Origin of the sequence: Drancourtella sp. An57 (assembly GCF_002161525.1) — a bacterium.
GTDB classification, from domain to species: domain Bacteria; phylum Bacillota; class Clostridia; order Lachnospirales; family Lachnospiraceae; genus Sellimonas; species Sellimonas catena.
This window is the reverse complement of the sequence record NZ_NFHY01000016.1, coordinates 1-57,671: the sequence shown is the minus strand read 5'-3', so window position 1 is coordinate 57,671 and position 57,671 is coordinate 1. Positions and strand designations below refer to the sequence as shown.

The 57,671-nt window shown below is 42.8% G+C and carries 46 protein-coding genes, 1 pseudogene and 1 riboswitch (1 of these 48 running past the window's edge); of the genes and pseudogenes, 1 reads left to right on the top strand and 46 read right to left on the bottom strand.

Annotated features, from left to right (window positions below):
* The 21 genes and pseudogenes from B5G11_RS12860 to B5G11_RS12760 form a co-directional block, all read right to left on the bottom strand.
* A protein-coding gene (locus tag B5G11_RS12860) for an ABC transporter ATP-binding protein (protein WP_242959062.1) crosses the window boundary here: on the bottom strand, nt 1-575 show its 5' portion. 217 nt of this gene lie to the left of the window's left edge; only the first 575 of its 792 coding nucleotides appear in the window; its start codon is at nt 573-575; its stop codon lies off the left edge, out of view.
* Nucleotides 565-1,602, bottom strand: coding sequence for an iron ABC transporter permease (locus tag B5G11_RS12855; protein ID WP_087254427.1), 1,038 nt, complete (start codon nt 1,600-1,602; stop codon nt 565-567). The genes B5G11_RS12860 and B5G11_RS12855 overlap by 11 nt, the downstream gene beginning before the upstream one ends.
* Nucleotides 1,603-1,614: 12 nt before the next feature.
* Nucleotides 1,615-2,664, bottom strand: a complete 1,050-nt coding sequence (isdE, locus tag B5G11_RS12850) for a heme ABC transporter substrate-binding protein IsdE (RefSeq protein WP_330680196.1) — start codon at nt 2,662-2,664, stop codon at nt 1,615-1,617.
* Nucleotides 2,648-3,682, bottom strand: a complete 1,035-nt coding sequence (locus B5G11_RS12845; protein ID WP_087254425.1) for a heme-binding Shp domain-containing protein — start codon at nt 3,680-3,682, stop codon at nt 2,648-2,650. The genes isdE and B5G11_RS12845 overlap by 17 nt, the downstream gene beginning before the upstream one ends.
* Nucleotides 3,683-5,935: an NEAT domain-containing protein gene (locus B5G11_RS12840; protein WP_087254422.1), complete on the bottom strand. Its 2,253-nt coding sequence runs from the start codon at nt 5,933-5,935 to the stop codon at nt 3,683-3,685.
* Nucleotides 5,936-6,027: 92 nt separating this feature from the next.
* Nucleotides 6,028-6,978, bottom strand: coding sequence for a hypothetical protein (locus tag B5G11_RS12835; protein ID WP_087254419.1), 951 nt, complete (start codon nt 6,976-6,978; stop codon nt 6,028-6,030).
* An 87-nt stretch (nt 6,979-7,065) separates the two neighbouring features.
* Nucleotides 7,066-7,539, bottom strand: coding sequence for a hypothetical protein (locus tag B5G11_RS12830; RefSeq protein ID WP_242959061.1), 474 nt, complete (start codon nt 7,537-7,539; stop codon nt 7,066-7,068).
* Nucleotides 7,540-7,710: 171 nt separating this feature from the next.
* On the bottom strand, nt 7,711-8,547 hold the full coding sequence (srtB, locus tag B5G11_RS12825; protein WP_087254416.1) for a class B sortase: 837 nt from the start codon (nt 8,545-8,547) through the stop codon (nt 7,711-7,713).
* Nucleotides 8,516-8,977, bottom strand: coding sequence for a transcriptional repressor (locus B5G11_RS12820; RefSeq protein ID WP_087254413.1), 462 nt, complete (start codon nt 8,975-8,977; stop codon nt 8,516-8,518). Before B5G11_RS12820 ends, srtB begins: the two co-directional genes overlap by 32 nt.
* A 251-nt stretch (nt 8,978-9,228) precedes the next feature.
* On the bottom strand, nt 9,229-11,316 hold the full coding sequence (locus B5G11_RS12815) for a heavy metal translocating P-type ATPase (protein ID WP_087254410.1): 2,088 nt from the start codon (nt 11,314-11,316) through the stop codon (nt 9,229-9,231).
* Nucleotides 11,317-11,322: 6 nt separating this feature from the next.
* Nucleotides 11,323-11,622: a DUF6110 family protein gene (locus B5G11_RS12810; protein WP_087169497.1), complete on the bottom strand. Its 300-nt coding sequence runs from the start codon at nt 11,620-11,622 to the stop codon at nt 11,323-11,325.
* A gap of 338 nt (nt 11,623-11,960) precedes the next feature.
* Nucleotides 11,961-12,665 carry a carboxymuconolactone decarboxylase family protein gene (locus tag B5G11_RS12805; protein ID WP_242959060.1) on the bottom strand — a complete coding sequence of 235 codons (705 nt, stop codon included), beginning with the start codon at nt 12,663-12,665 and terminating at the stop codon, nt 11,961-11,963.
* A gap of 85 nt (nt 12,666-12,750) precedes the next feature.
* Nucleotides 12,751-13,107: pseudogene (locus B5G11_RS12800) on the bottom strand (SDR family oxidoreductase); the annotation flags it as partial.
* A 92-nt stretch (nt 13,108-13,199) separates the two neighbouring features.
* A complete protein-coding gene (locus tag B5G11_RS12795; protein WP_343215513.1) occupies nt 13,200-14,276 on the bottom strand; it encodes a Fic family protein in 1,077 nt (358 codons plus the stop codon).
* A gap of 61 nt (nt 14,277-14,337) precedes the next feature.
* Nucleotides 14,338-15,096, bottom strand: coding sequence for an ABC transporter ATP-binding protein (locus tag B5G11_RS12790; protein WP_087254403.1), 759 nt, complete (start codon nt 15,094-15,096; stop codon nt 14,338-14,340).
* Complete coding sequence (locus B5G11_RS12785) at nt 15,093-16,160, bottom strand: iron ABC transporter permease (RefSeq protein WP_087254400.1); 1,068 nt, start codon at nt 16,158-16,160, stop codon at nt 15,093-15,095. The genes B5G11_RS12790 and B5G11_RS12785 overlap by 4 nt, the downstream gene beginning before the upstream one ends.
* Before the next feature lie 7 nt (nt 16,161-16,167).
* Nucleotides 16,168-17,271: an ABC transporter substrate-binding protein gene (locus B5G11_RS12780; RefSeq protein WP_087254396.1), complete on the bottom strand. Its 1,104-nt coding sequence runs from the start codon at nt 17,269-17,271 to the stop codon at nt 16,168-16,170.
* 200 nt (nt 17,272-17,471) lie between these two features.
* A riboswitch (cobalamin riboswitch) is annotated at nt 17,472-17,673 on the bottom strand.
* Between the two features lie 237 nt (nt 17,674-17,910).
* Nucleotides 17,911-18,978 carry an FAD:protein FMN transferase gene (locus tag B5G11_RS12775; RefSeq protein WP_242959059.1) on the bottom strand — a complete coding sequence of 356 codons (1,068 nt, stop codon included), beginning with the start codon at nt 18,976-18,978 and terminating at the stop codon, nt 17,911-17,913.
* Nucleotides 18,979-19,024: 46 nt separating this feature from the next.
* A complete protein-coding gene (locus tag B5G11_RS12770) occupies nt 19,025-22,597 on the bottom strand; it encodes an ABC transporter ATP-binding protein/permease (protein ID WP_087254393.1) in 3,573 nt (1,190 codons plus the stop codon).
* 24 nt (nt 22,598-22,621) lie between these two features.
* Nucleotides 22,622-23,611 carry a 3'-5' exonuclease gene (locus tag B5G11_RS12765; RefSeq protein ID WP_158099288.1) on the bottom strand — a complete coding sequence of 330 codons (990 nt, stop codon included), beginning with the start codon at nt 23,609-23,611 and terminating at the stop codon, nt 22,622-22,624.
* 73 nt (nt 23,612-23,684) lie between these two features.
* On the bottom strand, nt 23,685-25,040 hold the full coding sequence (locus B5G11_RS12760) for a trypsin-like peptidase domain-containing protein (protein ID WP_242959058.1): 1,356 nt from the start codon (nt 25,038-25,040) through the stop codon (nt 23,685-23,687).
* Nucleotides 25,041-25,258: 218 nt separating this feature from the next.
* Here B5G11_RS12760 and B5G11_RS12755 point away from each other — a divergent pair, with 218 nt between their 5' ends.
* Nucleotides 25,259-27,307, top strand: coding sequence for a penicillin-binding transpeptidase domain-containing protein (locus B5G11_RS12755; RefSeq protein WP_087254387.1), 2,049 nt, complete (start codon nt 25,259-25,261; stop codon nt 27,305-27,307).
* A 111-nt stretch (nt 27,308-27,418) separates the two neighbouring features.
* On the opposite strand, the gene B5G11_RS12750 is transcribed toward B5G11_RS12755, so the two are convergent.
* The 25 genes from B5G11_RS12750 to B5G11_RS12625 all read right to left on the bottom strand — a co-directional run bounded on the left by B5G11_RS12750 (nt 27,419) and on the right by B5G11_RS12625 (nt 57,431).
* Nucleotides 27,419-29,149: an AAA family ATPase gene (locus B5G11_RS12750; protein ID WP_087254384.1), complete on the bottom strand. Its 1,731-nt coding sequence runs from the start codon at nt 29,147-29,149 to the stop codon at nt 27,419-27,421.
* A 31-nt stretch (nt 29,150-29,180) separates the two neighbouring features.
* Complete coding sequence (locus tag B5G11_RS12745; protein ID WP_087254381.1) at nt 29,181-30,875, bottom strand: AAA family ATPase; 1,695 nt, start codon at nt 30,873-30,875, stop codon at nt 29,181-29,183.
* A gap of 161 nt (nt 30,876-31,036) precedes the next feature.
* The gene (locus tag B5G11_RS12740; RefSeq protein WP_087254378.1) at nt 31,037-31,630 is read right to left on the bottom strand and encodes a VanZ family protein; all 594 of its coding nucleotides are present in this window, start codon (nt 31,628-31,630) and stop codon (nt 31,037-31,039) included.
* 41 nt (nt 31,631-31,671) lie between these two features.
* Nucleotides 31,672-32,916, bottom strand: a complete 1,245-nt coding sequence (locus tag B5G11_RS12735) for a nucleotidyltransferase family protein (protein ID WP_087254377.1) — start codon at nt 32,914-32,916, stop codon at nt 31,672-31,674.
* Nucleotides 32,917-32,990: 74 nt separating this feature from the next.
* Complete coding sequence (locus B5G11_RS12730; RefSeq protein WP_087254374.1) at nt 32,991-34,664, bottom strand: phospho-sugar mutase; 1,674 nt, start codon at nt 34,662-34,664, stop codon at nt 32,991-32,993.
* Nucleotides 34,665-34,711: 47 nt separating this feature from the next.
* Nucleotides 34,712-35,692, bottom strand: coding sequence for a type I phosphomannose isomerase catalytic subunit (locus tag B5G11_RS12725; protein ID WP_087254371.1), 981 nt, complete (start codon nt 35,690-35,692; stop codon nt 34,712-34,714).
* A 4-nt stretch (nt 35,693-35,696) separates the two neighbouring features.
* Nucleotides 35,697-37,013 carry a sugar phosphate nucleotidyltransferase gene (locus tag B5G11_RS12720; RefSeq protein WP_087254368.1) on the bottom strand — a complete coding sequence of 439 codons (1,317 nt, stop codon included), beginning with the start codon at nt 37,011-37,013 and terminating at the stop codon, nt 35,697-35,699.
* Nucleotides 37,014-37,045: 32 nt separating this feature from the next.
* Nucleotides 37,046-37,990, bottom strand: coding sequence for a GDP-L-fucose synthase (locus B5G11_RS12715; RefSeq protein WP_087254365.1), 945 nt, complete (start codon nt 37,988-37,990; stop codon nt 37,046-37,048).
* 44 nt (nt 37,991-38,034) lie between these two features.
* Entirely contained in the window at nt 38,035-39,078 is a 1,044-nt protein-coding gene (gene gmd, locus B5G11_RS12710) for a GDP-mannose 4,6-dehydratase (RefSeq protein ID WP_087254362.1), read from the bottom strand.
* 130 nt (nt 39,079-39,208) lie between these two features.
* Nucleotides 39,209-39,946, bottom strand: coding sequence for an AraC family transcriptional regulator (locus tag B5G11_RS12705; protein WP_144289702.1), 738 nt, complete (start codon nt 39,944-39,946; stop codon nt 39,209-39,211).
* A gap of 859 nt (nt 39,947-40,805) precedes the next feature.
* Complete coding sequence (locus B5G11_RS12700; RefSeq protein WP_087254357.1) at nt 40,806-42,098, bottom strand: IS110 family transposase; 1,293 nt, start codon at nt 42,096-42,098, stop codon at nt 40,806-40,808.
* 820 nt (nt 42,099-42,918) lie between these two features.
* Entirely contained in the window at nt 42,919-43,845 is a 927-nt protein-coding gene (locus B5G11_RS12690) for an NAD(P)-dependent oxidoreductase (protein WP_158099287.1), read from the bottom strand.
* Nucleotides 43,838-44,422 (bottom strand): dTDP-4-dehydrorhamnose 3,5-epimerase, encoded by a 585-nt coding sequence (rfbC, locus tag B5G11_RS12685; RefSeq protein WP_087254348.1) that lies wholly within the window; start codon nt 44,420-44,422, stop codon nt 43,838-43,840. The genes B5G11_RS12690 and rfbC overlap by 8 nt, the downstream gene beginning before the upstream one ends.
* Before the next feature lie 8 nt (nt 44,423-44,430).
* Nucleotides 44,431-45,516: a CDP-glucose 4,6-dehydratase gene (gene rfbG, locus B5G11_RS12680; protein ID WP_343215512.1), complete on the bottom strand. Its 1,086-nt coding sequence runs from the start codon at nt 45,514-45,516 to the stop codon at nt 44,431-44,433.
* Nucleotides 45,501-46,277 (bottom strand): glucose-1-phosphate cytidylyltransferase, encoded by a 777-nt coding sequence (gene rfbF / locus B5G11_RS12675; protein ID WP_087254345.1) that lies wholly within the window; start codon nt 46,275-46,277, stop codon nt 45,501-45,503. The genes rfbG and rfbF overlap by 16 nt, the downstream gene beginning before the upstream one ends.
* Before the next feature lie 19 nt (nt 46,278-46,296).
* Nucleotides 46,297-47,256 (bottom strand): glycosyltransferase family A protein, encoded by a 960-nt coding sequence (locus B5G11_RS12670; RefSeq protein WP_087254342.1) that lies wholly within the window; start codon nt 47,254-47,256, stop codon nt 46,297-46,299.
* Nucleotides 47,257-47,285: 29 nt separating this feature from the next.
* A complete protein-coding gene (locus B5G11_RS12665) occupies nt 47,286-48,254 on the bottom strand; it encodes an acyltransferase family protein (protein ID WP_087254339.1) in 969 nt (322 codons plus the stop codon).
* 92 nt (nt 48,255-48,346) lie between these two features.
* Nucleotides 48,347-49,873, bottom strand: coding sequence for a hypothetical protein (locus B5G11_RS12660; protein ID WP_087254336.1), 1,527 nt, complete (start codon nt 49,871-49,873; stop codon nt 48,347-48,349).
* A 53-nt stretch (nt 49,874-49,926) separates the two neighbouring features.
* Nucleotides 49,927-50,601: a CatB-related O-acetyltransferase gene (locus tag B5G11_RS12655; RefSeq protein ID WP_087254333.1), complete on the bottom strand. Its 675-nt coding sequence runs from the start codon at nt 50,599-50,601 to the stop codon at nt 49,927-49,929.
* 42 nt (nt 50,602-50,643) lie between these two features.
* Nucleotides 50,644-51,702 (bottom strand): glycosyltransferase, encoded by a 1,059-nt coding sequence (locus tag B5G11_RS12650; RefSeq protein ID WP_087254330.1) that lies wholly within the window; start codon nt 51,700-51,702, stop codon nt 50,644-50,646.
* A 24-nt stretch (nt 51,703-51,726) separates the two neighbouring features.
* On the bottom strand, nt 51,727-52,965 hold the full coding sequence (locus B5G11_RS12645) for a hypothetical protein (RefSeq protein WP_144289701.1): 1,239 nt from the start codon (nt 52,963-52,965) through the stop codon (nt 51,727-51,729).
* Between the two features lie 27 nt (nt 52,966-52,992).
* Nucleotides 52,993-54,111 (bottom strand): glycosyltransferase family 4 protein, encoded by a 1,119-nt coding sequence (locus B5G11_RS12640; protein WP_087254324.1) that lies wholly within the window; start codon nt 54,109-54,111, stop codon nt 52,993-52,995.
* Nucleotides 54,112-54,153: 42 nt separating this feature from the next.
* Nucleotides 54,154-55,275 carry a glycosyltransferase gene (locus B5G11_RS12635; RefSeq protein ID WP_087254321.1) on the bottom strand — a complete coding sequence of 374 codons (1,122 nt, stop codon included), beginning with the start codon at nt 55,273-55,275 and terminating at the stop codon, nt 54,154-54,156.
* The gene (locus B5G11_RS12630; protein ID WP_087254317.1) at nt 55,272-56,126 is read right to left on the bottom strand and encodes a glycosyltransferase family 2 protein; all 855 of its coding nucleotides are present in this window, start codon (nt 56,124-56,126) and stop codon (nt 55,272-55,274) included. Before B5G11_RS12630 ends, B5G11_RS12635 begins: the two co-directional genes overlap by 4 nt.
* A gap of 15 nt (nt 56,127-56,141) precedes the next feature.
* On the bottom strand, nt 56,142-57,431 hold the full coding sequence (locus tag B5G11_RS12625) for a glycosyltransferase family 4 protein (RefSeq protein WP_087254314.1): 1,290 nt from the start codon (nt 57,429-57,431) through the stop codon (nt 56,142-56,144).
* Nucleotides 57,432-57,671: the final 240 nt, after the last annotated feature.

The following is a 57,671-nucleotide window of genomic DNA, read 5'->3' as shown; positions in this document are numbered from 1 at the left end:
TTCTTCACCAGTTTCAGGATCTCGATCTGATAACGGATATCCAGATAGGTGGTCGGTTCATCCAGAAAAAGGATCTTCGTATTCTGCGCAAGCGCCATGGCGATCCACACCCTCTGACGCTGTCCGCCGGAGAGACGGCTTACTTCCCTGTCCCGGTATTTTAAGATATTGGTAACCTCCATGGCCCATCGGATCATTTTTTCATCCTCGTCGCTTCGTCCCTGCATCATCTTTCTGTGAGGAGTTCTTCCAAAGGATACAAGCCTCTCCACAGTAATGTCATCCGCGGAGGAATTATACTGATGGACAATGGACACCCTCTTTGCGAAATCTTTCAGACCCAGATTCTGGATATTCTTCCCGTAAAGGAAAATATTCCCTTTACGCGGATAAAGATTCTTGGTCATCAGATTGAACAGGGTTGATTTTCCGCACCCGTTCGCTCCCATGATGGTTGTGATCTTCCCTTCTTCTATGGTAAAAGACGTGCCCTTTAAGACTTTATTTTTCCCGTAGGAAAAAAACAGATCACGCACTTCCATGGACGGTTTCCTCTGTTTTGTATCAGGCTGCATATTTCTTTGACCTCCTTAACAAAATGATAAAGAACGGACCGCCGATCACGCTCATTATAATGGACGCCGACACTTCGTAAGGTGCTGCCACGGTCCGGCCGATGGTATCCGCAAGCAGAAAGGTAAATGCACCTGCCAGCATGGAAAATGGTACCAGTGCCCGGTGGTCGCTCCCGACAAGCAGCCGCCCGATATGAGGTACGATAAGCCCCAGGAAGCTGACAGCTCCCACGACCGCTGTAGAGATACTGGCCAGAAGCACCGCAACCAGAGAAACCAGAATCCGAATCAGATTTACGTTGACACCAAGACTTCTGGCTGTCTTGTCTTCCAGAGACATCAGGTTGCACATCTTTGTAAACAAAAGTGAAAGGACAAGCCCTGTAATTACATAGGGGAGAAGGGTCTGTACATCTTCCCATGTTTTCTGAGTGATATTCCCTTCCACAATGGATGCCACACCGGAGGAAGTTCCTCCGCTCATTGCATTCAGGGCATCTGAAAGACCGGTGAACATGGCGCTTACCGCAACACCGGTCAGGATGATGCGAAGCGGGCTTAATCCTCCTTTCCACGACAGACTGTATACCAGAAAAAAGGCCAGTACCCCGCCTGCGAACGCGAAAAGCGGGGTAAAGAAATAAAGGGCCGGCAAGAAGGCCGTGATCAGTACCGCGACAAAACCGGCTCCTCCGGAAATCCCGATAATTCCAGGGTCTGCCAGCGGATTTTTCAGCACTGCCTGGAAAAGGACGCCCGAGACCGCTACTGCCGCCCCTGCAAACAGGGAGATCACGATCCTCGGGAAACGCAGGTCATAAATAGCCGCCACATCATCGATCCTTTTGATGAACAGTCCCCTGAACAACTCTGAAGGAGACACCTTCAGGCTTCCGATATTGACGGACACAACGATCAGCAGCACGAGCAGGACTCCTGTGACGATAAAGGAGGCTGCCGTCCGGGCTGTTTTTCGTTTTTTCCGGCTTTGGTCCTGCCTGCCGGATTCTTCTCTGTCTTCACTCATAGCTCATCCTCCTTACTTTTCCTGTTTCTCATCCTCTTCATTCTCCGGATAAAGCATCGGCTGGAGTTCCTCCAGTGCTTCCGGATAATTGAAGTTCGCGCTCATACCAAAGTATTCATAGGTCAGATCGTATACCCGTCCGTTCTTCACAGCGTCAAAATGCTGCCAGATATCATCAGTGGCAAATTCTTCGTTGAACATCTCCACGATCTGATCCGGGAGCGCATGTGCCGCACGCAGAATCACATCCGGCTCTTTCGTCTTCATATCCTCGGTATTCACCGTAAGGAATTCCTGGTCCGTCCCGGCGTAGACGTTCTCACCCCCTGCCAGTTCCACCAGACTTCCCACATAGGAATTTTCCGTGGCAATGATATAGCTTCCCGGAAGACCCATCAGGATCAGAACTTTCGGAGCATCCTTTCCTTCGTTCTTATTTTTGTAATCCTCATAAAACGCCGTAAACTCGTCCACCATGGTCTGTGCCTGCTCTTCTCTTCCAAAAATTTCGCCCAGTTCCTGAATAGAGCGGTACATCCCCTGAACACTTCTGAGATTTAAAAATGCCCAGTCCGTATTGATGGCTTCGTATTTCGGCTGCAGATCCGACTGAAGGGTGGCAGGACTCAAAATCCAGTCCGGGTCTAAGGAAGCCACAATCTCCATATCAGGAGCCATAGCGGTTCCAACTTCTTTCACTTCGTCATACCGCTTCGGAAGTTCCGAAACAGAGCTTGAACATACGCCGGTCAGGTCGAGCTCCAGCCGGTCACAGATCTCTGCCGTAGAAGGAGATGTGGCAATAATCTTCGGTTCTTCCCCCATTCCCTTTACTTTGGCTTTTGCTGCTTCTACAGCGGCCTTTTCTTCCGGATCTGTGATTTCAAGCATGGTACTGACACTCCCGCTCTGCGTGGAAGCACTGTTGTCCTCCGTAGTTTTATCTGTGTTTCCAGCGCTTTGATCCACACATCCTGTAAACAGGCTACAGGAAAGAACCGCAACGGCTGCAAGTACGGAAATTCTGCTTTTTCCTTTGATCTGGCTATACTTCATCGTCATCATAACCTCCGCCCCAGCGTTTCCAGTTCTTTCGAAAGAAAAAGATAATCACTGCCGCTGTACCCATCAGAATCAGCCCGGAAACTGTGACTGCCGCTCCGACGGCAAAAGGCCCGCCTGCACCGGAACCCGCCGTCTCTTCCGTCTCTTTGGATGCATCCGCTGCCGTGGAAAGACTTAATCCCTGTGCCTCATCAAGTTCCGTATCCGTAGATGCGGCCGGCTGAGCCGCTTCATCTATGGAACTGGACAGTGCCGGTGTCTCCGTACTTCCTTCTCCGGATTCTGTGTCCGTATTTCCGGAGGACGTCAAACCGGAACTGCCTGAAAGTGAGGAACCTGACAGATTTGAACCGCCCCCGGTGCTTCCGGTATCCGCATTTCCGGTTTCTCCTGATCCACTTTCCGTGCCTGCACTGCCGGAGCTGTCCGTTGTCGCTGTTTCTCCGTTTCCGGATGCTTCTGTCACCATGGTCGCATTCATATTTGTATTGTTCCCGGCAGCGTAATCACTCGGATACAGGTAAAAGACCACGTCTCTTCCCATAGGTGCCACGTACATCGAGCAGCGGACTACACAGTTCTCGCCCGGCACCTGCATACAGATGTCTGCTGTGGTGCCATTATCATCCGTTCCATTTCCGGTTACTCCAACCGCCGGAGTCGCCCAGCCGCTGTCGCCTACATTTTGCACCCAGAAACTGTGTCCGGAAGTCTGATCCATCAGGCTGAACCGGACTGTCAGATAGTATTCTCCGCTGTCCGTCAGTTCCAGAATTCCCGTTGTGTACACCACTCCGTCTACCATGCCCTGACCGGTGGCGTAAGATGCCTCGCCGCCGGAATCTTCTATTTCACCGGTAACCGGATGGGCGTAGCATGGATGAACCGTACAGGTATAAACGTTCCCGGATGCCGCCTGTACCGGGAATGCTGTTGTCCACACTCCTGCAAAAACAAAGAGTACAGCGGCCAGAAACCCGATTCCTTTATTTTTAACTTTTTTTCTTATCTTCATCTATTTTTCCCGCCTCTGTTCCCTGTCTTGTTTTCTTTTCCGCCTGCCGGAACGAACAGTTGTCAGTACACCCGCACCCAGACAGATGCATCCTGCAGCCAGTACTGCGATCCACAGACCCGAGTTTGAAGAAGTATCATCTGTCTTTACACCGGATGCAGACTTCAGACTGCTTCCTCCAAGAGAACTTCCGCCAAGGGAACCGCTTTTCAGCGAATTGCCGCCAAGGGAACTGCCCCCAAGGCTGCTTCCACCCGGAAGCGTACTGTTTCCAAGCCCGCTTCCCCCTGTCAGTCCTCCCTGACCGGAACCGTCATCCTTGTCTCCCGTATTATCGTTATTGGTTCCCGGTTCATCGTCATCTGAAAACGACGGATCATCTTCCTCCGCAGCTTTCAAAGTCGCCCAGTCAAGAGCCAGATAGACTGACTGGTCACCCAGACCTTCAGATATCGATTCCATCACCGGCACATAAACTTTGAGAGGGACAAATCCATCATCCAGAGCTTCCGGAATCAGTTTGAACGTAACAAGATCCGGATAGTCCGTACCGTATTCATCACGGATCCGGTCACCGTTTTCATCTGTCTGATAAGAGTCTACCACTGCATCTTCCAGTTCTCCCTGAGGATATCCGTACTGATCTTTCGTATATCCGGTAAGAAAATACTGAAGCCCGCCAAGATACCCGAGTTTCCCGCTGATATTCATCCCTTTCATATCCAATGTGACTGAATAGACGCCATCTTTTACAGTCAGCCTGATCGTATGGTTGATGGCATTATCTGCCATGGAAAGTGTGGACTGGTCCACCTTTACCATCCTGCCCGTCACTGCGTAAGTGCCGTCTTCCAGGTTGTGAATATCCAGTTCTGTGTCTCCCGGATCCTCCGGATCCTTCGAGTCCTCCGGTTTCTCTTCCTCATCTGTATTCTCTGTTTTATCGTCATAGGTAATGGTAAAGGTTGCGGTTCCCGTATAATTTCCCGGAGATGCCGCCGCAACATCTTTTCCTTTGATAGTAATATTACCGTTCAGTACAATCCCCGTCTCTGTACCGCCCGCTTTTGCCGCTCCGGTACCCGAAGCTGTCTGTGAGCCAAAGTCATTTCCAAAAGGAAGCGTTTTCTGTCCGCTGTAAAGATTTCCGCCCGCCGGTGCACTTACCGTGACCGTCTCGCCCGGTTCAACATCAGATACACGAATTTCATAGGGCTGTACATTATCGACAGTTGTCTCCAGTTTTCCCATGGAAAGGGATTCCGGGATCATGATCATGCCGTCCGGCTTCGATGCCTGATTGGAAACATTGGCAGTAATTTCCATAGACTGCTGTCCGGTTTCTCCGCTGCCGTGTCTTGTCAGTGTATTCCAGTACATGGTAACGATAGTTTTTACGCTGAACTTTCCGTTTTCAAAGTGTATGCCGTTGATTTCGCCGTTTAAGGCGCTCATAGCCGGTACATAAATCTTAGTGTTGTTATAATAATACCGGCTCAGCCCGGTAAGCGGAAATGTGACGTCCGTCACCACTTCATAATCTCCCCGCTGTTCCGTTGCATAAGTTACGTTCTCCATGGAAAGTTCCCCGGCCGGATCGTTGCCTTTATAATAGCCGTTAAACCCGAGGATATACATCGGTTCCTGTTCCGTTCCGGAAACCATCGTGTAAGAAAGACTCATTTGTCCGTCTTCACTGACCGTCAGAAGAGCTTTTGCCGTTTCAGTCTGAACAAGGCTGTGGTCTACCACGTCGCTTCGTACTGCAACGGTCACGTCATATGTGCCCGGATCCGGTAGTTTCTCCGGAACATCCTCCGCAGACTCCTCAGCAAGGTTCAGACCCAGTGCATCTGCGACTGCCTCCTTAATTCCATTGGAGGAATAGGTCGCGCCTGCCACGGCATCCAGATCCCGGATACCCTCTGCGTCGTTATCCGTCAGTCCGGAAAACATCCCGGAAATGCCATCAATGGCGGTCTTTAGTTTGCCCTTGTTTACCTCCGCATATGTTCCGCCGAAATTATCTCCGGTAATCGTCACATCCGTGATTTTTCCGTCTGTAACAGTTACTTCCGCATCAATATCGTATTCGCCAAACTGGTCGATATGATAAGTTCCGCTTTTGATATACGATCCGCTCTTCTCCCCTGGCGCCGCTTTTGCCGCTCCTGCCGGAGTCAAGGCTGTCATAGCAAGCAGTCCTGCCAGGGCAAGGGCGGTCCATCTCTTCCTGTTTCTTTTTCTTCTCATTCTTTCCTCCGTCCGAAACTATCCGTTTTTGAAAAACAGAGATCCCCACAAGATATCGTGCGGGGATCTCTGCATCGTTCGGCTGACATATACTAGTTCGCCGCGTATGAAATCATAAAGGTTGTTGTTCCTGTGTAGTTTCCGGCTGCCGCTTTCGCCACATCTGCGCCGCTAACTGTAAGCTTTCCGCTCAACGTTTTGTCCGCCACATCTTCTGTTACGCTCTGGCTGCCAAAGCTGTTCGCAAATGCAAGTGTATTATCACCGTTTGTCAGGCTGCCGGCTGCCGGAGCAGAAATCGTCAGTGTACCATTCAGATTTGTTGCGTCAACATTTAATGAATACTCCATCGCTGTATCTTTATCTGCACTCAGAGTCCCCATACTTACAGTTTCCGGAACAGTTACCGTATATTCCGGTTCAGCAACTGTTTCCTTCACATCTGCGGTAATCTGCATATTCTGCTGATTCTGTGTGTCCCCTCCCGGTTCCTGGCTTCCGCCTGCCGCCTGCAGATCAGTTACCTTTACAAAGAAATTCTGTGTTGAATTCATAACCACATTCACATAGGCGCTGGCCGCTACTTTACCGGCCTCCAGATCATCCAGCACATCCCGCGGAAGCTCCACAGTAAGCACCTGGGTCGGCAGAACGTCTCCGGCATTGACGCCAAACAGCGCTGCATTTGTATCAAATTCTTTTTCCGGTTTTGTAGTAATGTCCGATTCTGCCTTATATTCTGTTCCGTCTACCGTAAATTTCACATCTTTTACAGTTCCATCTGTACCCTGATCCGGGAATGCCGGGATCGGGTAAGCCACATAGAATGTAAGCTCGGCAGAATCCGCCGTCAGTTCTACATCTGCCTCATGTACAAAAATCGGATCACACATGCTGTTGTTTCCTGTTCCGTTCGCATTCAGGAAATGGATTTCTCCTGTATAGCTGCCGTCCGCCGGCTCCGCTGCGAATGCGGTTCCGCACAGCATCGTAGATATCATCGCCGTTGCAACGGCACCGGATAAAATTTTTCTGAATCCCATAATTGATTCTCCTCTCTGTTTATGTTTTTTGTTTATGCTAAAGTGCTTTGCACTGTAACATCATCAGTATCTTTTTTCACGCAGTTCTTATGTGACTACAAGCGTGCAGTTGACTTCCGCCCCGTTCCTTGGAGTCATCTCTTCGTCTGCAGTAAATGTTTCATACTTCACCGTCAAGGGATATTCCCCCGTCTCCATCTCCTTTTCCAGCGTGATCTCATAGAGACTCTGTCCCGGTTTGATTATTTTTGACGTGTAGATAGTCTCCTCTGTCTCAGGCAGATAAAAGGAAATCCGGAAATAGACCTGATTCTCTTCCGGGTTATTCAGCTCAACAGACACATCTTTTGTTCCGGAAGGAATTTCTATTGATTTGTATCCCGGAATCCGGATCCCCTCTCCCACGGAAGGAGTTGTAGATTCACTCTCCGGCTTTTCCTGATCTTCCTCAAACGCCACATCATAATTGGTCACTTCTTTTGGCCTGGTATAGAACCAGATGCCTGCGGCCGCAATTATCACCAGAAGGATCAGGATCCCGATTTTTTTCTTACTCTTCATATCATCTTTCTCCATAGTTAATTCAGTTAGTTATTACTAACTCTTGTTTTAAAAAGAATCTCACATAAACAAAGAATGAAATATGTGAGATTCATACACCGGAATTAGTTTCAACTAACTTTCGTAATAATATCATACCATTTCTATTTCTGTCAATCCGTGCTAATGATACTAATTCTCATTTATTCTATTTTCTGTTTCTTCTGTTTTCCGGGAATCCACGCACACCGCATGAACCGCGAACCGTCTGCTATATCCGCTGTCAGTGCATGTGGAAAGCGTCATTACTTTATGACTGCTGTCCGGATGAATTCCTGTGTCGATCAGAGAATTACAGACCATACTGTCAATCAGCTTCTGATATTTCTCCCCCGGTTCATATCCGATCTTATAGACATCCCCGCCGTTTTCCGCTTCGTGGCAGGCAAAGATCTGATACCGGTATACTGCCCCTTCTGTGTACAGGGTAAAATACGGATTTTCTTCCCAGAATTCTTTTTTCCGGTATTTTTTCAGGCCGCCGAACATGCTCCCGTCATTCATGTTATGCCCGTATATGACTGTATAATAATCCGTGAAATCCGGCCGGTTCAGTCCCTCCAAAAAGATGCTCCCAGCGATGTGGGATTTGCCATATAGATCCCGTCTCAAATATTTCTCATTATCTCCCGAGTAGAAAACCGGATAATCGATTCCTGTATTTTCCGGATCATCCGACCGGATCCATGCCACGATATCCGGATTTTCTTCTCTTAATTCGTCAAACCGGATCATCACATCCGTGAGCCACCAGTCTTTTTCCTTTTCCTCACCGTCCTCTTTCCGGATCTTTGTATAGCTTTCTCTCAGGTTTTCATAGGTCCGGGATGAATTATGTTTATCAAGATAATCCGGGAGAATGTTCCCGAGAGAAAGACTGATCAGCACAAGGGATAACGGGATCAAAAGTTTTGACAAACTGAAATGTTTTCCCTCTTTACAGTCCTGCTTTTTTCTTTTCATTTTCATTTATGCCGCTCTCTCTTTTCGGTATCTCCTGACTATGATAAATAATCTTTGATATTTTCTTTCCCTTGCCAAGATAACCACATTTTCTGACTCCATCCCGGACAATCTGATCCAGCTTTTCTTTTGGCATCCGGAACACAGTACTGTCCTCCAGAATAATCTCGCATCCCTCTTCATCTGTAAGATCTTCTGCACATTCCACTTTGTACATATTTTTTCTGTTGATCGCCCCGATCTCTTCCAACGCATTGATCATACGGTAGACAGTCGCTACTCCGATCCTGTTGTCTTCCCGCGAAGCCTTATAAAAGATTTCCTTGCAGCTTGCACAGTCATTTTCCAGAATAATGTCAATCAGTATCTTCCTCTGTCTTGTAATACGGCATCCGTTTTCTTTCAGTCTCTCAATAATTTCATCTTTTCTGTTCAAGATACTATCCCGCTTTCTGCCCGTAAAACGTCGGAACCTGCACTAATATGTTAGCCATATCTACTCCTCCATACACTGCTGATTATCATTATTCTGTCATATTTTTCTTTCCTTAAATTAGTATAGACTAACTAAATTGAAAAATCAACAATTATTCATGTTGTTTTATATTTGACATGGTATAAAAGAATCCTGTTAACAGAAAGAAGGAGATTCCGCACACAACGTGAATCTCCCTTTTTGAATGATTTTTATTTCTTTTCATCAGTCAGCAGATTTCTCATGCTCCTGAGACTGATCAGTAAAGTCGATGTGTTATGAAAAAGAGCCGACGACGTTGGCTGAATCATGCCTGCAACGCCAAGAAGGATCAGTCCTGCATTGATACCGATGATCTGATGATAGTTTTTTACGACCCGGTTCATCATTCTGTTTGCAAGATGTTTCAGTGTAACCAGTTCCCGAAGGTCTTCCGCCGCAATGGTAATATCGGCAATTTCCCTTGCAAGTTCTGCACCATCGCTGATAGCAACACCTACATCCGCCGCAGACAGGGCCGGAGAATCATTGATTCCGTCCCCGATCATGATCACCTTATGCCCCAGCGTCTTCTCTTTCTCCACAAACCCCGCTTTTTCTTCCGGGAGCACTTCCGCATAATATTCGTCTACGCCGACCCGCCGGGCGACTGATGCTGCGGTCTTCTCACTGTCACCAGTCATCATAACGGTTTTCTTTATTCCCGCCGCTCTCAATGCCCGGATCATATCCTCAGCCTCTTTTCTCAGCGGATCTTCAATACATATCACTGCCGTCAGTTCCTGTTCAATGGCAAGATACAGATGAGAATATTCGTCCGGCAGTGATTCGAATCTGTCCCGGTATTCCGGACGGACTTGACATGCTTCATCGTCAAATACAAAATGGCTGCTGCCGATTACCACTTTTTTCCCGTTAATATGGGAAGAGATCCCATGGGCAACAATATATTCTACTTTGGAGTGCATTTCCTCGTGGGCAAGATTCCGTTTCTTTGCAGCATCCACTACGGCTTTTGCCATGGAATGAGGGAAATGCTCCTCCAGGCACGCTGCAATCCGCAGGCATTCTTCTTCCGGCACATCACCAAACGGAACCACTTCTTTCACCGTTGGTTTCGCCTTTGTGAGCGTGCCTGTTTTATCAAAGACCACCGTGTCAGCTTCCGCGGCCGCCTCAAGGAATTTTCCGCCTTTCACGGTGATCCCGTATCCGCCTGCCTCCCGGATTGCTGAAAGTACGGTGAGAGGCATGGCCAGTTTCAGTGCACAGGAAAAATCCACCATGAGCACGGATAAGGCTTTGGTTACATTCCGGGTCAAAAGCCATACCCCCGCGGTTCCAAGCAGGGTATACGGTACGAGCCTGTCGGCAAGATGTTCTGCTCTGCTCTCCATAGAAGATTTCAGCTTTTCAGAATCTTCGATCATTGCCACGATCTTTTCAAATCTGGTGGAACCTGATACCGCTTTTACCAGAACATCAAGTTCCCCTTCCTCAACTACTGTACCCGCATAGACGGACTGTCCCTGTACTCTGCGTACCGGCATGGCCTCTCCCGTAAGAGAAACCTGGTTTACCATCCCTTCTCCACCGGATACTTCCCCGTCAAAAGGAATGACATTTCCCATATGTACGGTCACTATGTCACCTTTCCGGATCTTGTCGGCCTTTACAAGAATTTCCTGTCCGTCGCGCTTCAGCCAGACTTTCTTAATATTCAAAGACATGCTCCGCGCCAGATCGCCAACTGATTTCTTATGGGTCCACTCTTCCAAAAGCTCTCCGACTCCGAGAAGAAACATCACAGATCCTGCAGTATTAAAGTCCCGGCGCAGGACAGAGACGCCGATTGCCGCTGCATCCAGAAGTGGGACTTCTATCTTTCTTTTTCGGATGCAGTGCAGCCCGGCTGCAAGATATTTTAAAGACCTGGCCGTCACAACCACCGCCCGGAGCGGTCCCGGAACCAGAAGCCGGCATCCGTAGTGCAGCAGCATTTTTGCAATCAGCTTTTCTTTATATGCCGCATTCAAAGATCTCCCGGAATTCCGGATCATGTTTTCCGGTACGTTTACCTTTTCGTACCGGAATTCCTTCAACATCCGGATCAGTTCACCACGGTCTCCTGTATAGCAGATGACAGCGTCTGAGGTGCGTTCATACACTTTGACATCTGTTATATTTTTCTGCCTGTCCAGATACCAGAAAAGAGTATCCGCCTCCTCACATGTCATTTTCTTCTGAACGATGTGAATCCGAAGGCGGCCCTTGATCTCATGCTTGATAATATATTTCATGAGCGGTTACATCTTTCCATTGTCAGAAGAGGCCGCACCGTCTTCTTCCGCCTCCTGGACTGCCGCTTCTTCCACTGCGGCTCTTTCCTCATTGATCTGCTGTGCTTCTGCAAGAATATCCTCTGCGTTTTCCTGAACATTCGTTACCGTTTTCATCACGCAGTCCTTTGCGCGCAATGCAGCCGCCGTACACGTTGTATATACTTTCTTTGCATCTTTACTGGATAAAATCTTTACCCCTGCCGTCCCGAAAAGGACTCCTCCTGCGAATAATCCGATTTTCTTCATCAATGAATCACTAAACATATGTTTTACCTCCTGCTATAAATTTTTTTGATGTTTGAATTACTTATGCTTGTATCCGGTATAGAATACCATTATGAAACAGAACACGGCAGCCCATGCCCAGAATCTATGCTGCTTCATGCGCCATCACTTCCTTTTTTAATGAATTATCATAAGGATACTCTATAAGCATAGCAACACATTTTCAGGCTAGTCAAACCTAACCGGTCTTGTTGATAAATCTTCTCAATATCGCATATAATCATCGATGTTCCCTTAAGTTCTATAACAAAACGGACCGAGGAGATCTGCTCTCTTCGGTCCGTTTGCCATATCTTAATCTATTGGGTTCCTGACGATTACGCCATCTGCGTCGCTGCGTTTTCGATACAGCGGTTTGCATTCAGGCTTCTCGGATATCCGATGTACGGAAGAATCTGAGAGACAACCCGTACAAGAAATTCTTTGTCATTTCCCAGATTCATATTTCCGATGGCATGGGATGTCAGCTGCGGCTCACAGCCTCCCTGTGCCGCCAGAAAGCAGAAGGTAATCAGCTCTCTCTGCTTGAGATCCAGTCCTTTTCTTGTATAAATATCTCCAAAACAGTTGGATGCAAGCCAGCGGTTGATATGTCCGGCTTTCCATGCTTCCAGCATCTGCGGTCCGAAGATTTCAGCCTGGGCGGCAGCTCCTTTTTCCAGACGGTCTTCCATCGTAGTCGTTCCACGGTTCTCCTCCGGATTCGGGATTCCGTTTGCTTCAAACACTTCATTGGTTGCTGCAAAGAATGGAAACACTCTTCCAAAACCAAGATAATCTACTGCCTGATAAACGACTTCTTTTACCATCGCCAGAGTCAGGGCGCTTTCGACTGCCTTTGGCAGATAATACCGGTATGCGTCAACGGACTGGCTTCCGATCAGCGCAGCAAGGACTGCAAGATATCTGGTGGTCTCATCCAGTGTCTGTCCCGGTTCGTTTACAACCTCGTTATATGCAAATGCTTCCCACCGTTCCATAAATTCTGAATCTGTCTTGTGAAAATTCATTGTTTCTGTCATCGTTTCTGCCTCCTGTTTCTATGTGAATTTCAGGCTCTCCACCTCTTCTTACAGTATAAAACTCCGGTTTTGCAAGATCAAATACTTAATCTGAATAGGTATATATAACCAGAAACTTTGCTTCCGGCTTCAGCGGCCCGTAAAAATACGATGCGGTCGCGCCTCCGTCAATGAGTATATCCGCTCCAGTGATGAAGGTCCCCTTTTCACTCATCAGCAGTTCCGCCACATTGGCCACCTCATCGGCAGTTCCCGGGCGGCCTGCCGGGCATTTAGCGAACATATTTTTATAGAAATCTCCACGTGGACCGTTAAACTCATCTATTGCCAACGCGTCACGATAATGCCGGGAGAAATGGAATTGATACGTGTCTTTGATCTTTTCCGGCTGAAGGATATCCAGCTTCAAAAGTTCCTCTGTCGGTATACAGGCAAGCATTTTACTTCTAATGTCTGTTTTCTTACATATGACCAGATTATGATTGTTTCAAAAGTGCCCGGTTCATATTGAACCGGGCGTGGTATCTAAATATATCATATCTTTACATATCTTTGGTTCCTGCTGTTAGGTTTATCTGGAATTGTCATACGGATAAGATTCATGTCTACTGCCGGCCGTAAATAATTTCTTCGAAAACCTTCCTTAGATTTCAACCCCAGTTTTTCCATAAGTGAATTGCTTGTATAAGGAATATCATATTCCATAACATCAAGCAGTTTCTTAATGTATTCCGAAAGCTGCCCATTATCTTCACTGATCTGAATGGAAATGTCATCCAGAATTTTATCAATTTGTGACAACATAAATTCAATGAAAATTGTTGATGCACCATCCAGATGGCATTTAGCAATCGCGTCATAGTATTCTTCTTGAAATTTTTCGATCTGACTCTCAATTGGAATAAATTCAAATATCGGCTTCCACTTGGAAAGGATCGCAGTATGCCATAATCTTGCCATTCTACCATTGCCATCAGAGAACGGATGGATAAAGACAAATTCATAATGAAATACGCTGCTTAAAATAAGAGGATGAACACTATTTTGTGCTTCTTTCATCCAATCAAAAAGTTCATCCATTAACTGGGGAACAAATCGTGAAGGTGGTGCCATAAAAATGCACTGATCGCCATTAAAAACACCTTCTTCACCTCGACGGAAGTCACCGGATTCTTCTACAACATATTTGGTCATTATGCCATGAAATTTTTTCAAATCTCTTATGTTGTATGGATTGATCTCGGAAATTTTTTCATATGCGGCATAGGCATTTTTTACTTCCTGAATTTCCTTTTGTTCACCAAGCACTGTCTTTCCGTTGATTACATCTCTAACCTGCCCCAAAGAAAGAGAATTCGCTTCAATCTTCAATGAAGAATGAATGGACTTGATACGATTGTTTCTTCTCAAATGTGGTTTGGATTCTAAATTACTGGTTGCCGAAATTCGTCCAATCTTTTCTGAAATCGAAGATACATATGATAATATTTCATTTGTTATTGTAAAAGGCGGTTTATACACTCCCATGACAGTACCTCCATGTACTTGCGTATTATCTTGCGTACTTTCTTCCTCTATTATACAGCAAGTCAAAAATTTTTCAACACCCATATGAGTTCATCCACTGAAAAAGGGATCGCACACCAGTAAACGGTGTACAATCCCTTTTCTGCTACTCTACAAATAAAATATGGATCTGTCCTTTTTTATCTTTGACGACTTCTGCCTCCACATCGTAAATTTCCCGGATAAACTCCGGTGTCAGCAAACTCTCCGGTGTCCCTTCTCCTGCAATCCGGCCGTCTTTGAGGGCGTAAATCCGGTCGCAGAACATGGCCGCAATATTCAGGTCATGGACGGCCGAGATCACCGTCACATTCCGCTCCTTTACAATCCGCATCAATTGAAGCTGGTGGGTAATGTCCAGATGGTTGGTAGGTTCATCCAGAATCAGGCAGGGCGTCTGCTGGGCCAGGGCTCTTGCAAGAATAACCCGCTGCTGTTCCCCTCCGGAAAGCGTGGAGAAACTTCTATCCGCAAATTCCGACATGCCGACAGCCTGCAATGCTTCTTTTACAATGGTATAGTCTCCGGCATTGTCCCGCTCCAGTGCCTTTTTGTGGGGAGACCGCCCCATCATAACGATTTCCTGTACGGTAAACTCAAAATTATAATGGTTATGCTGAGCTACCACTGCCAGTTTTCTGGCGGAGTCTTTGACGCGGATCGTACTCAGCTCTTTTCCGTCCAGATAGACAGCACCCTGATCCGGTTTCAAAGTCCGGTAAATGCACTTGAGCAGCGTTGATTTTCCACTTCCGTTCGGCCCGATCAGTCCGATAAATTCCTTCTCCTTACTTTGGATGCTGATTCCCTTTAAAATCTCCTGCGCCCCGTAGGAAAGATGGAGATCTTCCGTATTGATTTTCACGCTTCCCCACCTCCAAATCCATAGGATTTCCTTATCATCAGATAAATAAAGCACGGCGCGCCGATCAGAGAGACTAAAATTCCAATCGGCAGTTCCGCATAGTCCAGAATAACCCTGCAGGCCACGTCCGCCCAGATCAGAAAGACCGCTCCGGTCAGTGCGCTGACCGGGACGAGCCTTTTATGATCTGTTCCAAGGCACATCCGCACTGCATGTGGAATAATCAGCCCGACAAATCCGATCATTCCTGCCGCACAGACTGCCGTTCCCACCATCAGGGAGGAAAGAATCAGATACACGATCCGCACCCGGTGGAGGTCGGTCCCAAGTGTCACCGCTGTCTCATCGCCCAGAAGCATCAGATTCAGCTTCCGGGATTGAGTCCAGAAAATCAGTGTTGCGACTATCATGACCGGAAGAACAACCGGCACATTGTCCCAGTCAGCCGTGGCAAGACTTCCCATGCTCCAGTAGGAAATCTGAGTCGTTGCTTCCCGGTTCTGGGAAATATAAATCAGGAAGTTCGCAAACGCGGAACAGACGGTACTGACCGCCATTCCGGCCAGAATCAGTTTCCCCGCGCTTGTGCGTCCGCCGATGCCGGAAATAAAAAGCACACCAAAGGATGCTGCCAGAGCCCCGAAAAAGGCCATAATCCCCATACCCTGATCCCCGAATACGGAACCGATCCCAAGTAGAATGGATGCCGCAGCCCCAAGGTATGCCCCGGAGGAGACGCCAAGGACATACGGGTCCGCCAGAGGATTTTTGACAACTGCCTGCATGACAACGCCGCACACGGAAAGCCCCGTCCCCACTGCTGCCGCCATCAGCACTCTCGGCAGGCGGATCTGCCAGACTACATCGTGGACAGCTCCCTGGCCGTAGGCGGACAGGCTCTCTGTATGAAAGACCTCATATCCGATCACACGGTACACATCCTGAAAGGACAAATCCGCATTTCCAAACAGTACCGCCGTAAAAAGTGACAGTATAAGAGCCGCAGACAGCCCAAGAATCAGAATTCCATATGTCTTTGTTTTCATCGCTCCTCTTTTCATCATGCTCCCTCTATTCGTTCAGATCCAGATCCGGATACAGGCCTCTGGCGATAGTCTCAATCCCGTCCTGCGTCCTTGTCGCACTTGCGTACATCTCACTTAACATAATCGGAACAACCCGGTCATTTTTCACGGCGCTCAGGCTCTGAAATGCTTCATCTTCCAGAATCTTATCCAGATTTTCCTGCTTCACCGTTTCCGGATCATCCCCGGTATATGGCATGTAGACGACAAAAATCACATCTGGATCTGCCGCTAAAATGTCTTCCTTTCCAACCGTAGATGCGTCCGGATTTGCAAGGCTGGCACCAAGCTGGGTCACCATGTCCCCCGCAATGCTTGCCGCGCCATAATTGGTAAAGGTATCATTCATGCTCTCCACCACCATGACAGACGGCTTTTCTTCCTGTTCTTCGGCCAGCGTTTTTACGTGTTCTACGGTCTCTTTCATTTGATTTACGATCTCTTCTGCACGGTCCTGCACATCAAAAATCTTTCCAATGTTCAGGATATCGTTATATTCATTTTCCAGAGAATCTTCTTTCACCGCGGTATTCGTATTGATATAGACATTTGTTCCTTTTTGAATCCATTCATCCGGGCTTCCAAGGTTATCCTCATCAAACAGGGATACCCAGGAAAAAATCATATCCGGTTCCAGCATCGTCATTGTCTCTTTGGACGGTGTAAACTCGTCCAGATAGTCTGTTTTGGAAAATGCGGCTTTCTGAACATCCGGCACCTCATTATCAAGCCCTGCCGTCGCTACAATCCGGTCCTCCAGTCCAAGAGCAAGCAGCGTCTCCACCGATCCCTGGTAAACCGCTGCCACCTTTTCCGGCGCCTTTTCATAAGTCATCGTGTACTCGGCGCCATCCCGGCCATAAGTCGTGATCGTCAGCGGATATTCGGTTTTTTTCGTACTCTCTGTGGTGTCCTTGCTGTCAGACGAGCCGTCATCTGCAGCCTGATTGTCCTCTTTCACCTGATCAGAGCTGATTCTGCCCGCATCCCCGCTGTTGTTTCCGTCACTGCCTCCACAGGCGGAAAGTCCCACCGTCATTGTGGCTGTCAGAAGACACGCCAGTACCTTTTTCACCATGTTCTGTTTCATGTTCTCTCCTTCTTTCTTTCGGTATATTTTCCTTTCCTGTTACAGGATCTTTGGCTTACCCGTCAGATCCATATTCCTACTTACCGGAAGATTCGTTTTGCAGAACAAAAAAACCTGCTTTTTTATAAGCAGGCATGACAAAAACATATGGACAGGCAAAGATTGCCGCCCATATTTTCAGATGTCTGCTTTACACGGAAGCTTCATCTTCTCTATCAAGCAGGTTTCCTGGCTTGCCTCTCCTCACCTGTCCCGGCCTTCTCACGGCATTGCCGCAATGACATAAATTGGGACAGACTCCTTGCTTACAGTGACCGGATCGCCGGAGATTTCCACTCCGTTCCCTTTTAAAATTCATCCTCTTTGACAAAGGAATTCTTCACTTGATAAAGTTATTCAATTCTAACAGGAAATATTACAGTTTCCAATTTAGCACATTTTGGCATCAATTGCAACCTCAGTTCCCACCGGACATTCTCTCTATGCTTTTTCTAAAAGCCGGTGCAGAATTTCAGCAAACTCTTCCATGTAATAGTTGCTCCGGTTTTTCTTCCAGAACATGCAATAATTACGCAGAAACGGCTTCCCATCCTTATAAATCGGAATCCGGAGAAAGACGCGTCTTTTCCGCTCCCTCCTCTATCTTCTGATAATATGTTTCTCCATATTGCTGAAGCTGTCAGTCAAGGTAAAATTGTTCTCAATGCCTTCTGTCAGATAGATTTCTCCATCTTCTGTCATCAGAATCATGTCAAATCCCTTATGAGATTTCCAGTATTCCTGCGCACCTTCCAGTCCTTTTACGAACATGGAGGTGGAAAGGGCATCTCCCGTCTTTCCTTCCTCGGTCACAATCGTCACAGAAGCCAGTCCGTTATCCACCGGATATCCGGTCTTCGGATCAATGATATGTCCGTATCGTTTTCCGTCCTCTCCGGTAAAATACCTCTCATAATTTCCGGAGGTCACCACGGCACAGTCTGACACTTCCAGTACACCGACTTCTCCGTCCCCGTAAGGACTCCGTATAGCAAGCCGCCAGTCATTTCCATCCGGTCTGGATCCCACGGTCTGAACATTGCCGCCGATATTTAGAAGGGCAGACGTTACCCCGCTTTCTTTTACAATCTCTGCTGTCAGATCACCGGCATAGCCTTTTCCTACCGCTCCCAAATCCAGTTCCATACCTTCCGGCAGGTGTATTTTCTGCCCGTTCAGCTCCACTTTTTCGTAGCCGACCCGGCTAAGAAGCGACTGAATCTCCTCATTTCCCGGAATCCGGTTTTCGTCAGTTGTAAACCCCCATGCAGTCAGCACCGGATAAATCGTAGGTTCCAGCGCCCCATCGGTCTCTTTGGCCATTTCCAGGGCAAAGCTGACAACACCTGCTGTATCCTCACTGAGCGTCACCACATTTCCATTACTGTGATTGACCGCGTAAATTTCGCTGTTTTCATCCGTGACGGACCACTCGGACTCCAGTGTATGAATCTCTTTCTCCGCCTTTTCCAGCGCTTCGCCGGCATTGTCCCCGTAAGCGGTAAAGGTCATATAGGTATCCATGGCGAAAAACTCTTTTCTGGATTCCTCCTGACTATTGCCGCCTGTATTCTGTGCTCCCTGACATGCCGTCAAAGCAAGACTGCACAGAAGCACAAACGCTGCTGTCCCTGTACGGTAGTTATTTTCTGTCTTATATCTTCTCATGTCTGAACCGCCTTTTACATTGCTTTTAATGAGATTTTATATATTATTATTCGGTACGAAGTGCTGTCACCGGATCGCTCTTTGCCGCCTTTCGTGAAGGGATCAGTCCGCCAAGCAGCGTAAGCACGACACTTAACGCGATCAGAATCAGTGCCGGCACTACAGGGAGCACGGCGCTTACCTCATTCGTATCTGCAAGATGATGGATCAATGCATTTCCCGGTATGAGAAGCAGAAGGGTAAGCCCGATTCCAATGAGCCCGGCGCAAAGCCCGATGATAAAGGTCTCTGCATTGAACACCTGGGAAATATTCCCCTTTGAGGCACCAATGGCCCTGAGAATTCCGATTTCCTTTTTCCTCTCCAGCACGCTGATGTAGGTAATGACACCGATCATGATGGAAGAAACCACCAGAGAAATGGCCACAAAGGCGATCAGTACATAGCTGATAATATCGATAATATCCGTAACCGAAGACATAAGAGTACCAACCATATCTGTGTAGGTGATCACCTGCTCGTCTTTTCCCTGTGCCTCCATCTGACTATTATAGCCGTCCAGAATCTTTACGACTTCTTCTTTGCTCTCAAAATCCTTTGGATAAATGGCAATACCTGTCGGGACATCAAAATCCACGTATCCCAGATTTCTTAAATTACTGTCATAGGAAGTCTCTCCCGTAGACTGCATGGACATCATCAGCTCGGAGAGCTCCTCCTCACTCATGTTCATTTCAAACGCATTGGCAAAGGCGTCTGCATCGATGGTCATGGCATCTCCCATGGCCTCCTGAAGGCTCGTTCCCACCCGGCTCATCGCTCTTTGCATCACCGTCTCCATTCCGCTGCTCATCTGGCTTACCACCTGGCTCATGGCAGAGCTGATCTGAGTTTCCAGTGCGTTGGAAATTGCGCCTGTATACGCGCCCATCACTTCTTTCATATAAGTTTCAAGGGACGTACCAACCTGTGACTGCAGGCTCTCCATATCAACTATCTCCGAAATTCCGGAGGAAAGCGCTTCTTTCCCCGCATCTGTATTCAGGTAGCTGACAAAATAGTCATCCATCTTTGTCAGATCCGGCAGCTGATTCTTTTCTGCGTAATCCAGATATCCGGCTGCCATCTCCCGGGCAATCTTCTGAAGCTGCTCTGTGGTGATGGAAATATCCTGTACAGAATCAAAGATTCTGCTGCCCCAACTGTTGATGATCTCTGCCGCAGCCGGTGTCTGAAGGTACTCCAGAAGATATTCATCAAACCTCTCCGAATCCGTATATCCGTGCTCCGACGCATACTCCATAAAACCGCTTAAAACTTCACGGAAGAGGTTCTGAATCTGTTCAACCGATGCGGTGATGCCGCCGTTTGATTCAATGATCTCCAGAATATTTTCTTTGAGAATCTTCTGTGCGTCCGTACTTTTCAAATATCCTGCAAAGTCTTCGCTCAGCCCCGAATAATCTGCCTCCGGATGCTCTTTTGCGTAGTCCTGATAGCCGGAAATCAGATTTCCCGCCAGTTTTGTCATCCCTTCCGCCGAAACAGTCAGGTTCAGATTCCCCATCAGATCATTCAGATTCAAGCTACCTGCATCCGGAAGCTCGATCTGGATTCCGGAAAGATCCACCATTTTGGAAAGGTCCAGAGTGTTTCCATCCATCTGGAACAGGTCGGAAAAATCCACTGCTCCGGACAGACTGCCTGAGAGCGCATCGCTGTTGAACTGAAAAGCATTTTCCAGTGCATCCGTATTGACGGTAAATAACGAGTTCATATCCAGCCCGTTCTGGCTTTCTGTCTCACCGAACGCCTCCCCGGTAAAGACATTGACGTCCGGATTCGCAATCTGCTGTTTTACGATCTCACTGTCTTCCGCCTCTTCTGCCACATGCCGGGTCAAAGAAGACGGGTAGCCGATTCCGGAAGAAAGTGCCACTGCATTGGCATCTTCTGCAGGCTGGACAACACCTACTACCTTGAGATCTTCCCCGTTTTTCACGAGATCTTTCATATAGGTTTCATTGCCGGATTTGTCTGTCCAGACACCATACTGACTGTCGTACGTATAATAGTCCGCACTGTTGACCAGTTTAAAGGTAATACCGAGAAAATCTTCATAGGAATAGCTTCCCATATTTTCCGGTGTTTCGATATCTTCTTCATTGATAAACTGCCGGATCATCTCATCCAGTTCCACAGCATCCCGAAGTCCGAGTGTATAAAGCATAAAGTCACTGACGTTCCCGTTTGCCGTCAGGACAACCACACACTCATTATAATTCTCCGGCCATCGACCGGCCTTTACATCGTACTGCCCTTTATAGAGATTTTCATTTTCCGGCATTTCATAAAACATGTCCGTACTCATCATGGAGGACATCATACTGTTGGACCCGGAGGCTGATCCGAATCCAAGTGCATCAAATGAGCGGTCCGGATTCACCTGCCGGATAGAATCTCCATCTTCACGGTAAATCTGCGGAGATACAGAATAAGAGTATTCCACCGCATTGGTATAGTCTTTGATATCACTCTCACCGCTCTCCAGATACTTTTTTAAGGATTCCAGATCATTGGAATCCATGGTAGAAAACATATTGCTGACCATCTGGATCACATCCACATCGCCGGCCTCTTTCTCTTCCCCGCCTCCGTCTCCGAGCATGGCGGTCATATCAATCCCCGTGCTCTGGATTTCGAGCGGATACTCCGAAAGTGTATCCTCTTCCACTGACTGAATATACTGATTGACACCTGTAGAAAGCGCAAGAATCAATGCAATTCCGATAATTCCGATTGATCCCGCAAAGGAGGTCAGAAGCGTCCGCGCCTTTTTTGTCCTCAGATTATTAAAACTAAGGGATAATGCAGTCAAAAGTGACATGGATGATTTTCCCATGTTCTGATGCTCCGGCTGCTTCATTGCAGTTTCATCCACCTCATATGGATTGGAATCCGACCGGATCCTGCCATCTTTCAGATTAACGATCCGGGTCGCGTACTCCTCTGCCAGCTCCGGGTTATGGGTGACCATGACAACCAGCCGGTCCTTGGCCACTTCCCTTAAAAGATCCATTACCTGGACACTCGTCGCGCTGTCCAGCGCCCCCGTCGGCTCATCCGCCAGCAGGATATCCGGGTCATTGACAAGGGCACGCGCAATCGCAACTCTTTGCATCTGTCCTCCGGAAAGCTGGTTCGGTTTTTTATGTACCTGTTCTCCAAGTCCGACCTCTTCCAGCGCCTTCTGAGCCCTCTCGCGCCTTTCAGCTTTCCCGACTCCGGAAATCGTAAGTGCAAGCTCTACATTTGCCAGAATCGTCTGATGTGGAATCAGATTGTAGCTTTGAAAAACGAATCCGATCGTATGGTTTCTGTAGGAATCCCAGTCTCTGTCCTTATACTTCTTTGTCGATATCCCGTTGATAATCAGGTCTCCGCTGTCATAACGGTCCAGCCCTCCGACAATATTCAGAAGTGTCGTTTTTCCGGAACCGCTCGGTCCGAGGATCGCGACAAATTCATTGTCTCTTAAATTCAGACTAACATCATCAAGTGCTTTCTGCACCAGTTTCCCCGTCCGGTACTCCTTTCGTATGTGTTTGATCTGAAGCATATACGTTCTCCTTTTTTGTCATTCTTAAATCCAGTGAAAATACTCTCTCTGATAGCGTGCTTTCTCCCCCGTCATCAGAAGAATGTCATCGCAAAGCGCCAGAACCTTTCCTTTCTCCCGAAGCGAGTCCGTCTTTACCGTACTCATCAGCTCCTCGATCAATGCATAGGCTGCCTGTTTTTTCTCCTCCGGATATCCGGTCATCGGCTCTTCAAATTTTCGGCTTTTCTGATAGACCTCACGTATCAAAAGCTCCTCCCTGGCCATGGAAAGCCTGTCCTGCGGAATCTCACCCTTTATCACTGCGCGATAGCATAAATAAAGAAGCCTCGCATCGTTTAGCGCATTGTGAAGTGCTCCATCCACCGAGACATTCAGGATTCTTCCCATCTTTTCCAGGGAAAGACTCCCGTCCTTTCCAAATAAAGTAAAAAATAACTGAAGCGAAATATCCCTCATTCCTTCACCGATCCGGTACAGCTCCTCTTCCTCTTCATTCAGAAGCAGATTATCCAGAAAGACCGGCTTATCCGCGCTTCCAAAGACAAAGGTCTGCCGGATGTTCCATTTACGATACAGATCCAGCACTTCACGAAAAACCCGTCCGAATCCAGGCGCGTGGTCGACTTCCACCTGCCTGAGTCCTGTCAGCTCCATGCAGTATGGATTCAGCACAGTATTAAATTTAGGGCGTACAAGAGAATAGTATGATTCTTTTTCCTTCATACTTTTCCTCTCAACGATCAATATCCCGACGGAAATGATTTCCGTCGGGTATTTATTCTGATCCCCTGTATTATATTCCAGATCCAGAAACGCGATATAATTTCCAAGTCTCTCCTTCTGCCTGCCCTGCAGGCCCTGCATGGAAATCCGCCTGATTGACCGGATCTGTCCTTTATATTTTCGTTTAACCGCCGGTATGGACTGCTGCCCTTTTACGAGCTTGACACTTTCATCTTTCAGTGTAATCTCATACCACTTGTTGTCATGTTCTTTCCGGTATCTGTTCATCGTTTCACTCCTGTCATGATGTACAACCATATTATATGGTCTGTATCCGGAAAAATCAAGTAGTATGCCGGACCTACTGATTTGACTGGCTGGAAATCAGTGTCACTGTAATATCCTGGGAGGTGTATTCCCCGTCTGATCCTGCTGACTGTACAGTCAGCGTAACATCTTCTCCTGCACGGTAGTAGCCCAGTTCATTCTGGAGATCGCTGGTATCTGAGATGGTTGTTCCATTCAACGCGGTAATAATATATCCACGCTGCAGGTCGGAATCTGTATTATCCTGTGTAAGCCCTGTAATATAAACGCCCTGTGGCATTCCGTAACGTTCTGCCGTTGTCTCATCGATATCCATTACCTGAACTCCGAGACTTCCCTGTTCCTCTTCACTGACTCTTGTCTTTGTCTGCTGGTTCATCAGATTCTGAATAATATCAGAAACTTCGGAAACCGGAATGGCATATCCCATACCCTCTACAGACGAATCACTGATCTTCGCACAGTTGATGCCGATGACCTCACCTTTTGTATTCAGAAGCGCGCCGCCGCTGTTACCAGGGTTGATCGCTGCGTTTGTCTGAATCAGAGTTCCGTCATATCCGCTGATCTCTCTGTCCTTGGCACTTACAATTCCGTTCGTTACGGACTGTCCGTATCCAAGTGCGTTACCGATTGCAATGACTTCCTCTCCAACCTGCAGTGCATCAGAATCGCCAAGAGTTGCTGTCTTGATTGCTGACTTTGTATCACTGCTGATGCTGTCAAGCGGAACAGCTACAACCGCAAGGTCTTTATCGGAATCGGAACCCTTGATATTGGCTTCCAGACTGGTGTCATCATTAAATGTTACTGTCAGGGTATTTGCATTCTCTACTACATGAGCATTCGTCACAATCAGAAGCTCTGTATCATTCTCTCCGATGATAATACCGGAACCTACACTTGTGGCTTCCTGCTGGGATGTACCGCCGAAGAAGTTCTGTACTTCTTCCACTGACATATTCTGGATCGATACAACAAACGGCATGCTCGCTTTGACCAGATCCGTCAGATCTGTATCGGTTGTCCCTGAGGAGACCTGTGTCAGACTTGCCGTATCCGCCTGCGCAATCTGATTGGAAGAGCTGCCGCTTCCGCCCACCAGATAATTGACTCCATAAAATGCTCCCCCTGCTATGCCGCCAAAGAGAACGGCCAGCCCTGTAACTGCCGCGACCGTCTTGACGCCTTTTCTTTTCTTTGGGGACTTCTTGTGCGGGTCCTGCTCCGGAGTCTGCTGTCCATATGGATAAAAAGAATCCTGCTGGTAATTCTGCTGATAATCGTTCCGGTAATTCTGATATCCTTCGTATCCCTGTGACTGATCATTTGTCATATTGTCTTTGTTCTCTTCAGTATTTTTATGGAAATTGAAAAACTGTTTTTTCATAATTATGCACTTCCTTTTTTTATCCTTGTTTCCTTTTTACATTTATTACTATAATGTCTCATTGTGGTGATCATGTGATGAAATTTTGAAAAAAGTATGTCCTGTCACTTTTTCTTATTTTTTCCTTAAGTTGCTGAAAAGCAAATAGAAATCCGATATAATGAAATAAGAATATGATACTTTTGCATTCTATATTTATAAGGAGGGAATTGCATTTTATGAGTCGAAAAAGAAGACGTTCTTCTTCCCGGAAGAAATCCATGGTTCTTCCCGTGATCCTGATTGTGGCAGTCATTGTCATAATCGCAGCAGGAGTATTTCTTTTCTTCCGTCTGCGCGGTACAGGAGAGAATCCTTCCGATATTCTGAAGAATTATTTTTCCTATATCACTTCACAGGATTATGAAAAGATGTACAATCTTGTAGATACCGGGGATGTCTCCAAAGATGATTTCATTTCAAGAAATCAGAACATTTACGAAGGAATCGGCTGTTCCGATATCAAAGTAGAGATCAAATCCGAAGAAAAGGACAGTGTTTCCTATTCGGTTACTTTGACAACGCTCGCAGGAGAAATTTCCTATGATAATACAGCCCGATTTACAAACGACAGCGAAAAGGGGACCGTCCTTGTCTGGGATGACAGCGTGATCTTTCCAGAGCTGACTTCGACGGATAAAGTAAGGATCTACACCGATGAGGCCGCACGAGGCCAGATCCTTGACCGAAACAATGTCGTACTTGCAGGTACCGGCACCGCATATTCCGTCGGTCTTGTTCCTGGAGAGATGAACGAAGATCATTCTGCGGACGTTGAGACACTGGCAGAACTTCTCGGGATGACCAGTGACGCCATCGAATCCGAACTCTCACAGGGCTGGGTGACAGATGACTCTTTCGTGCCGTTGACAACCATCTCCGCTTCCGATGCGGATCTTCGAAGCCAGCTTCTCGAGATTTCCGGTGTGATGCTCTCTACTGTAGAAGTCAGAAACTACCCTTACGGAGAAGCCGCCGCACATCTGATCGGATACGTGTCCAGCGTCACTGCCGAAGATCTGGAAGAACATCCGGACGAAGGATACTCTTCTGACAGCGTCATCGGAAAAAGCGGGCTGGAATCTCTGTATGAAGACGAACTACGCGGGAAAAACGGTTATACCATAGTCATCGAAGATGAAAACGGGGAACAGAAGTCTGTTCTCGCCTATCAGGAAAAGACAGATGGTGAGGATATCCGGCTGACCATTGATATTACACTGCAGCAGTCTCTGTACGAACAGTTCCAGGAAGATGAAGGCTGCTCCGTCGCTATGAACCCGTACACCGGCGAGGTGCTTGCCCTTGTAAGTACACCATCCTACGACACAAACCAGTTCATTCTCGGTCTTACTACCGATCAGTGGGATACGCTGAACAATGACGAAAGCCAGCCTCTTTACAACCGCTTCCGTCAGACCTTCGCTCCGGGCTCCACGTTGAAGCCGTTTACAGCAGCCATCGGTCTGGCAGAAGGAACAATCGATCCGAATCAGGATTATGGAAGCAATGGCACAAGCTGGCAGAAAGACGCAAGCTGGGGCAGTTACTATGTCACTACCCTGCAGGACTATTCACCGGGTACTCTGGAAAATGCACTGATTTACTCAGATAACATTTTCTTTGCCAAGGCGGCTCTGAATCTCGGAGCAGACAAGTTTACCGCCGGTCTGGACAAATTTGGTTTCAATCAGGTTGTTCCGTTTGAGATCAAGATGTCCCAGTCCCAGTACGACAACGACGGCTCCATCACCGAGGAGATTCAGCTTGCCGACAGCGGTTACGGACAGGGACAGGTACTGGCCAATCCGCTTCATCTGGCTGTCATGTATACGGCCTTTTCCAATAACGGAAGCATGATTCAGCCTTACCTGATTTACAAAGACAATCCGTCTGCTACCGTTTGGATTGAAAACGCGATCTCTCAGGAGAATACATCCATTCTCACAGAAGATCTGAAATCCGTAGTCAACAACCGGGCCGGCTCCGGCTATGCGGCACACCGCAACGATGCGGAACTCGCAGGAAAAACCGGAACTGCGGAGCTCAAATCCGAGCAGGGAACTACCGGTCAGGAAATCGGCTGGTTCAGCGTCTTCACCACTGATCCGAATGCAGCCAAACCGGTACTACTTGTCAGCATGGTGGAACATGTAGAAGATAAAGGCGGAAGTACGTATGTTGTGGAAAAGGATGATGCTGTGTTGGATGAGTATCTGGGATCATGATGGATGAAGCGGGGAAATGATGATTTTGACATTTCAGGGGAAGGTGTGACTCATGCGAGCCAAACCTTCCCCTGTTTAGAACCGTCTATTTCCTGACGGCCCCTTGTCTTATTATTCTACTTTTTCTTTTACTACAGTAACCTGACACCGCTTTTTATAACAGGCAATGCCGTACTTCAGAATCGAGTGGCAGCCCTCTTCCCGTAATTCTTCCGCATATCTGTTTTTATCGATTTGAGCAATGGCTTCCCGACAGACGACTTCAAACTGACTTTCCTCTGCATATTTGACTTCTATAATTATGCCAAGTTCCTTTTCTTCATCGTAAATCCAGATATCGTTGTATCCATTTCCGGATTCCTTATTGGATTTCAAAATCCAGCCATCTTTATACCCCAGTATTCCAAGAAGGATGCCGTGATAAAAGTTTTCTTTCAATGTCTTTTGTACAAACGTATCCCGAATGCTGATGGATTTCTTCAAATAAGAACTAAAGAGCTTCTCTACTTCGGCAGCATTCCCCTGCTCCAATGCATTGCAGAAAGATTCCAGAAGTTTCCCGTCCTTTGCAACTTCTTTCTTAAACATCGCCATAATCTGTCTGATGAAGATACTTCTAATCTCCAGATTTGGAATTACCAGCTTATATCGATCACCATCTGCAGGCTCTTGTCTGGTCAGATACCCGGTCATAAAAAGCATACTCCATAAGTGATTCACAGAATCATAAATCTCATGATACGTCAAATCCTCATGAATTTCTTTCTCTACTTCCTTCCCATCAATCAGCGCTTCCATTTCACCTTTCATCACTCCATTTCCCATCTTTTCAATGAAGTGACGTACAACGTCATTTCCGCTCGTATTGATCCAGTAATTTTTTGGCGCAGCGTCTTTATCATCTATCAAATCATCACAATAACTGATGACGTCCCACGGGCAGTAGACATCCAACGTTCCAAAATGATAGCCATCATACCACTCCCGGACAGTCTGAACTTTCGCTTCCTGTCCATAATATGCCAGCATTTCCTTTACTTCACTGTCCGTAAACCCAAAATATTCATCAAACCGAACGTCTGTAATAGAATAAATCTTGAAATTATTTAGTCCAGTGAAAATACTCTCCTTTGCCACGCGCAGGCAACCTGTCAGCACTGCAAAATAGAGGCTGGAGTTCGTTTTCAAAACCTGCTGAAGCAGATTTCTCATCAAAAACACCATTTCATTATAATATCCCTGCTCGTTGGCTTTTGACAGCGGAACATCATACTCATCAATCAGAAGGATCACTTTTTTCTCATAGTGTTTCTCCAAAAGTGAAGAAAGGGTCTTTAAACTTCCCATCAATACTGAATCCGACATTGCGAAACTGCCCCTCTGTTCATGGTCTGTACAGACTAGCTGTTCATACTGCCGACGTTCCACTTCATTCAGTTTTGGACTGGATTTAAGAAGTTCATAAAACCGAAGTGCTTCATTTCCAATCACAGAACATAAAAGTGTACGTGCAACATCATAGTCGGATCCTTCCACATCCTTCAGACTGATAGAAATCACAGGAAACTTTCCCATATACTCTTCACAGATCTCTTTCTCCTCCGAAATCTTCAAACCATCAAACAGCGCCCGATTACCGCCGATTTCAAAAAAAGCTTTTAACATGCTCATATTCAGCGACTTTCCAAAACGTCTTGGACGCGTAAACAGATTCACTTCGCCCCATCTTTGAATCAAATCCCGAATCATTACCGTTTTATCTACATAATAAAAATCCTGTGTACGGATCTTTTCAAAACTTTCGATTCCTACCGGCAGTTTTTTCTTATTCACATTACTCATCTGCTGACCAGCCTTTCTCCCAGCATTACAATCAGGCCTTTACAACCATACATTCCTTTTTGTAAAATGCCATTCCGTACTTGATGATCTTCTTCATTCCCCGACGCCGGAGACCTTCTGCATAGTTTCTGTCTTCAATCTGCTTTAATGCTTCCGCACAGGCCCCGTCTAAATTACCATCATTTGCATATTTTATTTCGATCACAATCCCCGTCCGCTCCCGAGTGCTGATAGAAATATCACTGTATCCTGTCCCGGTCTCATCATTGGACTGAACCCTCCATCTTCCCTGGCTTTGCAACAGTCCCAATACCATTCCATGATAAAAGTTCTCTTTCCTATTCATTCGCACTGCTGTATCACGCACGCTGATCGAATCCCATAAATAATCATGGAGCATGTCCTGAATTGTGGATACATCTTCAGCCGGGAATGCCGCGCAGAATCGATGAATCCTCGCAGAATCCGCAAGGGTTGTTTCCTGAAACCATTCCTTTACCAGATCAATAAACAATTCCCTTACTTCCCGGTTCGGAAGCGCCAGTTTCACCTGCTTTCCATTCAGGCGTTCTTTCAGGGTCAGATATCCAGTGGAATACAGAACACTCCAAACATTATCAATCGAGTCCTCCACATCCCGGCAAGCCAGTTCCTGCCGGAGTGTTTTCGTAATCGTACCCCCGCCGATCAACTGCTCTATTTCATTCCGTGTGGTCTGGTCCGATCTTCCCAGTAAACGACGGACAAGATCATTCCCACTTGTATTCGCCCAATAATTCTCAGGTTCGGCTTCCGGATCTGCCAGCAAAACATCACAATAATTAATCACATCCCATGGGCAGTATACATCCACTTTACCGAAACGATATCCATCGTACCATTCCCGTATCACATTCTTATATGACGTCAAACCATAAAAGCGCAAGATTTCATCTGCATCTGCATCCGTAAAACCAAAATATTCATCATACCGGACATCGGATATCGTATGTATTTTCAGGTTGTTCAGTCCGGTAAAAATACTTTCTTTGGAGATTCTGAGACACCCTGTAAGCACCGCAAAATACAGACTGTCATTCGTCTTCAGCGCATTGCCAAGCAGATTACGGATGAAATTTACCATCTCATCATAATATCCGGACTGAAACGCTTTATCCAATGGAACATCATACTCATCGATCAGCAGGATGACACTCTGACCGTAATGTTGCTTCAACAACCTGGAAAGTGTATTCAAACTGTCGATCAATGTAGCATTTGACATAGCATAACTCGCTTCACTTTGACTGTCTACATTAATGAGACGTTCATACGCCGTTCTATCTTTCTCATCCAAAAACGGACTTTCAAGTAAAAAACGAAAACCTTTGGCTTCATTTCCAATTACTGTCTTTAGTGCTGCCAACGCTGTTTGAAAATTCAAGCCGTCCACACTTTTCAGGCTGATAGAAATCACCGGGAACTTCCCCATATATTTTTCGCATAGTTCCCTTTCCTCTGCGATCTTCAGTCCTTCAAATAAAGTTGGATCATTTCCAATCTCAAAAAAAGATTTCAACATACTGATATTCAAAGATTTACCAAAACGTCTGGGACGGGTAAATAAATTCACTTCGCCCCAATTTTGCAAAAGTTCTTTAATGAACATTGTCTTATCAATATAATAAAAATCATTACTTCTGATTTTTTCAAATCCATCGATGCCGATAGGAAGTTTCTTTCTCATCCTCCCCATTCTCCTTTCCGATGCCAGTGACATAAACAATAGGATGTCCTCTTTTCTGTCTGGAAAGGGCAGCTGCCCAGCCAGATTTTAAAAGGACATCATTCACCTGTTATGCTTTACTTTATCATGAAGATGGAAAGCGGTCAAGGTTGGGAGTATCCTTATCTTACCTTCCACGCTTCCTTGACCTTCATTGCTGTCACATAGATCATACCGCCAAAAATTCCTCCCAGCGTATTGTAAAACAGATCGGAAAGCTGGAAGGTCCCCAGGCAGAGAAGCAGCTGTAGAAATTCAATTCCAAGGGATGTCCCAAAACCGATTCCCAGAGCGGATGCCAGCATCCATGTCACTTTTCTGGTTTTCCATAGTTTATGAGAGAACGTCCAGAACAGAAGCAGGATGTACGGAATAAGAAGAAAGACATTCTCAGCTGCCTCTGTGCTCAGCTTACCATCATCTCCGTTCAGTCCCCATCCTCCCATCACATTGGATAACGGGTTGCTCCAGATACTTCTGTTCAACAGCGTCCGGAAGAGCATCAGCGCCACATAAAAAACAAACAGGAACATCTTTCGGAATTCGGATGACTTCCGAAACATTTCCAGCCAGATCTTCACCGCCCGTTTCCAGCTGGTCGCTTTGGCGAACAGATAGAAAAACATAAAAAATATGGCAAGAAGAACTGCAAAGCCAAAAGGCTCATATATGGCTTTGAGAATGTTGGTCAAAATTGTTTGAAGGATAGAAATCATGATCACCTCCCGGAAGGTTCCTTTCTAATTTGTTAACAAGGTTATCGGTAATAGTTTAGCACTTGTTTCCGTTTCTCTGCAATACTCATCCGTTTCTTCAGGAGTTCCCGTTTCTCCTTTCCTGATCCGTATTCCAGAAACAGTTCAAACCATCGTTTCACAACGAAATACGGATATAGGTATGGTTTTTCTCTCAATTTAGGATAACGGTCTCCCAGTCGTATCCTGGATGGAAAAAGAATCCTTTTCCATTTGTTTTCTCCGGAATCTATTTCCACCGCGGTAAATCCGGAAAGTTTCCTGTCATTATTCTCCCCGAAGCCGTAAATGCCTCCTGCAAACATATCATCCAACAGTGCTTCCGGGCGAACCTTTTTGCGGATAAACGTGCCCGGAATATTTTCAAGCTCCAGATGCAGATAATCTGTCCCCGCATTCAGGATTGCGGCAAACAGTTTCTGCATATGATGCTCTTTCAGGAACTGTTCAAATTTGTCCCAGTCAATCCATTCGGAAAGCTTTTGGATGCCAAGAAGCAGATCGATCATCTGGCGGATTCCCACTCCAGATCCATAGAGGTGCTTGTAAAAATGTGACATCAGCTGAATCATCTGCTCATTCGGCTCCAGTACGAAAAAGTCATGTCCCTCGAATGTAATCTGTTCCGTCTTATCCAATAAATTCATAAACTGCTCATTCAGCTGTTTCTGCATCGCATTTTCTTTTCCGATCGCATTCAGATGAACTTCCAGATAGAGTGAACCATCCTGCGCAAGATACGTGATCTCCTGCTCCTCCTCAATATCCGGTACATTGATCGATTCCTCATTTGTAAAATGAAGTTCCCGTAATACTTCATGACAGACTTTCAGATTTTCCGGGTCAATCAGGATATCCTCATCTCCAGACGGACGAAGCTCCGGGTGAGCATACCAGACTCTGCAGGAAATTCCCTTCAGTACTACGTAACGAATCCCCCGCCTGGTCAGTTCGTCACAAACCCGTGCGAAAGATTCCGTCTGGATCACCTGCCTGCCAGCCGTTGCAACTGCTTCACTCATCCACTTCTGCTGTAATGACACCGGAACTTTCTGAAAGGCCGGCAGACGATACAGCTGATCATAGATCATTGGTGATAGTTTCTGTTCGGAACTGATCTTATATAAACGCTTCCAGTCTTCAGGCAACTGATAGCCCTGAAAATCAGGCGGCTGATTGATCAAAGCTGCGGAAATGATTTTTAAAAAGTCACGCTGTTGAGTGTTCATGTGAATGTCCTTTCCCATATCATCCAAGACTTAGCCTGGTTATTTTCGGATCAAAATTTTTTTGTTGAATACCATATCGATACGATAAAGCATTATGCAAAAAACATCCGTAAATGTTCTGTTATCTGTTGCTCCAAAACAGATGCCTCTTCTTTACTTTCTGCACAAACTGAAACATACACTTTCAGTTTTGGCTCTGTGCCGGAAGGTCTCACAACAACCGAACACTGATCCTCCAGCAGATATTTCAGAACATCCGATTTCGGAAGACCATTCAGCCCTTTTTCATAATCCAGCACTTTCTCAACCTTCTTCGGCCCAATGGTATCTAATCCATTGCGGAATTCTGCCATAATTTCCTGCATTTTCTTAAAACCTGAGGGGCCTTCAAATTCATAGGAATGCAACGTATTCAACCGGTAACCATATATTTCATAGAGTTCCTGCAGTTTATCCAGAAGACTGATTCCTTTAGAAGCGTAATATGCAAACATCTCGCAGATCATATACGCACCATTCACACCATCTTTATCCCGCACGTAAGTACCTGTCAAATACCCATAACTCTCTTCAAATCCAAAAATGTAGGAATCTTCTTTTCCCCGCTTCTCCAACAACCCGATCTGTTCTCCAATGAATTTAAATCCCGTCAACACATTGACTGTACGCACATGGTAATGTTCCGCAATCTGCTCGCCCATATCCGTTGTGACAATCGTTTTGATCATCACCGGGTCTTCCGGCATTTTTCCATGCTTTTTCTTCTGAGAGCAAATATAATCAAGAAGCAGCATTCCAGCCTCATTACCGGAAAGCAAAACATACTCTCCCTGTTTATCCTTTACAGCAATTCCAACACGATCACAATCCGGATCTGTGGCAAGAAGCAAATCAGCATTACATTGTTTTGCATACTCCATTCCAAGCTTCATTGCTTCTTTGATCTCCGGATTCGGATAAGGACAGGTTGGGAAATTTCCATCCGGCTCTTCCTGTTCTTTCACCACAGTTATATTCGTGTATCCAGACTCTTTTAGGGCTCGTAATACCGGTTTCAGTCCCGATCCGTTCAACGGAGAATATACAATTGCTACATTCTTATTCACTTCTTCACCATATAAAACAGACTGGTTTTTCACTTCAGAAAGAAAATCGTCAAGCACCGTATCCTCGATATATTGAATCTTTTCGTCTGCCAAAGCTGTTTCAAATTTGGTTCTCTTTACATCCGTAAATAAATCCAGCTTCTCAATTTCATTCAAAATTTCTGCCGCCGCATCGGTCGTAATCTGACATCCATCGAATCCATATACCTTGTAACCATTATATTTGGCCGGGTTATGACTTGCAGTAATCATCGCCCCTGCACTTGCATGAAGATACCTTGTTGCAAAAGAAACTGTTGGAACAGGATTTAGTTCCGGCCAGATCCGTACACAAATCCCATTTGCAGCAAACACAGACGCAGCTACTTTGGCAAACATATCTGATTTGATTCTGGAATCGTATCCAATTACCACAGAAGGCGTTTCAAAATGCTTTACGAGATAGTCGGCAAGTCCCTGAGATGCTTTCGCAACCGTGTAGACATTCATACGATTTGTTCCTGCACCGATTGTTCCACGAAGCCCCCCTGTCCCGAATGCAAGGTTTCGGTAAAAAGCATCCTCGATCTGCTCTTCCCTCATTTCTTTCAATTCCGTTACAATATCCTGATCCTCTGTGGCATATTGAAGCCATCGTTCATATTCCTGTTTATAATCCATATATCCTCCTTGTCGGCGTTTTGTCCGAATTTTCCGTTTTCTGTTTCTTATCCTCTCACATCTAAAAACTGTGCGCAGCCGTGAAGGGTCAACTCCATAGAATCTGCCGGTACAAAAATACAATCTCCCTTATAAAACATCTGCGTTTCGCCTTCATAGCGAATCATACCGCAACCCTTCACACAAAGGAGAACCCGGAAACTGACTTCATCGGCCCGGTATCGAACGATCTGCCGACGATCCGTGTTTACGATCATGCGATACACCTCAAAATATTTACAGCGGCAAAGAAGTTCATTCGCCACTCCCGGCCGGTACTTCAATACCCGTAAAGGCTGCCTTGGCGCCGCACTGCTTTTCAAATTCGCTACCGCCATCGCCTTATCTATATGCAATTCCCGTTTCTTCCCATTTTTGTCAATCCGGTCATAATCATATAACCGGTAGGTCAGATTAGAGTTCTCCTGTATTTCAGCTACCAAAGCTCCGGCTCCGATCGCATGAATCGTCCCCGCTTCGATGAAGAAAAGATCATCCTTTCGAATCGGTACCTGCTGCAGATACTTCATAATCGTGCCTTCACAGATCGCTTTCCTGATGGTCGGCTCGTCAACATCATGACTCAGTCCGTAAACAAGCTTTGCATCCTTACTGGCATCCAAAACATACCACATCTCTGTCTTTCCAAGCTGTCCATGTTCATGCTCTCTGGCATAAGCATCCGTCGGATGCACCTGAACAGAAAGATCCTTCTTGGCATCAATCAATTTAATGAGAATCGGAAGTTCCTTTCTGCCTGCATGCCGTATCCCCAGATAGTCCGGATGCTGTCTGATGACCTCTGTCAACTCCATTTCATCAAAACTGCCTCCTATAACATAAGACGGTCCGTCCGGATGTGTACTGCATTCCCATGTCTCAGCTAATGGACTTAACTCTATATTCTTTGCAAATTCGTCATTCAGTCTGTTGCCTCCCCAAAGATAATCTTTTCCGGAAGGCCGCAGTAATAATGGTTGCTTTCTCATAATTTTACTGTTCTAACTCAAATTTTTGCTTATCCTCTACACTGATGTCTTTTCCAAGCTGTACCTCGATGAGTTTTAATTCGGTATCTGCCAGAATCGTATGCCTGCATCCGGCGCTCATTGTGATCACATCCCCAGCCTGGACATTCTGTTCCATTCCATCCACGATCGTTCGTCCTGTCCCGCTGATAACAACCCAGACCTCATCCCGATTTCTGTGGCTGTGATAATTCATGGAATGCCCTGCATTTAAAGTAACCTTAATCGTAAGGCTTTCCGCCTCTACGTCAATGACCTGAAAACTTCCCCAGGATTTTTCCGCAAACATAATCTGCTGTTCAAACTGATCTACGTATGGCTTAATATAGGAACTCTGCTCTTTGTCCGAAACGAGAATCCCTTCCGGCGAAGCGGAGATCACCACATCGTGAAGCCCCATTGCAAGAATTGGAACATCCATTTCATTGACGATCTGAACTCCGGAACACTCCTCATTCAGAACACCTTTTCCGATTACCGCATCTCCCATCACTTCTGTCAAAGTATTCCAGGTTCCGATGTCCTTCCACTGTCCCGGAAACCGCTGAACCTGAATTTTTTCTTCTTTCTCTACAACTGCATAATCAAAAGAAATCTTTGTGAGTGTATCGTATTTTGCAAACAAATCCTGATAATCCGTAAACTCAATCAATTCATGCGCCTTTTTCAGAACATATCCTAATTGATACGCAAAGACTCCTCCATTCCAAAGAGCTCCCTGTGCAATATACTCTTTTGCAGTCTCTGCCGAGGGTTTTTCCTTGAAAGTTGATACAAAAGCGGTCTGATCAGCTGTCTCAGGAATGATATAGCCATATTTTTCAGATGGATACGTTGGTTCAATTCCCATCAAAACAAGGTTGGCTTCTCCTTTTTCTGCCTGATCAGAAAGTTTTTTCAATGCTTCAAAATAATCATCTTCCACATAAGGATCCACCGGGCATACTACAACCGGCTCTTCCGGACCTACCCCCTGTACATCAGCAAGATATGCTGTTGCCAGAGCAATTGCAGGGAAGGTATCTCTACGACACGGTTCTACCGAAATTCCAACCTCTTCTCCCAGCTGATTATGGATTGCCGAAACCTGTGTTTTACTTGTTGCGATAGTTACCGTAGCTTCTGCATCAATACTTTTGATCTGTCGGTAGACACGCTGAACCATGGATTCGTACTCTCCGTCTTCTGTTCGAAAAATCTTGATAAACTGCTTGGAACGAATATCATTTGACAGCGGCCAGAGACGTTTTCCCGAACCGCCGGATAATAATACAATATTCATGTTTCTTTCTCCTTTGTACCATTACAAGGTTCTTATCTTTCTGCACGCATCGGGTTATTCAGGAAGTCCTCATAGGAAAGACGAATTCCCTCTTCCAACTCTGTCCGATATGTCCAGCCAAGTTTTGTGGCTTTCGAAACATCAAGCAGCTTTCTTGGAGTTCCGTTTGGTTTGGATGGATCCCATTCAATCTTTCCTGTATATCCAACTACCTTTGCCACTAGTTCTGTCAGTTCTTTAATTGTCAGTTCTTTTCCTGTACCTGCATTGACGGTCTCATCTCCGCTATAATGATTCATTAAGAATACACAAAGGTTTGCCAAGTCATCTACATATAAAAATTCACGCAGTGGACTACCATCACCCCAGCATGTTACGCTCTCTTTTCCTTCCACTTTTGCTTCATGGAACCGGCGGATCAATGCCGGAAGTACATGGCTGTGAGTCGGATGATAATTATCATTCGGGCCGTACAGATTGGTCGGCATCACACTGATATAATCGGTTCCATACTGCTTATTTAAAAATTCGCAGTATTTCAGTCCACTGATCTTAGCCAGCGCATATGCTTCATTTGTTTTTTCCAGTTCACTTGTCAAAAGACAGCTCTCCTTCATCGGCTGCGGAGCCATCCGCGGATAAATGCAGGAACTTCCCAAAAATTCCAGCTTCTTACATCCATTTTTCCATGCAGAATGAATGACATTCATTTCCAGAATCATATTGTCATACATAAAATCTGCCAGCGCACTCTGGTTAGCAACGATTCCTCCCACCTTCGCAGCTGCAAGAAAGACATATTCCGGTTTTTCCTCGGCAAAAAACTGCTCTACTGCCTCCTGACGGCACAGATCCAGTTCTGCATGTGTACGTGTAATAATATTATTGTAACCTTGACGCTGCAATTCACGAACAATGGCTGATCCAACCATTCCTCTGTGTCCTGCAACGTAAATCTTTGCGTCTTTTTCCATCATTTCGCTTCTCTTCTTTCTATAAAAAATGTATTTCTCACAATTATCTATGCGTTTTTCATCGCTTTTTCCCGTCTTGCAAGTTCACGATCATGTTTTGCCATAATCTCAACAAGTTCCTCATAACTTGTCTTCTGCGGATTCCATCCAAGAACTGTTTTGGCCTTTGTCGGGTCACCCCAGAGATTATCTACGTCTGTAGGCCTGAACCAGGCTGGATTGACACATACCAGCATTTTTCCAGTGTTGGCGTCATATCCCTTTTCGTCCAGTCCTTTTCCTTCCCAGCGGATTGTAATTCCATTGGCCGCAAATGCTTTTTCCGTAAAATCACGAACCGTATGCTGTACGCCGGTAGCAATCACGAAATCCTCCGGCTTTTTCTGCTGCATAATCAGCCACATACATTCTACATAATCTTTTGCATATCCCCAGTCACGGAGAGAATCCATGTTGCCGAGTTCCAGATGATCCTGCAGTCCCTCTGCAATCCGTCCTGCTGCCAGCGTAATTTTTCTTGTAACAAAATTCTCACCACGGCGTTCGGATTCATGATTAAACAAGATACCGTTTACTGCGAACATCCCATACGCTTCCCGGTATTCCTTTGTAATCCAGAAGCCATACTGCTTTGCAACTGCATAAGGGCTGTACGGATGAAATGGAGTCGTTTCTTTCTGCGGTACTTCTTCTACTTTCCCATACAATTCAGAAGTAGATGCCTGATAAATTCTCGTTTTCCGCGTCAGCCCTAAAATACGCACTGCTTCCAGAATACGAAGAACACCAATCGCATCCACATCTCCGGAATACTCCGGTACATCAAAAGATACCTGTACATGGCTCTGGGCAGCCAGATTATAAATCTCATCCGGCTGAACGATATTGATAATGCGAATCAAGGAAGAAGAGTCTGATAAATCCCCATCATGCAGTGTGATCTTATCCAACAGATGGTCGATTCTTCCTGTATTGGAAATCGATGCTCTTCGTACAATCCCGTGAACTTCATATCCTTTTTCCAGAAGAAATTCTGCAAGATAGGATCCATCCTGCCCTGTAATACCTGTAATCAATGCAACTTTGCTCATTGTTCAAAACTCCTTTGTTTTTCATCAGTTTTTGTGTTCTGGTAGTTATTGTAGCCAGAGCAAACACGAAAATGAATTTCCTATCATGGTAAAAAGCTGCACAATATTGGGTTTTGGCTCACAGCCTCACTCAAATATTGTGCAGCTTTTTCTGTTTCTCTTCTTCGGTTTCCGAATTTCGCTCTTCTCGCTGTCTGGCAGTTCCAGAGCCTCTCCATGTTTTTCGGAATTTACTTGGACTTGTTCCCTCCATCTTTTTAAACAATCTGCTTAAATAAGTTGGTTCGATATGTAGTTCTTCCGCAATCCGTTCCACGGTTTCATCCGTAAACCGCAGCTGTTTCTTAATGTAGGTTACCCGCAGCTGATTCAGATAAGCATTGACCGTTACCCCGTAACGCTCCTTAAATAACTCCAGAAGATAATACTTACTGATATAGAAGCGGGACGCCAGATCGTCCAAAGTGATTTTCTCTTTGAAATTTGCATCCAGATATTCCTTCACCTTCTGGATATCAATGGTGTCTGAACTCGTTTCCGCTCTCTTATCTGCATCCCAGGCATCTTCCATCAAGAGAATTAATAACGAGGAAAGTTTCTCATGGATACGCATGTCTCGGACATAATCTGGTGAGGAAGCAATATTGTATAGTTCATCCAGAATTCGGTGGTAAGTGTCTAACTGGTTCGTTTGAAACACTGGCTTTCCGCCTCGTTCCTGATATTTACGGTAGATAGCACCCATGTTGGGACTGTAAAAGTGGCACCATTGAAGGGACCACAATCTATCCGTCTTTTCCTCATTACCACCCTGTCTACCGTTATCACTTTCCGCAATCGTTACATTACCGCGACGTGTGGAAATCATCTGATATTCTTCTGTGGTTACGTTGAAGCCAGTCTCATGGCTATACTTTTTTTTACAATCGATAAACACACAGGTACCGGGACTTAGCTTGTACTGCTTTCCTTCATAGGTAAGCTTCCCATCGCCGCTTAAAACTGTGAAGAAAAGGCATGAACTTAAGCCACTTCTTTCGTTTTTATGTGGATAGACAGCCTGCAATGTTCCTGTTTCCTGCAGATGGATGAGAGAGGACCGGGCGAAGGTTGATGGAGTGTAAATGATACGGTTGGAAGAAACAGGGTTAATACTGGAATATGAAAACAATGAATCTAACAATCTACTCTCCTCCCTATTTAGTCAAGTGTTTTTCCCCTTAAAATCAAGGGATTTCTAAGTTCCTATCTCAGATGAACGAGCCTCGATCATGAGCATTTTCTGTATCTGGTACAAAAATAGGTGGTTATGGGTATACGAAATAAAACGTCTCTCTTTTCCGCTTTACATGGCCTTTTGTATACCCATCCATCTATGGCAGCGCACCTCCCGTGTCTACCAGGATCTCTGTACATTTCTGCACTGGTCCTCACTTCCTTCGTCCCGCCTGCCCATAACCAGGGTGTCAGCTTAGCTCCTTGCCAGGGTCTTGCCCTATGGAAAATATTCCCGCCGACTACTGGCTCATTCTTTGTAATCATAACATTTACTGACCGGCTTCCCGTGACAGCGCTGTTCCCAGCGGACGTTTCCCTCTCACGTTCTGCCTTTCTGCTTTTCAGTCAGCTGCTTCCTCTCCGGCGTGGCTGAACTCTACGGCCAGAGTCTCTTTTGATCTGACCACTCACTTCAGCCACGTCAGCTTTTCTTACGATGACTTATCTTCTTATGCTGCCTGGGCACTCATTCCCGGCCTCCTGATATCACGCAGCATCTTTTCCCCATCATACTCTACTCCCTTTGTCAGTATGGCATAGAAGACTCGAAGAACTTTACATGCTATCACTACGACCGACTGCATCTTTTTCAGGGGATTCTTATCCCTTGTTTGATAATACCGGTGAATCTCCCTGAATTCGCCATTTTTCCCTATCACGGATATCGCCGCTTCATACAACACATATCTCAGCCTCTTCCGTCCCCGGTAACTGATATGGCTTTCGCCTGCATGCTTCCCTGAGCTGTTCTTCACAATCGCATATCCCGCCAGCTTCTGTAACTGCTTCGGATCATCAAACCTGCTCAGATCGCCAACTTCTGAGATAAATCCACATACCGTTTTCAGCCCGATCCCTTTGATCTCTAGAAGTTTATCTACATATGGAACTTCCTTGATCTTTTCTTCTATCTTAGCCATCAGCTCCTCCATACGCCTGCCATACTTCTCATAGTCTTCCAACAGATTTCGGATCTCCAAGGATGCTGTTTCCGGTGCTTCCTGGCTCCCAACGCTGTGCTCCGCTGCCGATAACAGGGTCTTTGCCCTCTTCATCCCGGCGCCTCTCAGCCTTGCGTTCCGCCAGATCTGGTTGATCCCTTCCGCTCCCAGTTCTTTGATCCTCATCGGAAGCGGAGCCTCCTTAAGCACCATCATCCCGCTTACTGCATCCAGTTTCCCATAAACGTCTTTATATTCAGGAAAATAGATACTGATCCATCGCGCGATTCGGTTTCGAACCCTTGTGATCTCTTCCTGTGTCTGGAAGCGCAGGTTTGAAAGGCTCCGGATCTCTGCATAAACCCCTGTAGGAATATAAGGACAGGAAAAACGTCCTTCATTCACCAGTGCAGCAATGGTTTTTGGATCTTTACGGTCATTCTTCTCCGGATTATTGTCATCCATTTCCTTCGATTTTTTTACATGGTGCGGATTCACATGAACTGGTCTCATCCCGCTGTCCTGCAGGAACTTCCCAAGATTGAACCAGTAATGTCCTGTTGGTTCCATTCCGGGGATCACAGCAGTTTTGCCTGATTTCTCTTTGATATCCTCGACCCACGCTATGAATGTCAGGAACCCGGCTTCATCATTGCTGAATGCCAGTGGCTTATCAGAAAATTCATAATTACGCCAGTCGAATGCCCTTACATAATGAGTTTCACTTCCGACATCAATCCCAAGGATTAAAGTTTCTTCCGTAATAGATGCAATTTTTGCGTTTTGTGTGTTATACTTCATTTTAGATACCTCTCTGTTTTATAAGATTTTACTAACCGCTCAAAGTCAGCAAATCTTATTTTACTCTGAGGTATCCTTTTTTCTCAACCACCTTTCATGGGATTCCCTATATTTGAATTATACAGGAAGCTCCTTTATGAAATTTCAAAACAATTATCTCAACTCTTGCAAATCCTTCAGTTCGTTTAGTTCTTTTCATTCTTTCAACTTAATCCCATTCCTATCTTCCTCACTGATTACATATTCCTTTATATTACCAGGACATGGAATTTCAATTGTATTCCAGCGCGCATATCGTACGGCATCAGCACAGAAGTCTGCATCCACACACCACTGTATGAGTATGTTAGGTTCGAGAGTTAGGTATCCATGTGCAAAATTTTTTGGTATGTACATCATTTTCTGATTTTCTGTACTGAGAATCTCCGCAATGTTACTGACCACCCGTAAGTGAGTCAGCCCTTATATCCGCAGCAACAGCAGAGATTGATTGATCCTATGCCAAGATTTAGTGCACGCTAAACAAGAAATTTATCTGCATCTTAACTTACTAAAAGCAGTTCGTTTGTCTTCGTTTACTCACATGGTTTTTCAAAACCATTTAGCAACATGAAATCACAATGACTATGAAGACGTTAGGTATTAAAAAAGACTTCAATATATCCGAATATCAGACGATATGCTTGCCGAGAATCACATATTTTAAACCAGTTCAGCTATTCCCGTTTGATATGCCCATAAAACGATTCGATGACGGTTTTATTCCTCAATTCCGGAGGTTGTGGTTCTTTCGCAATTATCCGTTTTTTCTTGCTTCATATTAATATCCTATAATCCACTTGACCGTCCTAATTATTCCTTCATCGAATGAAATTTTCGGAACAAACCCTGTGTCTCTAAACAAATTAGTAACATCAAAAGTTTCTTTTGGCAAGGAAACCACATTGGCTGTTATCTGACCAAATCCTAAGGGAACCTTTGTTCCACCATTCATCCTATTGGTAATATCTCCGACCACTTTCAGAAACTCTTTTAGCGGTTTTGCTTGGCCAGATCCAATAACATAATTTGTACCGTCAACACCTTTTTCAGCAATCAAATATAGGGCATGTGCGACATCTTCAACATGTACAAAATCATAGTACTGATTTCCGTTTGACAGTGCCGGTTCTTCTCCCAAAACGATCTTTCTTATAATAGTATTAATAAGACGAGTAGACTTTTCTCCTTCTCCATAAGTATTAATCAAAGGCCAAAAAAATCTAATTCCCACATTGCCCGATTTTGCTTTCCCCATCCAATGAGCAGCGATTTTTGCTGATTTGTACATATATCCCATATTAGAAATCATTTTATCTTCCTGCATTTCTACTATAGCTTCTGCCTCATGTAAACTTCCTGCACCAACAAAAGTTTTAATAGACATTTTGACCATTGCATCAATCAGGTCTAGTGTTGACTGCAAATTCTGAATTTGTATAGCCTGATCTCTGGCATCCAAATCTGATACCCCCTGCCAAGCAAAATGAAATACTGCATCAATGTCTCGGTCTGCGATTAGTTCTGGAAGTAATCTATAATCGCAAATATTACATTTTATAATTTTAACAGGAAGAGATGTTATCTCTAATATATTTCTTGAATTTTCCCGTACAACAGCTATAACCTTCACATCTTGTTTAACGAGCTCTTTTACAAGATATTTGCCTATGAAGCCTGTTGCACCTGTTATTATTGCTTTATTCATATCCATCCTCACAACGATTCATTTTTTCCACATATTCGGAAAGAGTTGGCCAGTTAGCATCTTTTTCTGTCGCAATGATATTTTTAATTCCATACTCTTTTAGAGGCCAAGGTATGTTTAGTTCTGGATCGTTCCATCTTATCCCTCCACATGATTCCGGGATATATCTTCCAGAGCTCTGATAGGAAAATACCGTATTATCTTCAAGCGCAATATATCCATGTGCAAATCCCTCTGGAATATAAATAACCTTATGATTATCACCGGTTAAAAGTTCCACATGAAATTTCCCAAATGTTTCAGAATTTTTTCGCAGATCCAACGCAACATCAAAAACACTTCCCGATATTACATGAATAAGTTTCGCCTGAGAAGCAATGGTTTGATAATGTAAGCCGCGTAAAGCGCCTTTAAAGGAATATAAATCGCTACTCTCTACAAAATCACACATAATTCCATGAGAAGCATAAATATTTTTTTCATAATGCTTCAGATATATTCCTCGTTTATCCGAAAAAATGTGTGGTGCGATAACATACACACCGTTTATTTCCGTCTTACTAAATTCAAATGGCATATTATTAACTAACTCCTCTCCAGAAACTTTTTTATCTGAGAATCCATACAGGATCTTATATCAGATCCCATTCTCCAGCACTTACTCCACTCTACGACCATTTCAATGGCGGTTTCTAAATTCCAACGAGGATGCCAGCCAAAAACTGCCTTGAGTTTAGAACAATCTAATTTAAGGGAATTTGCTTCATGGGGACCTCCATCATAGCAACTAACCCACTTAATCCCATCACCCCACTTGCTTACAAAGATATCAACTAGAGCACCCGTCTGATAGCAGTCGCCATCATCAGGACCCACATTATAGTAACCGGCATATTTACTGTCTGTATACTGCATAGCAGCAACCATCAAATAAGCATAGAGCGGTTCCAAAACATGCTGATAAGGCCGAGTAGAAAAAGGATTACGCACAATAATATCTTCATCCTTAATAGCAGCCCGAACGCAATCCGGAATTATACGATCGTTGGCAAAATCGCCACCACCAATAACATTGCCTGCACGCATAGTAGAAATTGCCACACGATCATTATTAAAAAAGCTTTTTTTATACGAATGAGTTACCAATTCAGAGCAAGACTTGGAATTAGAATAGGGATCGTAACCATCTAGTTCATCGGTCTCTCGATATCCCCATGGCCATTCTCTGTTCATATACACCTTGTCGGTAGTTACATTCAAAAAGCTTTTGACACAACTACTATTACGCACACACTCCAAAATATTTACTGTCCCCATAACATTTGTTTCGTAAGTGTATACAGGATCTCTATAGCCGTCACGAACAATCGGCTGAGCAGCCAAATGGAAAACAATTTCAGGTTGAACCTCATCAAATACAGCTTTTAATGTATCATAATCACGAATATCGCCGACAAACGAATGAACGTCCTGCTTAATCCCTGCAATTTCAAATAGCGAAGGCTGAGTAGGTGGAGTTAGAGAATATCCCGTAACTTCAGCGCCAGCATTTTTCAGCATTTTACAAATCCAAGATCCTTTAAACCCTGTATGGCCAGTTATAAAAATCTTTTTCTCTTTATAAAAAGACAGATCAAATTTTTCCATCATGAAACTCACCACACTTTCCATGGTGCATTACCAGCAACCCACATTTTTTCCAGTACTTGTTTCTCCCTGACAGTATCCATACACTGCCAGAATCCTTGATGCTTATATGCAACCAGTTGTCCAGCCTTTGCCACTCTTTCCAATGGCTCTTTTTCTAAGACAGTCGTATCATCCTTAATATAATTAATAAACTCAGGCTGACATACCATATAACCAATATTAATCATATTCCCATCGCCCTGTGTTTTTTCTCGGAATTCATTTATTAGTCCATTCTCATCAATGTCGAGAACACCAAATCTTTGGCCTGCATTATATGCTGAAATTGTGACCAATTTTCCATGTTGTTTATGAAATTCAACAAGTTTGTTAATTGGAATATCAGACACTCCATCACCATAAGTGAGCATAAAAGGTTCATTTCCAAGATATTCCTTTATACGCTTAACCCTACCGCCAGTCATCGTATTAAGGCCAGTGTCTACCACTGTTACTTGCCAATCTTCAATATGTCTGTGATGAACTGTCATATCATTCCTTCCATTAGTGAAATTGAATGTGATATCAGAATTGTACAAAAAATAATCTGCAAAATACTCTTTGATAATATATTGCTTGTATCCTGCACAAATAACAAATTCTTTAAAGCCATAATGAGAATATAGTTTCATAATATGTAATAAAATTGGCATGCCACCCAAATCAACCATTGGTTTAGGCTTAAACTGTGATTCCTCAGAAATTCTAGTTCCAAATCCACCTGCTAAAATGACGACTTTCATGAATAATAAATCTCCCTCATTATTTAATGAATATTTTTGCTATACTAAAACCAACCGGAGTACTAATCAATTTTACACCTATCCAAAGCAGTAAATTGAATGGAAAGTGATAAAATTTACAATATGTTTCAGAATATATAAATGACAAATATGTCCTGTAATTCCACGGTAATGCATCTTCTTTTAAATACCGCCGTATAATAAACCCTGGTCGAAATACAGTATATTTTACTAGTTCTTTATGTTTTGAATAAGGTAATCCTGAATTATAATCCATTATTGTCCTAAGTCCTGTCACTGTGCTGTTAATATGCCATGTAATGTCATGTTCCATTGGATCATGCTTTACAATTTGCAAACTATTAACAACACATACTTTCTCCTTATTTTTCAACATTTCCAAAATTGGAATACAGTGCGGGATACGAGTATATAATCTGAAAAACATAGATTCGAAATATTTTACCGTTTCCGGAATGTTATATACTTTGTTTGACATAAAAATCCAATCACCATTAAAATTATTCATTCGAAGGATATCAATTAAATCATCAAGCGTTTCCATTATAATATCTTCCATTGTTTTCTTACTAATGCTAAACCAAATTGCAGAACACTGTGAATTTTTATTGATCTGTTTTTTAATAGTTTCAACAGCATACTCCTCAATGTAATCATCATCCCCCAGCAGCCATCCCCATTGAGTATCACATTTTGCCAAAACAGAAGCTATATTCATATCGGCACCTACATTTGATTTCTGGACGTGCAATGTGATTCTTTGAACAAAAGTCTGATCATATCGGTTTAATACTTCATCTAAAACTGAATAATTTGAAGCATTATCAGAAATAAATATTCCAAAGTCTTGGTCTGATTGTTTATTAAGCGCATCTAAAGTTCTTATCAACCGTTGTTTACGATTATAAGTTGGAATAAGTACTGTTAACATTTCATCATCCCCCATACTATCTACCATATCTTATTATATTTGAACAGATTCATTTTTTAACGTTTAGATTTTGACTTTCCAAACAGTGGAGAAAACCATCTGCTACAAAGCATTGAAACTGGTATTAAAAGAAGAAGAGAAAGTATATAATAAACCCAGTATATCGGATAACTATAATTAGGTACTATACAGTTAGTAAATAATACTTTTCCAATAAAATGAAGTCCTTTTATAAAAGAAAAATGTAATACATAAAAATAAATCGTATTCTGACCAAACCAAATTAATAATTGATTGCTTTGAATTCTTTCGCCTATTTTGCAGACTACAACAATGCCACTGAATGCACCTGTAAAAAAAAGAAATAAATTTCCATAATCATTTAGATACATTACAACAGGTACATTATAGGATGAACAAATGATTCCAATAGGAATTAATAAAATCCAGATGTCAAATATTATATTGTTACTTCTTGCTCGTCTACTATATGATATTTTACAATGATATCCAATCATAAAGAAAAGAAGAGCCATTGGAATTATTTCAAAATGTAGCAAAGTTATTATCTGCAGTCTGACCACGATAACAACGCTAAGAAGATCAATGACATAAGCAAGAAGTCTTATGTACATCTTTTTTTCGAAACCCAACTTCTGTATAATATAGAAGATAATTGATACATAAAATAATACCAGTAAAAACCAGCCTAAAAAATTGCCTGCCAAAGTCTCTCTATTAATTTCACCAGATACCAGATCAACTAAGGTATCAAATACGCCAAGTGTAATTGTAGGAACTAAAAGTACTTTAACTTTTTTTATCAAATAGTCTGAAAATACTTTTGCTTTTCCGGCACAAAGCCCTGATATAAAGAAAAACAATGGCATATGAAACGATAAAATCACTTTATTACCCGGATCATCTAAACTTCCAATACAATGTCCGAGTATAACCAATAATATGGCAATTCCCCTTGTGGCATCAATCCACCGGATACGCCCCTTTTGTATTTCGATATTCATTTTTAAAACTTCCTTTATATTTACTTTTACACGCTACCAGAATTTCCGAATGCAGGTAGTACCTTTAGTTAATGTAAAATGAATAAGCAAAGTTATCTTTTTATTTTCTGCAAATAGGGTCTAATATATCTTACACATAAGTCTTTCCATGCCGTGCTATTAAAATTAAAATACAACACACATACAAACGCAGTCATACAGGAAATAATAGCTCTGAATATTATCCCCACCAAACCAGTCCCGATAAAGCCACATAAAGTATAAGATAGCATTATTGCTATTAAACATGCCATTGCCTGTTTAATTTGAAAAGTAAAAAAGTTTTTCACACTATTGCACTTAAATTTCTCTTTAAAAAGTAATCTTGGCTCATACCAATACTGGCTTAGTATCTTTGAGATGCTTGTCGCAATTAAGATACCAGGGACTCCCCACCAATTTCCGAAAACAATAGAAAGAAACAGATTTAATCCTGCCGTAATAAGCATTAGGTATTTAACCTGCTGGAATAGCCCCATTGTTTCTCTAAAAATCCAGACCGGGTTCATAATCTCCTCTAAATAGATATTAAAAACTATTACTATTACCCATATAAAGGGCATCACATTCTTTTTTCCAAGCCATAGAGCAACAAAAGGCTGCATACAATTGGTAAAACAGCATGCAATTATTGCGCCTATAAAACTGAATATCAACAACAAAATATTAAACATTGCATAAGACGATTTCATATTGTCTTCAGCATTAAGATTACCAAGGCTAGCCATAAAACCCGTGATAAAAATACCAATTAATGCAACAATATAAGATAAGATCATATAATAATTAGAATAATATCCTACATATACTGTTCCGACTATTATAGAAATTAAAATATTATCTGTATTATTTAAAATCACTCCACTGATCTTATATATAAAGGTTGCCTTTATATTTGTAAAAATCTGATTTTTTTCTACCAAATTTTTATTTGGCTTCATTTCCTTCAGATATGGATACAAACGATCCGCTACCATGCTAAGCAGAAGATTTTTTCCTATTGTACATATCAACTGTATGATCAAATATCCCAAAAAGTCATGGAAAACAAGTAAATAGACTATTTGCATTCCATACATCATAAATGTTAAAACAGCATCACACACATTGCTAATGTAACCATTTTGATCAGCGATAATTACGGTTGTTTTATAAACAGCTATGTAAGAAATCGATGAATTCAGCAAATATAATAAATAATATATAATAACTTCATTTTGTGCTATGTTACTATTAACAATATAGTTTAAAAACGGAATTAACGTAATGCCAATCCCCAGTATAGCACCTGCAATTATCCCATATATTTTTTTAAAATAATTTACTAACGAACAGACCTTAAGCTGATCATTCTTCCTCAGGGCATTATATAACGAAAATGTTAAAACATTTCCTACTCCCAATTCAGACAGAGCCAAAATAGAAAGTATATTTGAATATAAACCATTAATACCGTTGTATTCTACTCCTAAAAGTCTTATAAAAATGGTCTTTGTTGCAAAGGCCATTATCATCAGTAAAAGTTTACATATAACTCCTGATAATATATTTCTTGCTGATTTTTTACTACGGCTCTCCATCTCATGCTCCTTCTATAATGTGCCTCAACTTTTACTCTTCTTAAAAACATGCCTCAAGTATTACTTTTTTCTATATCTTTAAGTTTTTTTATAAAGACTTCTGGCTGATTCATATATTGTGATACAGAACGAATTACGCTATCATCTTTTTCCCACCATTTTAACTCAAGCAGAGATTGGCATATATTCTCATTAAAACGTTTCCTGATAAACCGCGCAGGACTACCAGCCCAAATCTCATATGGTCCAATATTTTTTGTGACGACTGACCCCATACCTATTATTGCTCCGTCACCAATTTTCACTCCTGCCTTGATCATTGCATTAGCACCAATCCACACATCGTTTCCAATAATCGTACGCTCAAACGGATCAAAATATCTTTTGTAAAAAAAATTATTCAGGCCCTCTTCTCTTTTTTGAGTACAATAAAAATGTAGCGACGTGCTTATCCACTCAATTGGGTGCGCTGCACCACCTATGTAACATCCATTTGCTATTGAACTATATTTTCCAATTGAGCAATCACTAATAAAAGCTCCATAATGTATCATAGAATACGCACCAATTGAAGATCTGTAGAATTTCACATTATGCCCAATCAAAACATGTTTATCTAATTCTGAGTTTTGAAGTATCGCAGTTAAAGAGATATCATTTTTTATCCGAAACGGATAATTCAAAATATTACTGATCAGTACCTTTAAACGTCTTTTACTAATCTGCATGCTTTCCCTCTCCTCATACACATATTTTCAATAACTGTAAATTTATCTACTATATATTTCTTCATTTGCCTTCACAAAATTGTCTATATGGATTATGAAGTCTCGATATTGCTCAGCTTCTGTATTCCAAGGAATTCCTTCCGATAATGCACGTCGTATTGCTAATTGTAAAGAACTAACATTTTCCACTTCAAACAATAGACCAAGTGTATGTTTCTTTACTATATCCCCTAAACTTTCATGATTAGATGCTATGACCGGTTTACGGAGCGACACCGCATCAACCAGAGGACCGCTGGCACCATCAAATTTTTTACGATACGGCAGCATTACTATATCACAGGCAGACAAATATTCAGCGTATTCGTTTTCCGATAGATAATGCAAATCAAACGTTACTTTATTTCCTAATCTATTTTTAAAATTCTGTATTTCCGAATCAGTGAATTCTTGATTATAACCAGCCACAATCAAATGATAATGGTCTTCTATTCCACTTAATGCTTCGACCAACATCTCCAAACCTTTATATCGGGTAACCATTCCTATTTGTAATAAGATGGGAAAATTCTCATTAATGCTAAATTTCTCTCTTATTTTGCTTGATGCACCTGCTCTATAATAATTTGAAAAGCATGGATACTCGATCTGTTCTATATTTTTGATACCCATTTCTTTTAAATCAACTTTAAGTTTTTGCGTATGTACAATCCCCACATTTATCCTTTTACATAATCTTCGAAGTGAAATATCTTTAAGCCAGTGCCGGCGAATTTGATGAAACGTAACGACGGGCTTATATCTTTTGAATTTCAATAATCCTAATCCAAAGTATCTTACGAACGCATCTCCATATAAAAAATGGAGTCTATCAACATTTTCGTTTGTTATAATTTGATGCACTTGGGACAACCAAAGAAAATAGTTGAATGGGTGTTTATATAATTCTTTTGTATTTGAGATAACAAATTGTCTCTCTTCAGGGAACCTTTCCAATTTGCTTGGTATAATAACGATTGCTTCTGGGTTTGCGTCAAACAACGCAGCCAAATAATTAATATGATGTCCGGATAATTCAACATCAACAAACGCAACTTTCATTTTCCCTTAAACTCCTTTAAAATTTTATGCTAAGAACCAACACAAAATTGCTCCAAGATAAACATCATGGCCGTATGGCAAAGCGGCAGTCAGCTGTTTACCAATAGCCGTTACGGCCAATAAAGTAAACGCTAAATACTGTAGACGATAATTCTCATCCTTTGAAGCAAGTATGATTTTAGATTTATTCCAAATTGTCAAAATAGGATTCAATACTACAATATATGTATACAACAGCCAGCCAACAATCCCCAAATCCAGCATAGCCTGTAAAATGGGAACATCAACATACAACGTCATATAACCATGTCCAAACAGTACCTTAAATGGATTTGTTTCGTTCCATATGATGTCTAAAGAAACTCTCTGCGTATATACTCTGGTTGAAGCAGATTCATCAATTCCTAAACTGTTATTACCATACAAAGTATAAATACCTCTTAACATATAATTGCCCATATTATCGATTACAGTTTTTATTCCAGGCACCAAATTATATACAGTAATAAAAGTAATAAAAAATACTAGTAATGCCAAGAATAGTTTTAATATTATTTTTGATAGAGGCTTCTGTGCACCTAAATTAATTCTAATCAATTGCACAAAATACAAAATAAGCATGATAACACAAGTAAATATAGCTGTTCTACATGAAAAAGCAAATTCGGCTATAATAAGAAATGCAATATCTATTATCCTTATTATTTTTCCAAAAAAGCCTTTGCAATCGTATAAAAGAAAAACAGCAAAACAAGAGGTTAATCCAAAACCCATTTGTAAAGGATCTGCTCCACTGGAAAACCGAAATCTTCCAACAAATAAGTTATCTTCGGTAAAAAGGACATATGTTATCAAAAATATAATTATTGTGGAAACGATAAAACTTACCTTTATTGCTTTAGTCCATCTACAACACTTTGAATTTGAAGCCAATGCAGTAATTAAGGCCAGCGAAAAAAAAAGGTATGCAATATCTGAGGTAAAACTTCCTGCCGCAAAAGAATGTCTGTAAAACAAAAAAACAAATAATATATACAACTGAAATACATATAACAGCAATGTTTTCTTTGTTAATCTGGGAAAATTTAATTGCAACAATCTGTCATAATCAATAATAAGTAAAATGCCCAGAAACATAAACATATTTACAAGATCAACTGATTTTCCAACAAATTCATAAAGTGTATTTCCTAATAGTACTCCAAAGACAACAAAAGCAATTCCCCAGGCCTGTCTGTCTTTAACATCTTTAAGTTCATTCATAAATATCTCTCGCATCTATTGTTTTATTTATCCTATTTCTAATATCTTATTAATGCACTGCAAATGGCTATTCACAACATTTTGTAATGTATACCCGGTTATTGTATCCAATCCTGCACCCCCCATCTTTTCTCGTTCCACATCATTCATAAGCAAATATTCCATTTTATCATGAAGGATTCCCGGATTTTCTGTTGGAACAATAAATCCATTTACCCCATTATCAATATATTCCATTCCTGCAATACATTTTTCAGTAGTAATAACTGGTAAACCACAGGCCATAGCTTCATTAACCACTAATCCCCATATATCCTCTCGTGTTGGCAACACAAAAACATCAGATGCCTCATAATATTTAAACAAATCTTCTTTAGGCATAAATCCAAGTACAAAAACATTCTGATAAGAGCATCTTTCAATATATCTTCTGTATTCACCTTCAAGTTCTCCTCCGCCTAGAATTATTAACTGATATTTCTTATCCAAATCTTTCCAAGCTGCTAATAAAATATCAAAACCCTTTCTATAAATAAATTGGCCAACTGTAATTACCGTTTTACGATTTCTCAACTGAAGACTTTTTTTCAAATAATCCTTCCGTACTTTTGAAACAGCCTCCTTTTTTATATCATTTTCCTTTAGAGAAGTAAAATGATGAATAATTATATTTTCTTCATCAGCGCCATAATATAAAAAATATTTTTTTGCATATTCTCCACTCGCAAAACAGTACCGTGCAGAACTTACTAATATTCTTTTTCCTATATCTTTTATAAATTGTTTTAGACTTCTTCTTGTGGACAAAAAGGCTCCATCACAATTTACAATGTATGGGACTTTAAGGAGAATCGCTTTTAATAAAATCCCCCAAGCATAAGGCAAGTACCAGTCATAGGCCAATATTAAACTATATTCTTTGAGGTTTGATACACATTTTTTTAAATAATTGTCGGAGTTGGAATATCCCAGAACAAAAAATTGTAAGTCAGATGATGCAGCATAATAATCTTTATCACGATTAGAATCTGTAGCATTTCCAAAAAAGATATCCATATTTTTATACTCTTTCGCCAGTCCTTTAAATATGTCGACCCTATACGGTGCAGGAAATGATGACAACACAAGCAATTTTGCTTTGTTCACAGTTATTTACCTCCTCATAGAATTTGTTTTCTATGGATATTGTTAGATCTTTGTCTTTAAACAATGGCTATAAAATACTTCTAATTTATTGACAACATCGCTAATATCATATCCACTTTGTCGAATCAGATCACATTGCTGAACAGACATTCGCTTTCTCTCTTTATATATAGTTCCATATTGACACGATTCCACTATTATATTCGACCATTTTCCGTCATCAGCATCTAAAGGAATGTATTTGATAGCGCCTGTTATGTTTGCTTCTTCCGGCACATTTGTGCTTGCTATACATATCATTCCTGAAGCCTGAGCTTCTATCAGAACAATGCCAAATCCTTCGTAATGTGAAGGAAAAACAAAAATATCCATTGCCGACATTAATTTTTCAATTTGTCCAGAAACTCCATAGAATATGCAATGTTCAGATAATCCTAAATCCCTTGCAAGTGTTGCAATCCGTCTTTGCTCTTCTCCTGTTCCCACAAACAATACTTTTGTTCGTGGCTTTCTTACAATTATATTTTTAAGTATATTGACTAGGCGCTCCTGATTTTTCTGATAATTAAAGTTACCAACATGTCCGATCAAAATTTCGTCGGTCAATCCCAATTCATGTCTTACTCTTATTCTTTCATTCAAATCAAAGGCGTATTTTAACGTTTCGATCCCATTTTTTATCACAGTAAACTTTTTACCTTTAAACATCCATAACCCGGCTTCCTCACTACAGGCTAAAGCGTGTGTATACAGTGCACTAAATATCGGATGTAACGCTTTGTGTAATAGCGGATGATTACATGTGACATTGTGAGAATGTGCAATTCTGACTTTTGCGCCCCCCAATTCTGCCGCAATTAATTCTGGAATTATCATCGCACTGTTTCCATGTGCATGCACAATCTTATAGGAACCGGATTTTACAATTCTTGCAAGTTTTAGTATGTATACGAAGATATTTTTGTCTCGATCTGGAATGCACCATAGCTTTCCCCCTGTAGCTTTAAGTTGTATAACGTTTGATTTTGCGAAATTATCACCCGACACAACATCTACTTGAAACTTTTGACGATCAATATGTTCAACATAGTCAAGAACGACTTTACTTATCCCTTGTATCTCAAATCCTTTTACAACCATTAAAACTCTAACTCTTTGACTCATTCTTTTAGGCTCCCCTTACCCGAATAACGCAAACCACTTTTCTGACATTCATAAATTTTTGCATCGACAAGGTACCTATACCAATATGCCTGCAAAAAAGCGTAAATTTTCCCTTCCTTACCATCGAGAAAACCAAGCCTTAAGTAGTAACGATATAAATAGTATATATGAGATCGCAGACCCATTGGTAATTTATAATACACATTCATTTTTAGATAAGTTTTTAAAGCCACTGTCCTTAAATTATTCTTTTTTTCTATTCGTTCAAAATAGTCAACTGTTTCTCTGGAGGAATACCAATTGTGCTTTGAAATAAAATATTCCAAAGTTTTGAAATCATAATGCAATGAATCCGATTTCATTTCTACGGTTGTACCAAAAGATAATATGATATGCTCATCCATAAAACGATCTTCTATCTTTCCAGCTTTTGTTTTATAACAGTTCATCTTTCTCCATGGATATACTCCTCCATGATACAAATTTTTCCCCAAGAAATTCTTCTTAAATCGCAAAACTATGCCCGACACATTTGATGACATATTCTCTTCACATAATCGATCTAGTTCTACTGCGGATTCTTCTGTCAATCTTTCATCTGCATCAATCCTCAACGTCCAAACAGTACGAACTATCGCCTTTTCAATAGCATAATTATACTGCTTTGCGTAATTTTCAAATGAATGTTGATAGACCTCCGCTCCTTCTCTTCTCGCCAATTCAACAGTTTTATCGTTACTATAGCTGTCAACAACAACGATTCTCTTGACTATACCTGAAATAGAACGGATGCAATCAACAATATTTACTTCCTCATTCTTTGTCAATATAATAGCTGTAATATCTGCCATTGATATACATACACCTCAACTTTTTAAAATAGCTTCTTTGTATTTTCTTATAGCTTCATCTTTCGACAAATTATTTACCAAATAATTCCTTCCATTTTCACCCATTTTTTCAATCTTATCAGTAGAAGCATTTTTAATAAACCAACGGATATTTTCTTTCACTTTTTCATACTCCCCAGGATCGCAGCATATTCCGCAACATGTATCTTCTATCAGACAGCGTATTTCCGTTCCCTTTTCTAATACACCCAAAATCGGTTTAGCAACAGCCATAATACCGTATGCCTTTGAAGGCACGGATACGCCTTTGATTCCTTTTGCGTTTATACACCAATGGACATCTCCTGCATTCAAACTATAAATCAGATTTTCCTTGTCTTGATAAGGGATGAAAATAATATTTTCAAATTGATGCTTTTTGACATATGAAACCAAATTATCAAGTACAGAACCCGCTCCTATAAATGCAAAAACAACATCACGTCCATCCGCAGTTTTAGGTCCTTCTTCCCAAATTCCAGAATGTGTATAGCCTTTTCTAAATGACTTCAATACCTTAATCAAATTTTCAAGATCATAATACAATCCAATATTTCCAGAGTACATGATAACAAATTTATTTTCTAATCCGAACTCTTTTCTAAAAGTAACTATCTTCTCATTTTCCGAAGATAAAGGATATATATTTTTTTCATCAATCCAGTTATTAATCATTATAGTTTTTGGTGTATTTCGATTTTTGAACCTTATATCCATCCTTTGGACCAAATCCCGCCCTACAGTAATTACCAAGTTGCTATGTTTGCAGCTAAATTTATCTAACACCATCATTATTTTAAGAACCAATCGATTCTTACTGTACTCCACCGCGATAGTTTGTTCGGGGTTAAAGTCCTGTATGTTATATATGAATTTTGCTCGTTTTATCCATTTTCCCAGAACTCCAAGTAGTCCACCTAATATTGGTGGTTGTGAAATCGAAAAAACAAAATCCTGCGGACCTATCATGAAAGTAATTAATATTGCTCTAATAAAATAGCTGAGAATATTCTTAATACGACTTATCTTATCATTCTTTTTAAATTCTGGCACACGAACACGCAACAGTTTTACACCATTAATATTTTCAACATAATAATTTTGTTGTTTATATTCTTTTTCAATCACACCACTATAGGAAGGAACCACACAAATTACAGTTACCTTAAATTCATCCAACATCCCCTCTGCTAATTCCTTCAGTATCTGCCCAGTCGATGCCACATCAGGGAAATAATAATGAGCATAGATTAGTATCTTTTTCATCAATGCATCCTCCTCATATAGACAAATAATATAAAAAAGCACCAAATACTCATGGTTCGATAAACAGATCCAAATTTCAAATATCCATTGCTAAAGAGTATGTGTTCTCAAAGGAAAATCTTGGTGCTAGTATATAAATAGTGCAAGTCAAAATGAGAAAATTCCAAATAGACAATACATGATATAATAGAAATATCGTACTGAAGGAGGATCTCATTATGGCAAAGCAACATGACAAAC

Excerpts from the sequence above, each read along its gene's own strand:
- B5G11_RS12855 (WP_087254427.1), bottom strand. The coding sequence starts at position 1,602 with ATGAGTGAAGACAGAGAAGAATCCGGCAGGCAGGACCAAAGCCGGAAA.
- isdE (WP_330680196.1), bottom strand. The coding sequence starts at position 2,664 with ATGACGATGAAGTATAGCCAGATCAAAGGAAAAAGCAGAATTTCCGTA.
- B5G11_RS12845 (WP_087254425.1), bottom strand. The coding sequence starts at position 3,682 with ATGAAGATAAGAAAAAAAGTTAAAAATAAAGGAATCGGGTTTCTGGCC.
- B5G11_RS12840 (WP_087254422.1), bottom strand. The coding sequence starts at position 5,935 with ATGAGAAGAAAAAGAAACAGGAAGAGATGGACCGCCCTTGCCCTGGCA.
- B5G11_RS12835 (WP_087254419.1), bottom strand. The coding sequence starts at position 6,978 with ATGGGATTCAGAAAAATTTTATCCGGTGCCGTTGCAACGGCGATGATA.
- B5G11_RS12830 (WP_242959061.1), bottom strand. The coding sequence starts at position 7,539 with ATGAAGAGTAAGAAAAAAATCGGGATCCTGATCCTTCTGGTGATAATT.
- srtB (WP_087254416.1), bottom strand. The coding sequence starts at position 8,547 with ATGAAAATGAAAAGAAAAAAGCAGGACTGTAAAGAGGGAAAACATTTC.
- B5G11_RS12815 (WP_087254410.1), bottom strand. The coding sequence starts at position 11,316 with ATGAAATATATTATCAAGCATGAGATCAAGGGCCGCCTTCGGATTCAC.
- B5G11_RS12810 (WP_087169497.1), bottom strand. The coding sequence starts at position 11,622 with ATGTTTAGTGATTCATTGATGAAGAAAATCGGATTATTCGCAGGAGGA.
- B5G11_RS12805 (WP_242959060.1), bottom strand. The coding sequence starts at position 12,665 with ATGACAGAAACAATGAATTTTCACAAGACAGATTCAGAATTTATGGAA.
- B5G11_RS12795 (WP_343215513.1), bottom strand. The coding sequence starts at position 14,276 with ATGGGTGTTGAAAAATTTTTGACTTGCTGTATAATAGAGGAAGAAAGT.
- B5G11_RS12785 (WP_087254400.1), bottom strand. The coding sequence starts at position 16,160 with ATGATGAAAAGAGGAGCGATGAAAACAAAGACATATGGAATTCTGATT.
- B5G11_RS12780 (WP_087254396.1), bottom strand. The coding sequence starts at position 17,271 with ATGAAACAGAACATGGTGAAAAAGGTACTGGCGTGTCTTCTGACAGCC.
- B5G11_RS12775 (WP_242959059.1), bottom strand. The coding sequence starts at position 18,978 with ATGAGAAGATATAAGACAGAAAATAACTACCGTACAGGGACAGCAGCG.
- B5G11_RS12770 (WP_087254393.1), bottom strand. The coding sequence starts at position 22,597 with ATGCTTCAGATCAAACACATACGAAAGGAGTACCGGACGGGGAAACTG.
- B5G11_RS12765 (WP_158099288.1), bottom strand. The coding sequence starts at position 23,611 with ATGAACAGATACCGGAAAGAACATGACAACAAGTGGTATGAGATTACA.
- B5G11_RS12760 (WP_242959058.1), bottom strand. The coding sequence starts at position 25,040 with ATGAAAAAACAGTTTTTCAATTTCCATAAAAATACTGAAGAGAACAAA.
- B5G11_RS12755 (WP_087254387.1), top strand. The coding sequence starts at position 25,259 with ATGAGTCGAAAAAGAAGACGTTCTTCTTCCCGGAAGAAATCCATGGTT.
- B5G11_RS12750 (WP_087254384.1), bottom strand. The coding sequence starts at position 29,149 with ATGAGTAATGTGAATAAGAAAAAACTGCCGGTAGGAATCGAAAGTTTT.
- B5G11_RS12745 (WP_087254381.1), bottom strand. The coding sequence starts at position 30,875 with ATGAGAAAGAAACTTCCTATCGGCATCGATGGATTTGAAAAAATCAGA.
- B5G11_RS12740 (WP_087254378.1), bottom strand. The coding sequence starts at position 31,630 with ATGATTTCTATCCTTCAAACAATTTTGACCAACATTCTCAAAGCCATA.
- B5G11_RS12735 (WP_087254377.1), bottom strand. The coding sequence starts at position 32,916 with ATGGGAAAGGACATTCACATGAACACTCAACAGCGTGACTTTTTAAAA.
- B5G11_RS12730 (WP_087254374.1), bottom strand. The coding sequence starts at position 34,664 with ATGGATTATAAACAGGAATATGAACGATGGCTTCAATATGCCACAGAG.
- B5G11_RS12725 (WP_087254371.1), bottom strand. The coding sequence starts at position 35,692 with ATGAGAAAGCAACCATTATTACTGCGGCCTTCCGGAAAAGATTATCTT.
- B5G11_RS12720 (WP_087254368.1), bottom strand. The coding sequence starts at position 37,013 with ATGAATATTGTATTATTATCCGGCGGTTCGGGAAAACGTCTCTGGCCG.
- B5G11_RS12715 (WP_087254365.1), bottom strand. The coding sequence starts at position 37,990 with ATGATGGAAAAAGACGCAAAGATTTACGTTGCAGGACACAGAGGAATG.
- gmd (WP_087254362.1), bottom strand. The coding sequence starts at position 39,078 with ATGAGCAAAGTTGCATTGATTACAGGTATTACAGGGCAGGATGGATCC.
- B5G11_RS12705 (WP_144289702.1), bottom strand. The coding sequence starts at position 39,946 with ATGATTTCCACACGTCGCGGTAATGTAACGATTGCGGAAAGTGATAAC.
- B5G11_RS12700 (WP_087254357.1), bottom strand. The coding sequence starts at position 42,098 with ATGAAGTATAACACACAAAACGCAAAAATTGCATCTATTACGGAAGAA.
- B5G11_RS12690 (WP_158099287.1), bottom strand. The coding sequence starts at position 43,845 with ATGAATAAAGCAATAATAACAGGTGCAACAGGCTTCATAGGCAAATAT.
- rfbC (WP_087254348.1), bottom strand. The coding sequence starts at position 44,422 with ATGCCATTTGAATTTAGTAAGACGGAAATAAACGGTGTGTATGTTATC.
- rfbG (WP_343215512.1), bottom strand. The coding sequence starts at position 45,516 with ATGGAAAGTGTGGTGAGTTTCATGATGGAAAAATTTGATCTGTCTTTT.
- rfbF (WP_087254345.1), bottom strand. The coding sequence starts at position 46,277 with ATGAAAGTCGTCATTTTAGCAGGTGGATTTGGAACTAGAATTTCTGAG.
- B5G11_RS12670 (WP_087254342.1), bottom strand. The coding sequence starts at position 47,256 with ATGGTAGATAGTATGGGGGATGATGAAATGTTAACAGTACTTATTCCA.
- B5G11_RS12665 (WP_087254339.1), bottom strand. The coding sequence starts at position 48,254 with ATGAATATCGAAATACAAAAGGGGCGTATCCGGTGGATTGATGCCACA.
- B5G11_RS12660 (WP_087254336.1), bottom strand. The coding sequence starts at position 49,873 with ATGGAGAGCCGTAGTAAAAAATCAGCAAGAAATATATTATCAGGAGTT.
- B5G11_RS12655 (WP_087254333.1), bottom strand. The coding sequence starts at position 50,601 with ATGCAGATTAGTAAAAGACGTTTAAAGGTACTGATCAGTAATATTTTG.
- B5G11_RS12650 (WP_087254330.1), bottom strand. The coding sequence starts at position 51,702 with ATGAAAGTTGCGTTTGTTGATGTTGAATTATCCGGACATCATATTAAT.
- B5G11_RS12645 (WP_144289701.1), bottom strand. The coding sequence starts at position 52,965 with ATGAATGAACTTAAAGATGTTAAAGACAGACAGGCCTGGGGAATTGCT.
- B5G11_RS12635 (WP_087254321.1), bottom strand. The coding sequence starts at position 55,275 with ATGAGTCAAAGAGTTAGAGTTTTAATGGTTGTAAAAGGATTTGAGATA.
- B5G11_RS12630 (WP_087254317.1), bottom strand. The coding sequence starts at position 56,126 with ATGGCAGATATTACAGCTATTATATTGACAAAGAATGAGGAAGTAAAT.
- B5G11_RS12625 (WP_087254314.1), bottom strand. The coding sequence starts at position 57,431 with ATGAAAAAGATACTAATCTATGCTCATTATTATTTCCCTGATGTGGCA.